We start from the raw sequence: 50,811 nt of genomic DNA, 5'->3' as shown, positions 1-50,811 counted from the left end.
CTCTCAGCGCCGATGGTACTGCAAGGGGGACCTTGTGGGAGAGTAGGACACCGCCGGACATCCATTGACACCACCCCGCGGGGTGGTGAACCAGAAGAGCCACCCCACAGGGGTGGCTCTTCTGCGTTGAGGGCACCTCTCCTCCGGTGCCGAGAGCTCCCTGCGCGCGCTCGGCAGGCAGGTGAGGACTCGGGGGAGCGCGACCGTTCGCCGCTAGACTCGCCAGCGATGTCTGCTCCCTTCTCCACCGCCACCGGCACCGACGTGCGCGTGCGGTTCTGCCCCTCGCCCACCGGTACGCCCCACGTCGGCCTCATCCGGACCGCTCTCTTCAACTGGGCCTACGCCCGTCACACCGGCGGCAAGCTCGTGTTCCGCATCGAGGACACCGACGCCGCCCGTGACTCGGAGGAGAGCTACGAGCAGATCCTCGACGGACTGCGGTGGCTGCACATCGACTGGGACGAAGGCGTCGGCGTGGGCGGTCCGCACGCGCCCTACCGGCAGTCGCTGCGGCACGACCTCTACCGAGACGTCATCGACCAGCTGCTCGAGCGGGGCCTCCTGTACGAGAGCTTCGCCACGGGCGAGGAGATCGAGGCCCGCAACATCGAGCGCGGCCGCGACCCCAAGCAGGGCTACGACAACTTCGAGCGCGACCTCACCGACGAGCAGCGCGCCGCCCACCGCGCCGAGGGCCGGCAGCCGGCCCTGCGCCTCCGGGTGCCCGACCGCGACCTGGGCTTCGACGACCTCGTGCGTGGCGAGATCACGTTCCCGCAGGGGTCCTTCACCGACTTCGTCGTCGTGCGGCCCAACGGCGTGCCGCTGTACACGTTCGTCAACCCGGTGGACGACGCCCTCATGGGGATCACGCACGTCCTCCGCGGGGAGGACCTCCTGCCCTCGACGCCGCGGCAGATCGCCCTCTACGAGGCGCTCGTCGAGATCGGCCTCACCACGTTCGTGCCGCGGTTCGGGCATCTGCCGTCCGTCCTCGGCGACGGCACGAAGAAGCTGTCGAAGCGCGACCCCGAGTCGAACCTCTTCCTGCACCGCGAACGGGGCTTCGTGCCCGAGGGGCTCGTGAACTACCTGGCGCTGCTGGGCTGGTCCCTGTCGCACGACCGCGACGTGTTCGACCTCGACGAGATGGTCGCGGCCTTCGACGTCGTCGACGTCAACCCGAACCCGGCCCGCTTCGACGTCAAGAAGGCCGAGGCCATCAACGGCGACCACATCCGTCGCCTGGCGGCGGACGACTTCGCCGAGCGCCTCGTGCCGTACCTCTCCGGGGTCCTGGCCGACCCGCCGACGGCGGAGCAGCACGACCTCCTCGTGCGGGCGGCACCCCTCGTGCAGGAGCGGATGGCGCTGCTGGGCGAGGCTCCGGGCCTCCTGTCGTTCCTCTTCACGAGCGACGACGAGCTCGCCTGGGAGGACGACGCCCTGAAGACGCTCAAGGAGGGCTCCGACGACGCCCTGCGCGCCTCGATCACGGCCCTGGAGGGCGTGGCCGAGTGGCGGACCGAGCCGATCCAGGCCGCGCTCACCACGGCGCTGGTCGACGAGCTCGGGCTGAAGCCGCGCCTGGCGTACGGGCCCCTCCGCGTGGCCGTCTCCGGTCGCCGGATCAGCCCGCCCCTGTTCGAGTCGATGGAGCTCCTCGGGCGCGAGTCGACGCTGCGGCGCCTGCAGCGCCTCCTGGATCGATGAGCGAGACGTTCGACGTCGCGGTCGTCGGGGGAGGGCCGGCCGGCCTCAGCGCCGCCCTGAACCTCGTGCGCGCCCGGCGGAGCGTCCTGCTCGTCGACGCCAACCGGCCCCGCAACTCGGCCACGCTGCTCTCGCACGGGTACCTCACGCGCGACGGCATCTCACCGCTCGAGCTGCGCCGCCTCGGCCGTGAGGAGTTCCTCGGCTACGAGGGCGCGACGCACTGGCAGACCGTCGCGACCGCGATCGAGCCGGCCGCCGGGGGCTTCGAGCTGCGCTGCGAGTTCCGCGGCGAGGTGCGCTCCGCGTCGGCCGGCATCGTCGTCGCCGCGACCGGCTTGCACGAGACGCTCCCCGCCCTGCCCTCGATGCGGGCCTTCTACGGCACCGCCCTGCACAGCTGCATGGAGTGCGACGGGTGGGACAAGCGCGACCAGCCGCTCGCCCTGTTGGGCGAGCACCCCGACCTGGCCGAGCGGGCCCTCCTGCTCTCGCAGTGGTCGGACGACGTCGTCGTCTTCACCAACGGCGCAGGAGTCGTCACCCCCGCCGAGGAGGCCGGGCTCGCCTCCCGAGGCGTCCGGGTCGAGCGCCGCCAGGTCAAGGACGTCGTGGGCGATCGCAGCGGCATGACGGGCGTCGAGCTCGTCGACGGCGAGGTCGTGCCGCGCACGGGTGGCTTCGTGCGCCCCGAGTGGTCGCCCGCGCTCGAGTACCTGGCACCGCTGCACCCCGAGCTCGACCAGGACGGCCTGCTGGTCGTCGACGACCACGGACGCACGTCGGTGGCCGGCCTGTACGCGGCGGGGGAGTCGACGGCGCCCGGCGCGCAGCAGCTCATCGTCGCCGCGGGCTCCGGGGCGCGCGTCGCCGCCGTCGTCAACCGCGACCTCGTCGGTGGTCTGCAGGACCTCCCGGATGCTGTACAGTAGGTAACCGGTTCAGCACATGGGCCGACGATGAGATGGCCTCGACGGCCGCTCTCATTGGGGTATGGTGTAATTGGCAACACGACGGTTTCTGGTACCGTTGTTCTTGGTTCGAGTCCAGGTACCCCAGCAATCTAGTTCCCCGTGACCGCGTCGCAGACGCGGGACGGGGAATTGCTCTTTCGTGCCCCTGATGCGCCGTCCCTGCCGGGCGCACCGGCGCCGGGGTGGGAGTTCCTCGGCGGGTGCGAGCGGCGGGGGGAGTCGGCCGTGGCGGCGCCCAGGTTCGCGCTCCTCACGCGTTGCGACGTCCGCTACCGCGGCAGGGCCAGGATCGGCCCTGGCCCTGGCCCTGGCCCTGGCCCTGGCCCGGCGCGGGCGTCAGAGGTCGATGGTCTCGTGGGGCTGCAGGACGCGCGGGTCGCCGCCGTAGGACTCGACGACGGCCTTCAGGCGGTCGACGTGCATCGACAGGCCCGCCTGCGAGAGGGTGCCCTCGTGCACGGGGAACGTGCGCGTGGCCTTCACGGCGTCGGCGTAGTCCATGACCTCCGCGACCTTCGACCACGGCGCCCCGATCGGCACCGCGAGGGTCTCGACGGGCACCGGCGGCACCGTGAACTGGTCGCCGGGGACGAAGAGCCGGCCGTCGACGAGGACTCCGACGTTGTCGACCACGGGGATGCTCTCGTGGATCACCGCGTGGCGCGAACCGTGGAAGGCCAGGTCGAACGGCCCCACGGTGAGGGCGTCGCCGTCGTGGACCTCGTGCACGTCGTAGCCCGTCGCGGCCGCCACGACGCCGGCGGGGCCGTAGATCGTGAGGTCGGGGTTCGACTCGCGCAGGTGGTCGAGCTGGTCGGGCGTCCAGTGGTCCGGGTGCTCGTGGGTCACCACGACGGCGACGACCCCGCGCAGGCCGACGAGCGGCGTCGTGAAGCCGCCGGGGTCGACGACGAGCTTGGCGTCGCCCTCCGTCAGGACCAGGCAGGCGTGTTCGTACTTCGTGAGGCGCATGACGCGACCGTACTCCCGCCCCCGGCGACGGCCCCGGACGTGCTCTCGAGGCCCGTCCCTAGAGGGCCGGAAGACACGAACATCGCTCGATTTGCACGCGTTTCGATCTGTGTGCCATACTCGACGAGTTGCAAACGCGGCCCCATCGTATAGCGGCCTAGTACGCCGCCCTCTCACGGCGGTAACGCGGGTTCGAATCCCGCTGGGGTCACCAGTCCGATCCTCCCAGATCGGCACGTGACAGAGAAGGCCCACCCGGACTCCGGGTGGGCCTTCGTCGTTCCCGGGGACGAGTCCGGGGCGACGGCCCAGGGCCTCGAGCGCCAGACGTCAGGAGTCGGGCGTCGGGCAGCCGGAGCCCTCAGGGCCAGTCGGGCCTGAACTGCACGCTGATCCGCGGCCCCACGGCCTTCGCGGTCTTGGCGATCGCGTGCTCGTGCGTGCGCTGGCAGCTGCCGCCCATGACGAGCAGGTCGCCGTGCCCGAGCGGGAACCGCCGCACCGGACCGCCGTCGCGGGACCGGATCGCCAGGGTCCGCGCCGCCCCGAGCGAGACGATGCCCACCATCGTGTCGAGGTGGAGGGTGCTGCCCACGCGGTCGCCGTGCCACGCGATGCTGTCGTCGCCCGTGCGGTAGAAGCAGAGGCCCGCCCGCCGGAACAGCTGGCGTGGCTCCGTCCCGCGTGCGGCGTACCAGCCGTTCAGCGCGTCGCGCGCGGTCGCGAGGGCATCGTCGGGCAGGGCCTCGTCGGTGCCGTAGTGGCGCACGAGGCGAGGGACCTCGACGACGCGGTCGTACATCGTGCGCCGGTCGGCCTGCCACGGCACGCCCGTGACGAGGCGCTCGAAGAGGGCGTCGGAGCCGCGCAGCCACCCGGGCCGCACGTCGAGCCACGCGCCCTGGCCGAGGTCGATGCGCTCGACGCGGCCGTCGAGGTCGCCCGGGGCGACCGCGTCGCCACCGGCAGGCGGGGCGTCGAGGTCGTCGAGGCTGTCGAAGAGCGACGGGGTGCGCTCAGGGGCGAAGGAGGTCATGGCGTCAGCGTACGCCGGTTCGAACACGCGTTCGAACCCGGTGCGTCAGGGGGACGCCACCGCCGCGGTGGGCCCGACCAGCACCCGCACGGTGCCGTCGACGTCCACCGCCACCAGGCGCCCCGCCCACGCGGAGGCCTGCAGCTGCGCCGCGTGCTCCCAGAGGACGCGGCCGTCGTCGAGGTCGAACGCCACGAGGGTCGAGCGCGCCCCCGAGACGCCGAAGGCCAGGGCGTACCCGACGGTGCGCCCCGCGGCGACGAGCAGCGCGTCGTCCGGTAGGGCCACCCCGTAGCGCGGGGCGCCCGTGCCTCCGTCGAGAGCCCGCACGTCGAGCGGGCCGTCGCCCACCGGCGCGGTCGTCACGAAGACGTCGCCGTGGCGCTGCCCGGGCAAGGTCCTCGCCACGCTCGTCGCCGCCACCTCCACCGACCAGGAGGCGGCGCCCCGGGCGTCGAGGAGGGTGAGGGTCCGCTCCCGCGGGTCGAGCACGACCACGCCGTCGCGCACGGGCGACAGCGCCACGCGACGACCGACGGGTGCGGACCAGCGCGTCGTGCCGTCCGGCGCGAGGGACACCACGCGGGCCGGGTCCCCGGGGCCCGCCGGGGCCTCCAGGGCGAGGAGGCCCCCGTCGTGCGGGCGGACGTCCTGCAAGCGGTCGAGCCGCTGGCCCCAGGCGCGCTCGGCGCGGGACGCGAGGTCGACCTGCACCGGGCCTCCTGGGCGGTCGACGACGAGGCGGTCGGGGAGCGCGACGGCGGCGCCCTCGGCGGTGCCCGTGCCCGTCCAGGCGACGCGGCCCAGCGCCCGGAGGTCGCGCAGCACGAACGTCCAGGCGTCGTCGCCCGCCGCGCGCGAGGCGAGCGCGACGGTGCGGCCCTCGACGAGCGTGCGCGCGCCCGGCAGCAGCGGTCCGGCGTCGACGCGCTCGACGACGCGGCCGGAGGCGCGGTCGAGGCCGACGAGGACGATCCGTTCGCCGTCGTCCACCCGCAGCAGCACGAGCCCCGTCGCGTCGTCGGCCCAGACGTCGACGTCGTCGGCGCCGTCGACCCGCACCGCCCCCGTCGCGGCGAGGTCGTCGGCGGCGTCGTGCACCCAGCGGAACCGGCCCGCGTCGAGGTCGAGCAGGCCGACCCGGTCGCCGACCGTCGCCTCGGCCGTGGCGCAGTCGCCGTCGTTGGCGGCGCCGTACGACCAGGCGCCGGCCCCGCGCACGACCGCGAGGCCCGGGCCGACCGTCGTGCTCGTCCAGCGCAGGCACTCGGCGGGGACGCCCGGGGCGAGCGTGCCCGCGAGGTCCACGCCCGGGCCGGAGGCGGCAGGAGGCTCGCGCAGGTCGTCGACCGCGGTCCCGCCCAGCGGTGGAGCCGCTCCGTAGCGGGGCTGGGCGATGCCGAGGCCGGCGACGAGGGCGGAGGCCGCGATCAGCGCGCCAGCCACGAGCGCGAGCCGGCGCCCCGGGCGCGGCGGGCGGTGCCCGCGCGGCCGCCGCCGGGGACGCCGGGGGCGGGGCGCGCCCGGCGCGTGCTGCCCGCCCGGGCCGGCCGTGGCCTCCTGCGCGGCCTCGTGCGCGGCCTCGTGCGGTGCCGCGTGGGCCGTGGCGGGGCCGCGGGCGGGCGCCGGGACGGGGGAGCGGGGCGCGGCGACCGGCCGCGACGGGCGCCACCCGACCGGGTCGCTCACGGCGCCACCACCCGGCTCGTCGCCGCCAGTCGTCGGGCGGTCCCGCGGTCGTCGACCTCGACGAGCTCGGAGCCCCAGAACGACAGCCGTCCGGTGGGCGTCCGAGACCAGAGCGTCGCGCCCGTCGCGAGGTCGCGGGCCTGGAGGGCGCGACGGCCGTCCCGGGGGTCGATCGCCAGGAGGAGCGTCGTGCGGGACGCCCCGACGACGTCGTCGAGCCCCTCGACGCGCGTGCTCGAGCGCGGCCGGCCGTCCTCGCCGCGGAGCACCAGCAGCAGGGGAGCGCCGTCGCGCGTCGTCACGACGACCAGGTCGTCGCCCACGAGGCCCGGCGGGTCGAGCAGCGACCACGGCGCCCCGAGGTCGGTGCTCCAGCGGGTCCGGCCGGAGGCGCGGTCGAGGCAGGTGAGCCCCGTCGCGCCGTCCGTCGGCGTGACGACGCACGACGCCGTGACGTCGAGGCGGCGGGAGGCGGTCGGGACGCTCCAGAGCGCGCGACCCTGGTCGTCGAGGGCGCTCACCGCCGACGAGCCCGCAGGGCCGCCGCCGACGGCGTAGGTGACGCGTCCGGGGTCGCGACCCGCGCCTCCTGCCCCCGCGGTCGGCGGTGCCGCCGCGACGTCGACGGGCGACGCCGAGAACGGCCGCACCTCGCCCGTCCCGCCGTCGACGCGCACCGTCCGCCCGTCGGCGACGACGAGCAGGGCGTCGGGCAGCAGGAGGGGCGTGGTGCCCTCGTCGGCGGGCCCCTCCCAGAGCGGATCGCCGATCGAGCTCGCGTCGACGAGCGCCCAGCGCGGCCCGGCGTCGCGAGGGGTGCCGGCCGTGCGCAGCTGCAGCCGCCCGCGCACGTCGACGCTCACGGTCGGCAGGTCGCGGCGGCCGCGGACCGTCTCGAGCGGGCGCCCGTCGGCGAGGTCGAGGGCGGTGAGGGACGCCGTGCCGCCGACCTGCACCTGCACGAGCACGCGCCCGGCGTCGGGCACCACCTGGGAGGAGGGGATCGCGAAGGCGTCCGTGCCGTCGAGGTCGTCGGCCAGGTCGTGCACCCAGCGCACCCGGCCCGTGGCGGCCTCGACCAGGGCGACGCGGCTGGCCACGCCCGTGCCGGCGGCCCGGCGGCAGGCGCCCGTGGCCTCGCCGTCGCCGCCGTCGAGGTCGACCGAGGCGCCCACCGCGACCAGCCCCTCCGCGGCCGGCGAGGGCCACAGGTTCACGCAGCGTCGCGGCGCCTCGGGGGCGAGCAGGCCGGCGAGGTCGAGGGTCCAGCCGTCCGGGGTCGGCGGCGTGCGCAGCTCGGGCAGCGTGGGCTCCGCGCCCCGGGTCGGCCGCGGGTAGTCGGGGCCCGCCAGCGAGCCACCGGCGACGACGACCACGCCGCCGAGGCACAGGGCGAGCAGGGCGGCGGCGACGGAGCGGCCGGGGCGCACCAGGGGCGCGGGGCGCGGGGCGCGGGGCGCGGGGCGCGGGGCGGGCGCGGCGGGCGCGGGGCGCGCCTCCTGCGTGCTCGCCCCTCGGGGCGGCGTCGCGCGCGGGGCGGACGCGGGGCGGCCGGCGGCGGGCCTGTCCGGGCGCCAGGGCGCGTCGTCGGTCGGCACCGTCCGTCGCCTCCTCGCGAGCCCGGCCCGGTCGGGGCACCGGGTGGCGTCACTGTAGTCCGCCCCGCCGCAGGGTTGGGGAGAGGGGGTCGTGGCGGGCACCGGGAACACCCGTGCGCGCTCGCGGGTTGTCCCCCGGGAGCCTCGGGGAGTCCCCGTCGGCGCTGTCGTAGACTTCGACGATCCATCGACCCGATGCACCGAGAGAGAGGCGGCCCCGTGGGCAGGACCCTGGCGGAGAAAGTGTGGGACGACCACGTCGTCACGCGCGGTGAGGACGGCGCGCCCGACCTCCTCTACATCGACCTCCACCTCGTGCACGAGGTGACCAGCCCGCAGGCCTTCGACGGCCTCCGGCAGGCCGGGCGGCCGGTGCGCCGGCCCGACCTCACGATCGCCACCGAGGACCACAACACGCCCACGCTGGCCATCGACAAGCCGATCGCCGACCTCACGAGCCGCACCCAGATCGAGACCCTGCGCCGCAACTGCGCCGAGTTCGGCGTGCGCCTGCACCCCCTCGGCGACGCCGAGCAGGGCATCGTGCACGTCGTCGGCCCCCAGCTCGGGCTCACCATGCCCGGCATCACGGTCGTCTGCGGCGACTCGCACACCTCGACCCACGGCGCGTTCGGCGCCATGGCGTTCGGCATCGGCACGAGCGAGGTCGAGCACGTGCTCGCCACGCAGACCCTGCCGCTCAAGCCGTTCAAGACCATGGCGATCACCGTCGAGGGCACGCTGCGCCCGGGCGTCACCGCCAAGGACGTCATCCTCGCCGTCATCGCGAAGATCGGCACCGGTGGTGGTCAGGGCTACGTGCTCGAGTACCGCGGCAGCGCGATCCGCGCCCTCTCCATGGAGGGGCGCATGACCATCTGCAACATGTCGATCGAGGCGGGCGCCCGTGCCGGCATGGTCGCGCCCGATCGGACGACCTACGACTACCTGCAGGGCCGCCCGCACGCGCCGACCGGCCAGGACTGGGACGACGCCGTCGCCTACTGGGACACCCTCGCGACCGACGACGACGCCGTGTTCGACGCCGAGGTGTTCCTCGACGCCGACGAGCTCGAGCCGTTCGTCACGTGGGGCACCAACCCGGGCCAGGGCGTGTCGCTCAGCGACGTCGTGCCCGCCCCCGAGTCGTTCGACGACCCCCACGAGCAGGCGGCCGCCCGGCGCGCGCTCGAGTACATGGACCTCGAGGCGGGCACGCCGCTGAAGCAGGTCCCCGTCGACGCCGTCTTCATGGGCTCCTGCACCAACAGCCGCATCGAAGATTTGCGTGCCTTCGCGTCGATCGTGCGCGGGCGCACGAAGGCCGAGGGCGTCCGCGTCATGGTCGTCCCGGGCTCGGCCCGCGTGCGGCTCGAGGCCGAGGCCGAGGGCCTCGACCGGGTCTTCACCGACTTCGGCGCCGAGTGGCGCTTCGCCGGCTGCTCGATGTGCCTCGGCATGAACCCCGACCAGCTGTCGCCGGGCGAGCGCTGCGCCTCCACGTCGAACCGCAACTTCGAGGGCCGTCAGGGCAAGGGCGGGCGGACGCACCTCGTCTCGCCGCTCGTCGCGGCGGCCACGGCCGTGCGCGGCACGCTGAGCAGCCCGTCCGACCTCGAGGCCGACGAGCCGGCCGGGGCCGACGCGGCCCTGCTGGCAGGAGGCGCGCGCTGATGCGCCCCGTCACCACCGTCACGGGCGTCGCGGCACCGCTGCGTCGGTCCAACGTCGACACGGACCAGATCATCCCGGCGCAGTTCCTCAAGCGGGTCACGAAGACCGGCTTCGAGGACGCCCTCTTCCACGGCTGGCGCCAGGACCCGGCGTTCGTGCTCAACCAGCCTGCCTACCAGGGCGCGCGCGTCCTCATCGCCGGGCCCGACTTCGGCACCGGCTCGAGCCGGGAGCACGCCGTCTGGGCGCTCCGGGACTTCGGCTTCGACGTCGTCGTCTCCGCCCGCTTCGGCGACATCTTCCGGGGCAACTCGGGCAAGCAGGGGCTGCTCGCGGCCGCCGTCGCCGAGGAGGACGTCGAGCGCCTGTGGGCGGTCGTCGAGGCCGCCCCCGGCACGGAGGCCACGGTCGACCTGGAGTCCCAGACCGCCACGGTGGGCGACGTCACCGTCCCGTTCGAGGTGGATGCCTACACTAAGTGGCGACTCCTCGAAGGCCTCGACGACATCGGCCTGACCCTCCGTGACGAGCCCGCCATCACCTCGTTCGAAACCCGCCGCGCCGCCTGGCGCCCTGAGACATTGCCGGTGAAGTAAGTGAACTCCCTCGTCCAAGACGCCGCAGCAGCAGGAGCCCGCGTCGGGCTCACCTCCGATGAGATCGTCATCCGTGGCGGCAAGCCGCTGATCGGTCGCATCGAGGTCCGTGGCGCGAAGAACCTCGCCACCAAGGCCATGGTCGCCTCCCTGCTCGGCGACACCCCCAGCATCCTCAAGGACGTCCCCGACATCAGCGACGTCAACGTCGTCCGGGGCCTGCTGAGCGTGCACGGCGTGCGCATCACCGACCCGGCGCGCGGCGAGATGATCCTCGACCCGTCGAACGTCGAGAGCGCGCACTTCGCCGAGATCGACGCCCACGCCGGCTCGAGCCGCATCCCGATCCTCTTCTGCGGGCCGCTCCTGCACCGCCTCGGCGAGGCCTTCATCCCCGACCTGGGCGGCTGCCGCATCGGCGACCGGCCCATCGACTTCCACCTCGACGCCCTCCGTGCGTTCGGCGCGGTCGTCGACAAGTCGTACAACGGGATCCACCTCACGGCCCCCGACGGCCTCAAGGGCGCGAACATCGAGCTGCCCTACCCGAGCGTCGGCGCCACCGAGCAGGTGCTCCTCACCGCGGTCCTCGCCCCCGGCGTGACCGAGCTCCGCAACGCGGCCATCGAGCCCGAGATCATGGACCTCATCGCGATCCTGCAGAAGATGGGCGCGATCGTCTCGGTCGAGCCGAACCGCATCATCTTCATCGAGGGCGTCGAGAAGCTCCGCGGCTACACGCACCGGGCGATCAACGACCGCAACGAGGCCGCCTCCTGGGCCTCCGCCGCGCTGGCGACCAAGGGCGACATCTTCGTCGAGGGTGCCGACCAGAAGGACCTCATGACGTTCCTCAACGTCTTCCGCAAGGTCGGCGGCGACTTCGACGTGCACGAGGACGGCATCCGGTTCTTCCACCCCGGCGGCGAGCTCAAGCCCGTCGTCGTCGAGACCGACGTGCACCCCGGCTTCATGACCGACTGGCAGCAGCCCCTGATCGTCGCGCTGACCCAGGCGCAGGGCACCTCGATCGTGCACGAGACGGTCTACGAGAACCGCTTCCAGTTCACCGGGGCGCTCAACGACATGGGCGCCGACATCACCGTGCACAAGGAGGGGCTGCCCGGTCACGACCGTCGCGTCGCGCGTCGCGAGTTCGAGCAGGCCGCCGTCATCAACGGGCCGACCGCGCTGCACGGCGCCGACGTCCGCGTCCCCGACCTGCGCGGCGGCTTCAGCCACCTCATCGCGGCCCTGACCGCCGAGGGGGAGTCGAAGATCAGCAACGTCGGCATCATCAGCCGGGGCTACGAGCACTTCATCGCGAAGCTGCGCAAGCTCGGCGCCGACTTCGACTTCCAGGGCTGACCCCGGTGGCAGGCGACGCCGCCCGGCCCGACCGGCCGGCGCGGGACCCCGACGCGCCCGTCGTCCAGGGTCCCCGCCGGGGCCGGGAGGCGAACGCCGTGTGGCGGGTCGCCGCGGCGATCGCGATCCCGCTGTTCGATCCCATGGCCCGGATCGAGATCCGTGGCGGTGAGAAGCTGCCGCACGACGGCTCCTTCGTGGTGGCGCCGAACCACCTGACGAACATCGACCCCGTCGTCGTGGCCCGTGCGCTCTGGACCCTCGGCCGCGTGCCGAGGTTCCTGGCCAAGGCCTCCCTGTTCCGGGTGCCGCTCTTCGGACGGCTCATGCACGCCATGGGCCACGTCCCCGTCGAGCGGGGCGGCCGTACGCGCGGCAGCAACCCGCTCGAGGTCGCACGGGCGCTCGTCGCCACGGGCGGCGGCGTCATCGTCTACCCCGAGGGCACGCTCACCCGCGACGACGACCTCTGGCCGATGCGCGGCAAGAGCGGGGCGGTGCGACTGGCCCTCGAGGCCGGCGTCCCGCTCGTGCCGATGGCCCACTGGGGCGGCCAGCAGCTGCTCGGCCGCTACTCGAAGAGGTTCCGCCCGTTCCCGCGCAAGCGCGTGCTCGTGGCGCTCGGCGACCCCGTCGACCTCTCCGCCTACCGGGGGCGCCCGCTCGACCAGGCCGCGCTCGCCGAGGCCACGGCCCTGCTGATGGGCCGGATCACCGAGCTGCTCGAGGAGCTCCGCGGCGAGCGGGCCCCCGACCGACCCTGGGAACGACCCGTGACCGACGACGAGCTGCCGGAGGCACCGTGAACACCCGACGCCGACTCGACGACCTGGGCGAGGGCCCCGTCACCACCGAGGCGATCAGCATCGTCCTGTCCGAGGCCGTGCCGCGCCGCGTCGCGGTGCTGGGCGCGGGCAGCTGGGGGACCACCTTCGCGAAGGTGCTCGCCGAGGGCGGCGCCGACGTCACCCTCTGGGCCCGACGCCCGGAGCTCGCCCGCGAGATCACCGAGAGCAAGCGCAACAGCGACTACCTGCCGGGCATCAACCTGCCCCGCACCCTGCGCGCCGACACGCGGGTCGCCGCGGTGCTCGACGGCGCGGAGCAGGTGTACGTCTCGGTGCCGAGCCAGACGCTGCGCGGCAACCTCGCGGCGATCCGCGAGCTCGTGCCGCACGGGGTGCCCGTCGTGAGCCTCATGAAGGGCGTCGAGAAGGCCACCGGCCTGCGCATGAGCGAGGTCGTCGAGCAGGAGCTCGACATCGACCCCGACCTCGTCGCGGTGGCCTCGGGCCCCAACCTCGCGCTCGAGATCGCCAAGCGCCAGCCCACGGCGGCCGTCGTGTCGTCGCGCAGCCTCGAGACGGCCACGGCCGTCGCGGCGACGGCGACCAACCCGTACTTCCGGTCCTTCGTCAACACCGACGTGATCGGCACCGAGTTCGGCGGCGTGCTCAAGAACCTCATCGCGGTCGCGATCGGCATCGTCGACGGCGTCGGCTACGGCGAGAACACGAAGGCGTCCATCATCACGCGCGGCCTCGCCGAGATGACGGCCTTCGCGGTCTCGTTCGGCGCCAGGGCCGAGACCCTCGCCGGGCTCGCCGGGCTGGGCGACCTCATCGCGACCTGCGAGTCGCCCCTGTCGCGCAACAACACGGCCGGCCGCCTGCTCGGGCAGGGCTACGCGTTCGGCGACGTCGTGCGGCAGATGGACCAGACGGCCGAGGGGCTCGCCTCGGTCGCGCCGATCCTCCAGCTGGCCGCCGAGCGGGGCGTGGACATGCCCATCGTGTCGCAGGTGGCCGAGGTCCTCGCCGGTACCCTGGACCCGCGCAACATCGCGCCGCACCTCACCGAGACGAGCGAGCCCCAGGGCGAGTGACCGACCGGTGGGGCGCCACGTCCCCGCAGGAAGGCCACCGATGACCCACGCTCCCCAGACCGAGAAGCGCACCGTCGTCGTCCTCTTCGGCGGTCGCTCCAGCGAGCACGCGATCAGCTGCGCGACCGCCGGCGGCGTGCTCGCGGCCCTCGACCGCGACCAGTGGGACGTCGTGCCCGTCGGCATCACGCGCGAGGGCGCCTTCACGCTGCAGCCCGACGACCCGGCCCGCTTCGCGCTCGACGCCGAGCGCCTGCCCGAGGTCGTCGACGACGGCTCGCGCGTGCGCTGGCCCGAGTCGTCCGCCTCCCGCGAGCTGACGGTCACCGACCCCGACGGGGGCCTCCGCTCGCTCGGCGACGTCGACGTGGTCTTCCCGATCCTGCACGGCCCGTTCGGCGAGGACGGCACCGTGCAGGGGCTGCTCGAGCTCGTGGGGCTGCCCTACGTCGGCGCGGGCGTGCTCGCGTCGGCGGTCGGCATGGACAAGCACTTCACCAAGACCGTGCTGCAGCAGGCGGGCATCGCCGTCGCCCCGTGGCGCACGGTCCGCAGCCGCGACTGGACGGCCGACCCCGCGTCCGTCACGGCCGACGTGGCGCCGCTCGGCCTGCCCCTGTTCGTCAAGCCCGCACGCGCCGGCTCGAGCGTCGGGGTGTCGCGCGTCGACGACCTGGCCGACCTGCCGGCCGCCATGGCGACCGCCTTCGCCGAGGACCACCGCGTGCTCGTCGAGGCCGCCGTCGTCGGGCGCGAGCTGGAGTGCGCCGTGCTCGGCGGCCGCGACGGGGTCGCTCCGCGCACCTCCGTCGCGGGCGAGATCGTGCTCGGCGACGACGCCTTCTACGACTTCGAGTCGAAGTACCTGGGCGGCGACGGCGCCCGCCTGGTGTGCCCCGCGCCCCTCGACGACGCCGAGCTGGCCGAGATGCAGCGCCTCGCCGCCCTCGCCTTCGAGTCGATCGGCGGCACCGGCCTGTCGCGCGTCGACTTCTTCCTCACCGCTGACGGCTGGGTCGTCAACGAGGTGAACACCATGCCCGGCTTCACGCCGATCTCGATGTTCCCGGCCTGCTGGCTGGCGAGCGGCCTGACCTACCCCGAGCTCGTCGACGAGCTCATCGCGCTGGGCCTCGAGACCGACCGCTGAGGGTCCGGCGGCCCCTCAGCTGGTCGGCTCGGGCGCGCCGTCGCTGCCCTCGAGCGGCACGTCGCCGGCGTCGAGGCAGCGCTTGCCGTCCTGCGGCAGGTAGCCCGCGGCCGTCGAGAGGTCTTGGGCGACGGTGCCGCCGCTGACCTGCGTGAGGTCGACGACGACCTCGAGGCCGGGCACACGGCCGAAGGTGCGGAGGATCCCGGTGTCGGGGTCGTCGGGGTCGACCGAGCTGATCCAGTCGACGCCGGCGACCGGGTAGCAGGGGTCGTCGCTCGCGGCGGGCGGCTCGACGCCGCAGCGCAGCAGCACGCTCGTGGGGGAGCCCCAGGCGCCCGTCGCCTGGGCGTCGGTCTCGCGCCGCTCGTCGTCGCCGACGACCTCGGGCAGGTGCACCGTGACCTGGGCGCACGCGGGATCGTTCGCGCCCTCGGCGGGGGTCAGCGGCACCGCGGCCGAGCAGGCGGCGAGCACCGGGGCGACGACCGCGACGAGCGCGAGGGCGGCGAGGCCGCGGCGGCGGCGGACGGGGCTGGACATCGCGACCAGGCTACCGTCGTGAGCATGAGTCCCCGCCGCGAGCCCGACGCCGTCCCGACCGAGGCCGAGCTGCCCGTGGAGCCGGGCGGCGGCGACGACACCGTCGAGGCGGTGGGGGAGCTCGCGGCCCTCGCGCGCCTCCTGCCTCGCCTGCCCCGCGGTGACGACACGCTGCTCGGACCGGGTGACGACGCGGCGGTCGTGGCGGCGCCCGACGGCCGCTTCGTCGTGACGACCGACCTCATGGTGCACGGGCCCGACTTCCGGTCGGCGTGGAGCAGCCCCTCCGACCTCGGCTGGAAGGCCGCCGCCTCGAACCTCGCCGACGTGGCCGCCATGGGCGCCCGGCCGACGGCGCTCGTCGTGGCGCTCGCGGTCCCCGGAGCGACGCCCGTCGCCTGGCTCGAGGCCTTCGCCGACGGCCTGCGCGAGGGCGTCGCGGCGATGGTCCCCGGCGTCGGCGTCGTCGGCGGCGACCTCTCGGCCACCGCCACGACGACCGTCGCCGTCACGGCGTTCGGCGACCTCGAGGGCAGGAGGCCCGTCACCCGCGACGGCGCCCGTCCCGGCGACGTCGTGGCCGTCTCCGGCGCCCTCGGCCGCTCGGCGCGCGGGCTCGACCTGCTCTTCCGCCTGGCGGTCGACGCGGAGGGCCGCCCGGACGCCGCCACCGCGACCGAGCTGCGCCGTCGGGACGGGGACGTCGGCTGGCACCTGGCCCCGACGCCGCCCGTGGCCGACGGTCCCCTCGCCGCCGTCGCCGGGGCCACGAGCATGCTCGACCTGTCGGACGGGCTGGCGCTCGACGCCGGGCGCGTGGCTCGGGCCTCCGGCGTCGTGCTCGACCTCGACCCCGGCGCGCTGGGCGACGACGTGCGCGTGGCGTTGGCCGGGGGCGAGGACCACTCGCTGCTCGCGACGTTCCCGGTGGGGACGGCCCTGCCGGGCGGCTTCCGACCGATCGGGGTCGTGGTCGCGGCGGGCGAGGACGGCCCCGGGGTCACCGTGGCGGGGGCACGGTCGGGCGAGCCCGGCGGCTGGGACCCGTACCGGGCCTGGGGCGGCGCCGCGGGCTAGCGCCGCGCGTGCCCGGCGGGCGGCACCCCGTCAGGCCGTGGGCGCCTCGTCGGCGAGCGCCCACCACAGCGTCGTGTCGCCGTACGAGCGACGCACGTCGAGCGTGAGCCCGGCCGGCCAACGGGGTTCGCCGGCCCGGGAGGCCCGCTCGACGACGACGAGCGCGCCGGGCGCGAGCGACGGCACGAGGGCCTCGAGGTCGGCGGCGAGCTCGTCGGCGTCGAGCTCGTAGGGCGGGTCCGAGAAGACGAGGTCGACGGGGGAGCGGGTCCCGAGCAGGTACGAGCGCACCGCCTGCGTCACGACGTCGACGCGCGGAGCCGCGCCCTTCGGGGCCCGGCCCAGGAGGCCGGCCACGTTCGTGCGGAGCGCCTTCGCGGCGGGGGCGGCGCGCTCGACGAGCACGACGCTCGCCGCACCGCGCGACGCCGCCTCGAGGCCGAGCCCGCCGCTGCCGGCGTAGAGGTCGAGCACGCGGCGGCCCCGCAGCTCGTCGCGCGCGTCGAGCGACGAGAAGAGCGCCTCGCGCACGCGGTCGCTCGTGGGGCGGGTGCCCGTCCGGGGCACGGCGAGCGTGAGGGAGTCGGCGAAGCCGGAGATGATGCGGGACACCCCGCCATCGTGCCAGTTCGAGCATCCCGACAACGGCCCGCGTCCCGGACGGCCCCGCCGTGGTGGACGGTGCACAACCTGCTGGACCCGTCCCGGCCGCCCCGGCAGCATCCTGGGCATGGCCGTCGACCGCACCCCTCGCCCCTCGTTCACGAAGTCCCTCTTCACGGGTCGCGTCGCCTCCGAGCTGGCGTTCCCCTGGACCGGGTTCGCCCCCGAGGAGCGTGCCCGCCTCGACGGGGCCGTCGCCGACGTGCGCGCCGTGCTCGACGACTACGACCCGTGGCGGGCCGAGCGCGAGGGCTGGGTGGGCGACGACACGATCCGCCAGCTGGGCGAGCGCGGTCTCACGGGCCTCTTCGTCGCCGAGGAGTACGGCGGTCGCGGCCTCGGCCAGAGCGCCTACTGCCGCGTGATGGAGGAGTTCGGCCGCGTCGACGGCGCGCTCGCCGTGGTGATGGGCGTGCACCAGTCGATCGGCACGAAGCCGATCCACCTCTTCGGCACCGACGACCAGAGGGCGCGCTGGCTGCCCGACCTGGCGGCAGGTCGCAAGCTGGCCGCGTTCGTGCTCACCGAGCCGAACGTCGGCTCGGACGCCTACCAGCTCGAGACGTGGGCGGAGCGGCAGGCCGACGGCAGCTGGCTGCTCAACGGCGAGAAGCGCTGGATCGGCAACGGCGACAAGGACGTCCTCACGGTCTTCGCGCGCAGCGAGCTCGGGCACGTCGCGCTCGTGGTCGAGAAGGGCGCCGAGGGCCTGTCGACCGGTCCTCGCTTCGACACGTTGGGCCTCCGGGCGAACCACCTGCAGCGGGTGCGGTTCCGCGACGTGCGGGTGCCGGCCGAGAACCTGCTCGGCGAGCCCGGCGACGGGTTCCGCATCGCGATGCACACGCTCAACAACGGGCGCATGTCGATGGGCACGTCCATCTCGGGCGGCATGAAGCGGTTCCTCGAGCTGTCGCTGGAGCACACCGAGGAGCGCCGCCAGTTCGGCCGCCCCCTCGCCGACTTCGAGATGGTGGCCGAGAAGCTCGCGCTCATGACGCGCCAGATCTACGGCCTCGAGTCGATGTCGTACTTCACGACGGGCCTCGTCGACCGGGGCGACGCGGACTACTCGCTCGAGTCGGCGATGACGAAGGTGGTGGCGAGCGACGTCGGCTGGCGGGCGCTCAACGACGCGGTGCAGCTGCACGGCGGCACCGCGTACATGGCCGACCACCCGCTCGCGAAGGCACTGCGGGACTTCCGGATCTTCCCGATCTTCGAGGGCGCGAACGACGTCATGCGCGCGTTCGTCGCGCTCGGCGGCCTCAAGGCGCTGAGCGAGGAGCTGCCCGACGTGCGCAGCCTGAGCATCGGGGCGCCCGGCCGCGCGATCGGCGTGCTCGCGCCCTACGTGGCGGGGCGCGTCCAGCGCCGGTTCGCCCCGGAGCGCCCGGTGGGCGTGCACCCGGCGCTCGCGCGGCAGGCCTCGGCGGTGGGGGACCAGGTGGGGCGGCTGCGCGAGCGGGCCGAGGGATCGCTCAGGAGGCACGGCTCGGCCGTGCAGGAGGCCCAGCTCGTGCAGCGGCGGCTCGCCGACGCCGCGTCGGGCATCACGGCCCAGACGGCGGTCCTGGCCCGCGCCACGGCGGCGCTCGAGGCGGACGGGCCCGGGGCCGACGACGAGCGCCGGGTCGCGATCGGCTTCTGCGCGCAGAGCGCCCGGGAGGTGGGCCGCCAGCTGCGCGGCCTCGAGGTCGACGACGACGCGCACGTGGGGCGCCTGGCGGCCGCGACCCGCGCCTCCGGCGGCTACGCGTTCGCGCTCTGACCGTCGGGGGCGGCCGGTAGCGTGGTGGCGTGACCGGTTCCCCCCTCGACGCGACGCTGACGGGCGCCCTCGGCGGGCGCACGGCCCAGGCGCTGCAGCGCGGCTTCGGGTTCCGCACGGTGGGCGACCTGCTCACCCACTACCCGCGCCGCTACGCGCGGCGGGGAGAGCTGACCGCCCTCGACCAGCTGCCCCTCGGCGAGCCGGTCACGATCGTGGCCCAGGTGCTCGACGTCCGCGAGCGCACCATGCGCGCTCGCCGCGGCTCGATCCTCGAGGTGCGCATCGGCGACGGCCAGGGGATCCTCACGCTGACGTTCTTCAACCAGGGCTGGCGCGCGAAGGAGCTCCTGCCGGGCGTGCGCGGCATCTTCGCCGGCAAGGTGGGCGACTACCGGGGGCTCCGCCAGCTCGCGCACCCCGACTACGAGCTCTTCGACGCCGACCACGAGGCGGTCGCCGACGTGGGCGACGCGTCGGCGCAGGCCTACGCGAAGCAGCCGATCCCGATCTACCCGGCGACCGCCTCGATCGCGTCGTGGCAGGTGCAGAAGGCCGTCGGGGTCGTGCTCGACACGCTGCCGTCGCTCGACGACCCGGTCCCGCCGGCGGTCCGCACGGAGCTCGACCTCGTGCCGCTGCACCGTGCGTTCGAGCTCGTCCACCGTCCCGAGCGCGACGCCGACTGGAAGCGCGGCCGCGAGGCGCTGCGCTTCGAGGAGGCCTTCGTGCTGCAGTCCGCGCTGCTGCAGCAGCGCGCCCGCCTGCGCGCGACCCCGGCGACGCCGCGCGTGCCCGCCCCCGGGGGCCTCCTGGCGTCCTTCGACGCCGCGCTGCCCTTCGAGCGCACGGCCGACCAGCGGCTCGTCGGCGACGAGATCGACCGCGACCTCGCCGAGGCGGTGCCCATGAACCGCCTGGTGCAGGGCGAGGTCGGCTCGGGCAAGACGCTCGTCGCGCTGCGGGCGATGCTCGCGGTGGCCGAGAGCGGCGGGCAGTCGGCACTGCTCGCGCCCACCGAGGTGCTCGCGGCGCAGCACCTCCGCTCGATCGTGCGGACGCTGGGCCCCGAGCTCGCGGCCCAGCTGCGCCCCGTGCTGCTCACGGGGCAGCTCAGCGCCGCCGAGCGCAGGAGGGCCACGCTGGCCGTCGTGAGCGGCCAGGCCCGCCTCGTGGTCGGCACCCACGCGCTGCTCGGCGACGCGGTGCAGTTCTTCGACCTCGGGCTCGTCGTCGTCGACGAGCAGCACCGGTTCGGCGTGGAGCAGCGCGAGACCCTGCGCGGCAAGGGCGCCGTCCCGCCGCACGTGCTCGTGCTCACGGCGACGCCGATCCCGCGCACGGTCGCGATGACCGTCTTCGGCGACCTCGACGTCTCGACGATCGCCGAGCTGCCCGCCGGGCGGCAGCCCATCGAGTCGTTCGTCGTCGCGCTCGCCGACCACCCCACATGGGTGGGGCGCGTGTGGGAGCGCTCCGCCGAAGAGGTGGCGAAGGGGCGACAGGTGTTCGTCGTCTGCCCGGCCATCGACGACGCCACGGTCGACGACACCGGCGACGAGCCCGTCGACGAGGGGAACGCGGGCGACGGCGGCGCCGGGGACGGCAGCGACGAGGCCCCCGTGCGCCGGGCCCCCGCGAGCGTCACGGCCGTGGCCGCGGCGCTGCGCGCGCACCCGGCGCTCGCGGGACGCACCGTCGAGGTGCTGCACGGCCGCATGCCGGGCGACGAGAAGGACGACGTCATGCGCCGCGTCGCCGCCGGCGAGGTCGACCTCCTCGTCGCGACGACCGTCATCGAGGTCGGCGTCGACGTGCCCAACGCGTCGACCATGGTCGTGCTCGACGCCGACCGCTTCGGCGTCTCGCAGCTGCACCAGCTGCGCGGACGCGTCGGTCGGGGCGGGCACCCGGGGCTGTGCCTGCTCGTCACGCACGCCGAGGCCGGGACGACGGCACGGGAACGCGTCGACGCGGTGGCGGCCACCTCCGACGGGTTCGAGCTGGCGCAGGTCGACCTCGAGCTGCGCCGCGAGGGCGACGTGCTGGGCGACCGGCAGTCGGGCGGGCGCTCCCAGCTGCGCCTGCTCCGCGTCGCCACCGACGGCGACGTCATCGAGACCGCCCGCCAGCACGCGGCCGAGCTGCTCGACGACGACCCCGACCTGGGGCGGGCCCCGGCGCTCGCCGAGGCGATCGCGCGACGGCTCGACGACGACGCGCGCGACCACCTCGCGGCGAACTGACCCGCCGGGGCCGCGCCGCGCCTCCTGCGATCTCGCAGCCTGGGGGCCGCCCCCGGCGGCTAGGGTGACGGCATGAGCCGGATCGCCGTCGTCCCCGGGTCCTTCGACCCCGTGACCCTGGGCCACGTCGACGTCGTCGAGCGCGCCTCGCACGTCTTCGACGAGGTGCACGTCCTCGTCGTCCACAACCCCGACAAGACCGCCCTGCTGCCGCTCGTGCAGCGGGTCGCCCTGCTCGAGGAGTCCCTGCGCGACGCGGGCCTGCCGGCCACCGTCTCCGTGCACAGCTGGAGCGTCGGCCTGCTGGTCGACTACTGCACCGAGGTCGGCGCCACGGCGCTCGTGAAGGGCATCCGCTCGCAGGTCGACGTCGCCTACGAGACGCCCATGGCGATCATGAACCGCAGCCTCGCGGGCGTCGAGACGGTGTTCCTGCTGCCGGACCCGGCGCACGCGCACGTCTCGAGCTCGCTCGTGCGCCAGGTGGCCGGCCTCGGCGGCGACGTGTCGCCCTACGTCCCCGCGGCCGTCGCCCGCGCGCTGGCCCGCGCGTGACCACGACCGCACCCCGGCGGGCCGCCCCCGCCGACGACCCCATGTCGCTCGACGAGGTCCGCGAGGCCGCCCGTCGCATCAGCGAGGCCGTCGCCACCGTCATCGACGGCAAGGACGGCGCCATCAGCACGGCCCTCACCGTCCTGCTCGCCGAGGGGCACCTCCTGATCGAGGACGTCCCCGGCGTCGGCAAGACGCAGCTCGCGCGGGCGCTCGCGAAGTCGGTCGACGCGACCGTCACGCGCATCCAGTTCACCCCCGACCTGCTGCCCAGCGACATCACGGGCGTGTCGATCTACGACCGCGAGCACGGCGGGTTCCGGTTCACCCCCGGGCCGGTCTTCGCGAACGTCGTCATCGGGGACGAGATCAACCGGGCGTCGCCGAAGACGCAGTCGGCCCTGCTCGAGAGCCTCGAGGAGCGCCAGGTCACGGTCGACGGCACCACCCACCCGCTGCCGTCGCCCTTCATCGTCGTCGCGACGCAGAACCCCGTCGAGATGGAGGGCACCTACGCCCTGCCCGAGGCGCAGCGCGACCGCTTCATGGCGCGCCTGTCGCTGGGCTACCCCGACGCGGCCAGCGAGCTGCGCATGCTGCAGCAGCGCGAGACGCGCAGCCCCCTCGACGCGCTCGAGCCGCTCGTGTCGCTGCGCGACCTGGAGCGCATGATCGCGGCCGTGCGCTCCGTCTACACGGCCGACGTCGTGGAGCGCTACGCGGTCGACCTCGTGCACGCGACGCGCGTGCACCCCGAGGTCCGGCTCGGCGCCAGCCCGCGCGCGACCCTCCAGCTCATGCGCGCGTCGAAGGCCTGGGCCGCGCTCAACGGTCGCCGCTACGTGGTGCCCGACGACCTCGACGCGCTCGCGGGGCCCGTCCTCGGTCATCGGCTGCTGCTGTCCGGGCGCGTGGGAGCGGGGGCCGTCGCGGCCGCCTACGACGTCGTCGCCGAGATCGTGGAGGCGACCCCGGTGCCCCTCGGCGACGACGCCGACCGGGTCTGACCGTGCAGGTCGGGGGCGTCCCGAGGCCGACCGTGCGCGGCTGGTGCGTGCTCCTCGCGGGCGTCGCGGTGGGCGCCGCGGGCTGGCTCGCGGCGGCGCCCGTGCTCGTGCTCGCGGGGTGCACCCTCGTGCTCCTGCCCGCGGTCGTGCTCGTCGGGCTGCTCGTCCGGCGCGCCGACGTCGTGGTGCAGCGCCGCTTCACGCCCGGGACGGGCACCGCGGGGCGTCCCGTCACCGAGACGGTGCGGCTCGCGGCACCGCGTCGCGGGGTCGGCGCCGTCGCGTTCGCCGACGAGGTGCCCTGGCTGCGGGGCGGCACGGCCGTCGCCGGCGCCCGCCTGGGGCGCGGTGACGCCGTGTCGGCGGCCTTCCGCGTCGACGACGCACCGCGCGGTCGGCACCGCGTCGGGCCCCTGCGCCTCGACCTCGTCGAGGCGTACGGGCTGGCCCGGCGCCGTGTCGCCGTCGGTCCCGTGGCCGAGCTCGTCGTCGTGCCCGAGGTCCACGCCGTGCGCGGCTCCCGACCCTCCCGGGCCCTGGGCGAGGGCGCCCGGCGCCGCCGCGAGCACAGTCTCAGCGGCGGCGAGGACGACCCCGTGACGCGCGAGTACCGCCTCGGTGACCCCCTGCGCCGCGTGCACTGGAAGGCCACCGCCCGCCTGGGCGAGCTCATGGTGCGGCAGGAGGAGCAGCACGGCCTGCCGCTCGTCCGCGTCGTCCTGCCCACGTCGTCCGCCGGCTGGGCCGACGCCGCGCCCGTCGCGTGGCAGGCCGCCCCGGTGAGCGAGTCGTTCGAGTGGGCGGTGTCCACGGTGGCGACGCTCGCCGTCGACCTGGCCCGGGCCGGCTCCGCGACGCTCGTCGCCGGGCTGGACGGCCGCCTCCTGGCCCGGCACGACGGCGAGGACGCCGACGGGTTCCTCGAGCAGGCCGCCGACGTCGCGCTCGACGCCACGGTCGGCGGCGACGCCCCGTCGAGCGGCGGGCGCGAGCCGCTCGTGGTGCTCGTGTCGGGCGCGACCGTGGCCGAGCTCGAGGCCCTCGCGCGCCTCCGGCCGGTCGGCTCGCCCGCCACCGTCCTCGTCGTCGAGCCCGCCATGGCCTTCGCGCTGCACGGCCGTGCCGCGGCCCGAGCGCCCCTGCCGCCGGCGACGGTCGCCGCGCGCCTGCGCGAGCAGGGCTGGCGCGTGCACGTCGCCGGCCCCGCCGACGACCCCGCCGAGGCGCTGCAGCTGGCGGGAGCGCTCGATGGCTGAGCGCCACGCGCACGACGTCCGCCGGGCCCGGGGCGGAGCCGGGGGCTGGGCCGCGACCCTGCTCACCTGGGTCGCGCTCGCGCTCGCCCTCGCCTCGCTGCACGTGCTGTTCGTCGGCACCACCTGGTGGCTCGCCGGGGCCGGCACGGCCGCCGCGGTGCTCGTCGCCGCGCTCGTCGCGCGCGCCGTCGGCCTGGGCGCCTGGCTGGGCTGGGCGGCCGGGGTGCTCGTCGGCGTGCTCGTCACCACCGTCGTCGTGAGCGGCGGCACGGCCGTCGCCGGCGTCGTGCCGACCGGCGCGACCCTCGAGCGCGTGCGCGCCCTCGCCGCGTCGGCCGAGACGACCGTCGTCGAGGGCACCGCGCCCGTCGAGGTCACGCCCGCCGTGCTCGCCGTCGTCGTCGCGGCGGTGGCCCTCGTGGCCGCGCTCGTCGACCTGGTCGGGTCCGTGGCCCGGCTGCCGCTGCCCGCCGTCCTCGTGCCCGTGGGCGTCCTCGCGGTGCCCGCCTTCGTGCCGGGGGTGAGCACCAGCTGGCCGTGGGCCGTGGCGACGCTCCTGGCCGTCCTGCTGCTGCTCGCGGTCGCCGGTGGGGGGCGCCTGGGCGGCGGCGGCCTGCTGGGCGCCGTGGCGGCGGTGGGGCTCGCGGGGCTCGCCACGAGCCTCCTGCCGATCGGTGCCATCGCGCCCGTTCCGGGGGTCGGCTCCGGCACCGGCCTCGCGACGGGCGTCAACCCGATCGTCGACCTCGGCGACGACCTGCGGCGCGGGGCACCCGTGACCGTGCTCGGCTACCGGACCGACGACGGCGACGGCACCTACCTCAAGCTCGTCGACCTGGTCGACTTCTCGGGCGACCGGTGGAGCCCCGCCGACGTCGAGCTCGACCCGGCGAACCAGCTCGACGACCTGCCCGCGGCACCCGGCATCGCCGCCGGCACCACGCGCCGCGACCGCGTCACCGAGGTCGACGTCTCGGCGCTGCGCAGCCCCTACCTGCCCCTGCCGGTGCCGCCGACGGAGGTCGAGGGGCTCGACGACGACTGGACCTGGGTCGACGAGTCGGGCGTCACGGTGCGCAGCGACGTCGCGGGCACGGCCGGCCTGTCGTACCGTGTGCGGAGCGCACCCGTCGACCCGAGCCCCGACCAGGTGGTCGCCAGCCTCGGCGTCGACCGCGACGACATGCGCGAGTACCTGGCCGCCGACGGCGTGCCCGCGAGCGTCACGGCGCTCGCCGCCGAGGTGACGGCCGACGCGGCCAACCCCTTCGACGCGGCCGTGGCCCTGCAGGACTTCTTCCGCGACGGCGACTTCCGCTACTCGGAGGAGACGCCCGTCGAGCAGGGCTACGACGGCAGCGGCCTCGACGTGCTCGAGACGTTCCTCCAGGTGCGCAGCGGCTACTGCGTCCACTTCGCCTCGGCCATGGCCGTCATGGCGCGCACGCTCGACATCCCCTCGCGGGTCGCGGTGGGGTTCCTGCCCGGGGCCTCGACCGGCGTCGGCGACTCGCGGGGCTGGACCGTCTCGAGCGACGACCTGCACACCTGGCCCGAGCTCTGGTTCGACGGCCTCGGCTGGGTGCCCTTCGAGCCCACCGTCGGCCTGGGCGCCCCGCAGGAGTACCTCCAGGAGACCGGCGTCGAGCCCTCCGACGCGCCGAGCGCGGCCCCCGACGAGGCGGCGGACGAGCCGAGCGCAGAGGCGTCCTCGGCCGCCCCCGACGACGCCGGGCCCACCGACGACGCCTCCGACCCCGCCACGGCCGCCGGGGGCGGCGGCACGGCGGACGCGGTCCCGGCGGTCGTGCTGTCGCTCCTGGTCCTGCTCGCGGCCCTGCTCGTCGGGCCCGGCCTGGTGCGCGGGGCGCGGCGTCGGCGCCGGGCCGCGACGGGGCCGCCGCACGCCGCCCTCGCCGCCTGGCACGAGGTGGTCGACACGGCCCGCGACCTCGGCATCGCGGTCGACCCGGGCGCGACGCCCGCGGTGGTCGCGGCCGACCTGGGCGCCCAGCTGCGCGGGGACGGCCAGGAGGCCCGGTTCGCCCTGGCCGCGCTGCTCGCGGCCCTCGAGGGCGAGCGCTTCGGCGCGGCCGCCGCGGGCGAGGGCGTGCACGCCGACGCGCGGGTCGTCGCCGCGGGGCTGCGCGCCGCCGCCGGACCGGGGCAGCGGGCCTCGGCGCTGGTGCTGCCCCGTTCGCTCCTGGCGAGCCGGGGTGCCCCACGGCGGGCTGGCGCGTAGACTCTCCCCTCGTGCCTCACATCAGCAAGACCCCGTACACCGTCACGGTCCACGACCTCGTGCACCGTGCCGGCGAGATGCGCGAGCACCAGCTCCGGGTCACGGTGCCGTCGAAGCTGGGCGAGGGCCTCCTCTCCGTGCCCGAGGGCGCCGAGCTCGACATCGACCTCCGGCTCGAGGGGCTGCACGACGGCATCCTCGCCTCGGCGCACGTCGAGGCGACGGCCGTCGGCGAGTGCTCGCGGTGCCTGCGGCCGATCGAGCAGGCCGTCGAGGTCGACCTCGCCGAACTTTTCGCGTACTCTGCTGACGAAGCCTTCGACTACCAGGTTCAAGACGATCACGTGGATCTTGAACCGGTGGTCAGAGATGCAGTGGTCCTGTCACTGCCCTTCCAGCCGGTGTGTCGACCAGACTGCCCCGGACTCGACCCCGAGACGGGGGAGCGTCTGGAGGACGTCCCCGACCGCCAGCCCCGTGTGCAGATCGACCCCCGCTGGTCGGCCCTCGCAGGGTTCCAGGCCGGGACGGACTCAGCGGCCTCCACCGCATCACCTGACACCGACGTGCCCGCCGGTGACGACGACCCAGGTGCCCCTGAGGGCGCCGAGACAGAGAAGAGATAGCCATGGCCGTTCCCAAGAGGAAGCAGTCACGCGCGAACACGCACGCCCGCCGCTCGCAGTGGAAGGCCACTCCCGTGCAGCTGGTGAAGACCGTCGAGAACGGCAAGGTCACCTACAGCCTCCCGCACCGCGCGAAGGTCGTCGAGGACAGCGCCGGCACCCCCCTGTACATGGAGTACAAGGGCCGCAAGGTCGCCGACGTCTGACACCATGAGCACTCCTGATCAGCCCGTGCCCGAGCGACGCTCCGGCCGGGCTGATCTCGTCTCCCGGCTCGGCGTCTCGCTCGACGACGACATCCTCGACCTCGCGCTCACCCACCGCTCGTACGCCTACGAGCACGGGGGCACCCCCGACAACGAGCGCCTCGAGTTCCTCGGGGACTCCGTGCTCGGGCAGGCCGTCACGGTCGAGCTGTTCCGCAGCCACCCCGACCTCGACGAGGGCGAGCTGGCCAAGCGGCGCGCGAGCCTCGTGAGCACGGTCGCCCTCGCCGAGGTCGCGCGCCTCATCGGCCTCGGCGGGCACCTGCGGCTCGGTCGGGGCGAGGAGCTCACGGGCGGCCGCGACAAGCCGTCGATCCTCGCCGACACGGTCGAGGCGATCATCGGGGCGACCTACCTCTCCGTCGGTCCCGACCAGGCGACGGCGCTCGTGCTGCGCCTCGTCGCCCCGCTGCTCGGCGACCCCGAGCGCTTCGGGGCGGCGATGGACCCGAAGACGAGCCTGCAAGAACTGGCGGCGCGCCTGGGGCTCGGTGCGCCCGCGTACCGGGTCACCGACACGGGGCCCGACCACGACAAGCGGTTCCACGCCGTCGTGGTCCTCTCCGACGACGAGGTCGCCGGAGGCACGGGCACCAGCAAGAAGCACGCCGAGATGGCCGCCGCGCTCGAGGCGTGGACCGTGCTCTCGGCGCGCCGCTGACGTGCCGGAGCTGCCCGAGGTCGAGGTCGTCCGCGCCGGCCTCCGCCCCGCCGTCGCGGGCGCGACGGTCACGGCCGTCGACGTGCTCGACGAGCGCTCGCTCAAGCGGCACGACGGCCCCGCCGCCGACTTCGTCGACCGGCTCGTGGGCGGCACCTTCGACGCGGCCGTCCGTCGGGGCAAGTTCCTCTGGCTGCCGTTCGAGCCGGCCGCGCCGCACGATCACCCGGTCGCGCTGGTCGCGCACCTCGGCATGAGCGGCCAGGTGCTGCTGCGCGGTCGCGACGCCCCCGACGACCGCCTCCTGCGCATCCGCCTCGACGTCGAGAGCCCCGCCCTCGGCCCCGTCCGGCTGGCCTTCGTCGACCAGCGCATCTTCGGCTCGATGGCCCTCGACGCGACGCAGCCGACGCCCGACGGCCGGCCTGCGGGCCACGCGGGCCGGGGCCTGCTCGGCGCGCCGGGCACCGACGGCGACCCCACGGGCACCGACGCCGACGCCGCGGACTGGGTGCGTCGCCTCCCCACCCAGGTCGCGCACATCGCCCGCGACCCGCTCGACCCCGCCTTCGACGACGGTCGGTTCGTGCAGCGCCTGCTCGCGCGGCGCACCGGCGTCAAGCGCGCGCTGCTCGACCAGGGCCTCCTGAGCGGGGTCGGCAACATCTACGCCGACGAGTCGCTGTGGGCGGCGCGCGTGCACCCCGAGCAGCCCACCGAGGCGCTCTCGGCGCGGCGGGCGCGCCTGCTGCTGGCAGAGGTGCGCGCCGTGCTGCTGCGGGCGCTCGGCGAGGGCGGGACGAGCTTCGACGCGCAGTACGTCAACGTGAACGGCCAGGCCGGGTACTTCGCGCACAGCCTCGCCGCCTACGGGCAGCAGGGGCGGCCCTGCCCGCGCTGCGGCACCCCGATCGAACGCGGTGCCTTCATGAACCGCTCGAGCCACTGGTGCCCGCGGTGCCAGCGCGTGGGCGGCACCGCGCGGTGACCTGGTCGGCGGGCGGCGCGCCGATACCCTGACCAGGGGCGGCCCGGCGCGCCCCCGCACCCGTCCGCACCCATCCGACCCGGCAGGAGGCTCGGCGCATGTACCTGAAGAGCCTCACGCTCAAGGGCTTCAAGTCGTTCGCCTCGCCCACCACCTTCGCCTTCGAGCCGGGCGTGACCTGCGTCGTCGGCCCCAACGGATCGGGCAAGAGCAACGTCGTCGACGCGCTCGCCTGGGTGATGGGGGAGCAGGGGGCGAAGAACCTCCGCGGCGGTTCCATGGCCGACGTCATCTTCGCCGGCACCTCCACGCGGGGGCCGCTCGGGCGTGCGCAGGTCGTGCTCACGATCGACAACGCCGACGGGGCGCTGCCCATCGAGTACGCCGAGGTGACGATCAGCCGCACGCTGTTCCGCAACGGGGGCAGCGAGTACGCGATCAACGGCGAGGGCTGTCGCCTGCTCGACGTGCAGGAGCTGCTGAGCGACTCCGGCCTCGGCCGCGAGATGCACGTCATCGTCGGGCAGGGTCAGCTGGACGCCGTGCTGCGCGCGACGCCCGAGGACCGCCGCGGGTTCGTGGAGGAGGCGGCGGGGATCCTCAAGCACCGCCGGCGCAAGGAGCGCACGCTCCGCAAGCTCGACGCCATGCAGGCGAACCTCACCCGCCTTAGCGACCTCGCCGGCGAGGTGCGCCGGCAGCTCAAGCCGCTCGGGCGCCAGGCCGCGATCGCCCGCGAGGCGCAGACCATCGCCGCCGTCGTGCGCGACGCCAAGGCGCGCCTGCTCGCCGACGACGTCGTGCAGCTGCGCGCGTCGATCGCCGAGCGGTCGCAGGACGAGGCCGGCCGCCAGGCCGAGCGCGCCGCCCTCCAGGAGCAGCTCGACCGGGCGAAGCTGCGCGAGCGACGGCTCGAGCAGGAGATGGTCGGCGACGCCGTCGACGACGCCCGTCGCGTCGCGTTCGGCCTCGAGCAGGCGCAGGACCGTCTGCGCGGCCTCTCGAGCCTGGCCCAGCAGCGGTTGCAGCTGCTCGCCCAGCAGGCCGAGGCACCCGTCGCGGCTCCCAGCGTGACGAGCGGCATGGTCGCCGACGCCCGCGACGAGGCGGCGAGGCTGCAGGAGGGCGTGCGGGCCGCCGAGGAGGCCGTCGGTCGTGCGGGTGGCGACCTGGCCACGGCCCGCGCCACGCTCGACGCGCTCGACGAGGAGATCGCGGCGCAGAGCGCCCTCGTCGCCCGGCACGACCTCGAGGTGCAGCGGCAGCAGGGCGCGCTCGACGTGGCCCGTTCGCGCCTCGCGGCCGCGCGGTCCGACCTCCTGCGTCAGGAGGGTGCCCTCGAGGCGGCCGTGGCCCGCCGCGACACGGCTCGGACCGAGCACGCCGCCGTGGCGGCCGAGGCCCCGGAGGGCGGGGGCGACGGCACCGACCACACCGCGCTCCAGGCCCGGGCCGAGGAGGCGGTGCTGGCGGCGCAGGGACGCGTCGACGACCTCCGGGACCGCACCCACGCCGCCGAGCGCGAGCGCGACGCCCTCGCCGCGCGCCGGAGCGCGCTCTCGCTCGCCCTCGACCAGCGCGACGGGGGAGCGGCCCTCGTCGCGGCGGGCCGTCCCGGCGTGCGCGGTCCCCTCGCCGAGCACGTCCAGGTGGCCCCCGGAGCCGAGGCCGCCGTCGCGGCCGCGCTGGGCTCCGTCGTCGAGGGCGTCCTGGCCGACGACCCCGACGCGGCGGTGGCGGCCGTCGAGCACGCGGCGCAGGCCGACCTGGGCCGCGTCGAGGTCGTCGTCGCGGAGCCCGCGCGCGCCTCCGTGCCGCTCGACGTCGAGCTGCCCGACGGCGTCGTCGCCGCGACCTCGATCGTGCAGGGCCCGCCCGGTGTCCTCGCGCTGCTCGCCGGCACCGTCGTGGTCGACGACCTCGCGGCCGCCCGCGCCGCCCGCGCGGCCCTGGCCGACCAGCCCCGGCCGGTCACGGTCGTCACCCGCACGGGCGAGGTGCTCGCCGACGCCGTGGTGCGCGGTGGCTCCGGGGCCGAGCGCAACCGCCTGGAGCTCGTGGCCCAGCGCGACGCCGCGGCCGAACGCCTCACGACCGTGGGGGCGGACCTCGAACGCCTGACGGACGAGCTGCGTGCTGCGCGGGAGGCGCTGGCCGCGTGCCGCGCCGAGGCGGGGCAGGTGCGGGCGACGGCGCGCGACCACGAGGCCAGGGCGACCCGGCACGACCAGCAGCTGGCGCGCCTCCGGACCCGCGTCGAGGCCGCCGAGGCCGAGGCCGAGCGCCTCGCCGCGTCCCTGGGCCCGGCGGAGGACGCCGTCGCGACGGCGGAGCGCGCCGTGGAGGCCGCACGGGCCGAGCACGACGAGGCGGCCTCCCGCCCGCGGCCCGTCCTCGACGCGTCGGCCCGCGACGAGCTGCTCGCCGAGGTCGAGGGGGCCCGGACGGCCGAGGTCGAGTCCCGCATCCAGCTCGAGACCGTGCGCGAGCGCGTCCGCGCCGAGGCCGCGCGCGCGGCGTCGCTGCAGCGGCAGCTCGAGGCGGAGCGGGCCGCCGCCGACGAGCAGGCCCGCCAGGCCGTCCTGCGCCGGCGGCAGATGGCGGGGACCACCTCGGTGCTCGACGCCCTGCCGCCCGTGCTCGACTCGGTGGAGCGCTCGCTCGTCGAGGCCCGGGGCCGGCTCGCGCGGGCCGAGGCCGCGCGCAAGGAGCAGAACGACGAGCTCGCGGCCCTGCGCCGCGACGAGCGCGGCCTGCGCGAACGGCTGCAGGGCGTCACCGAGCGCGTGCACGGGCTCGAGATGGAGCTCTACGAGCAGCGGCTGCACCTGTCCGGCCTGCTCGAGCGGGCGGCGTCCGAGCTGGGCCTCGTCGAGGAGGTCCTCGTCGCCGAGCACGGCCCCGGGGTGCCGGTGCCCGACGACGCGGCCCTCGGCACGGTCGCGGGCGGTGGCGCCGCGGACGGCTCCGACGAGCCCGACGACTCGGACGACCGGGCCGTGCCCACCAGGCCCTACGACCGCGCCGAGCAGCAGGCCCGCCTGGCCCGCGCCGAGAAGGCGCTCGCCCAGCTCGGCCGCGTCAACCCGCTCGCGCTCGAGGAGTTCTCGGCGCTCGAGCAGCGCCACGCGTTCCTCACCGAGCAGCTCACCGACCTCACGCAGACCAGGAAGGACCTCCTCGCGATCATCGAGGAGATCGACGAGAAGATGCAGACGATCTTCGCGAGCGCCTTCGACGACACGAAGGCCGCCTTCGACCGCGTGTTCCCGGTCCTCTTCCCGGGCGGCAGCGGCAGCATCCACCTCACCGACCCCGACGACCTCCTCGGCACGGGCATCGAGGTCACCGTCAAGCCCGCCGGCAAGAAGATCGAGCGCCTGTCTCTGCTGTCGGGCGGGGAGCGATCGCTCGCCGCGGTGGCGCTGCTCATCGCCATCTTCAAGGCCCGGCCGAGCCCGTTCTACATCATGGACGAGGTCGAGGCGGCCCTCGACGACGCGAACCTGGGGCGCCTCCTGACGGTCTTCGAGGACCTGCGGGAGACCAGTCAGCTCATCGTCGTGACCCACCAGAAGCGCACGATGGAGATCGCGGACGCGCTCTACGGCGTCTCGATGCGCCAGGACGGCGTGAGCGCCGTCGTCGGTCAGCGCGTCGTCTCCGACGAGGAGCGCGCGGAGCGCCGACGTCGGCAGGTCGCCGGGACGGCGACGGGCGCGCCCGACGACCAGGAGGCCGTGGTCGCGCCCGACGAGGAGCGTTCCGCCTAGACCGCGGTCTGCTCCACCTGCTGGCCGTTCACGGTGAGCACGGACCACTGCTCGCCGTCCCACTCGACGGTGTTGGCCGCGGCGTTCTCGATGTGGCCGACCTCGTAGCCCAGCAGCTCGGAGAGCGTGAAGCGGATGATCGTGCCGTGGCAGACGACGACCACGCGTCCGTCGGGGCCGTCCTGGGGCAGGCGCGTGTCGCGGATCATCTCGAGGGCGCCCGTGCCGCGGGCCGCCACGACGGCGCGGTCCTCGATGTCGGGGAACTCGTCCGTCGGGTGGTCGGGGATCTTCGACCGCGGCACCGTGCCCTCGCGCGACGCGTAGTCGCGCTCGATGAGCTCGTCGTACGCCTCGCCCAGCTCGATGCCCAGGTCGGCCGCGATGATCTGCGCCGTCTCGCGGGCCCGGCCGAGGGGGCTCGACACGATCGCGTCCCAGGCGACGCCCTCGCCGGCGAGCAGGGCCGCCGCCGTGTGCGCCTGCTCGCGCCCGTGGTCGTTGAGGGGGATGTCGCTCGACCCCTGCAGCTTGTCCTGGCTGTTCCAGTCGGTCTGGCCGTGGCGGATCAGTTCGAGTCGCATCGTGGCGCGGCTCCCTTCGGTGGGGGTGGGGTCAGTGGCCGTCGCGGCCGGGCTCGTCGCCGGCCGTGAGGGGTTCGCTCCGGGCCTCGCGCCTCGTCGTGCGCAGGCTCAGCACGGTCGCGACGGTGATGGTGAGGAGGATGAAGCCGAGCGAGAACCAGATGGGGATCTCGGGGATCCACTCGACCGGCTCCCCGCCGTTGATGAACGGCACCTCGTTGACGTGCAGGGCATGGAAGAGCAGCTTGACGCCGATGAAGGCGAGGATCACCGCGAGGCCCTGGGCCAGGTAGACGAGGCGCTCGAGCAGGCCCGAGATGAGGAAGTACAGCTGGCGCAGGCCGAGCAGCGAGAACGCGTTGGCGGTGAAGACGATGTAGGCCTCCTGCGTGAGCCCGAAGATCGCGGGGATCGAGTCGAGCGCGAAGAGCACGTCGGTGAGGCCGATGGCGAGCATGACCAGGAACAGCGGCGTGAAGAGGCGCCTGCCGTCGACCTTCGTCGTGAGGCGGTCCTCGTCGTAGTCCTGCGAGGTCGGGACGACGCGGCGCAGGATCCGGATGAGCCGGCTGTCGCCCTCGTCGGCGTCGTCGTGTCCGCCGCGCACCTGGCTGAAGGCGAGCCAGAACAGCAGCAGGCCGAAGAGGTAGAAGACCCACGAGAAGTTGTCGATGATCGCGACGCCGAGCGCGATGAACAGGCCGCGCGACAGGAGGGCGATCGCGATGCCGACGAGCAGCACCTTCTGCTGGTAGATCCGCGGCACGGCGAAGCTGGTCATGATGATGAGGAACACGAAGAGGTTGTCGACCGACAGGGCCTTCTCGGTGATCCAGCCGGCGAAGTACTCGCCGCCGTAGGTCCAGTTCGAGAAGACGCCGACGCCGACGCCGAACAGGATCGCGATGCCGATGTAGACGACGGACCAGAAGGCCGACTCGCGGATCGTGGGCTCGTGCGGGGTGCGCACGTGGCTGTAGAAGTCGAACACGAGGAGGGCGAGGATGCCCGCGATCGTGATCGCCCAGGTGAGGAAGTGGACGTCCATGGGTGGTGTACCTCTCAGTACGCATGCGTGAGTACCGAAGGTCTCTTCCGCCGGGCCCGGGCAGGAGGCCGGGCGGGGCCGGGGCACCGGGTCGAGATCGGTCTCTTCCGTACTGACGACGCCACCGCGAGAGGAATACTCCCCTTCAACCGGGTCAGTCTACGACCGCCGGTGCAGACCGTGCACGTCGCGTCCCGAATAAGCTGGCCCCATGGCTTCTCCCTGGTCCCTCTCCGGCGCCCTGCGCGGCATGTTCGTCAAGCGCACCATCGACGAGACCACGTGGGACGACCTCGAGACGGCGCTCATCGGCGCCGACTTCGGTCCCGACATCACCGAAGAGGTGATCGGCGACCTGCAGTCCAGGGTCGAGCGCTACCAGACCACCGATCCCGCCGACCTGCAGCGCATGCTGCGCGAGGTCCTCGAGGAGCGCCTGTCGCGCCTCGACCCGACGCTCACGCTGAGCGCGCGCCCCGCGGTCGTGCTGGTCGTCGGCGTCAACGGCGTCGGCAAGACCACGACCATCGGCAAGTTCGCCAAGTTCCTGCGCAACTACGACCGCAGCGTGCTCGTCGGGGCCGCCGACACGTTCCGTGCCGCCGCCGTCGAGCAGGTCGCCACCTGGGCGCAGCGCGCCGGCGCCGACGTCGTGCGCCCTCAGCAGCACGGGCAGGACCCTGCCTCGGTGGCGTTCCAGACGGTCGAGCGGGCCACGCGCGAGGGCTACGAGATCGTCCTCATCGACACCGCCGGGCGGCTGCAGACCAAGGCCGGGCTCATGGACGAGCTGGGCAAGATCAAGCGCGTCGTCGAGAAGCAGACCGAGATCGCCGAGGTGCTGCTCGTGCTCGACGCGACGACCGGCCAGAACGGCCTCGCGCAGGCGCAGGCGTTCATCGAGCACGCGGGCGTCACGGGCCTCGTGCTCACCAAGCTCGACGGCTCCGCCCGCGGCGGCTTCGTCCTCGCCGTGCAGGAGCAGACCGGGATCCCCATCAAGCTCGTCGGCCAGGGCGAGGGCATCGGAGACCTCACGGGCTTCACGCCGCACGTCTTCGTGCAGAACCTCATCGGCTGACGGCTACACCGCCTGCCGGCCGGGAGCCGCGTCGGCCAGGTGGCGCAGCGCCTCCGGCAGCTCGCGGCCCTGGGCCGTCATCGTCCGTGCCCAGAGGCGCCCGGCCCGGTACGACGAGCGCACGAGCGGCCCGGCGAGCACGCCGCTGAAGCCGATGTCCTCCGCGATCTCGCGCAGGTCGACGAACTCGTCGGGGTGCACCCACCGCGCGACCGGCAGGTGGCGCGGGCTCGGGCGGAGGTACTGCGTCAGCGTGACGATGTCGGTGCCCGCCTCGTGCAGCCGCTCGAGGGCGTCGATCACCTCGTCGCGCTCCTCGCCCATGCCGAGGATCAGGTTCGACTTCGTCACGAGGCCCGCGGCGCGGCCCTGCGCGAGCACGTCGAGCGAGCGCTCGAACGTGAAGGCCGGGCGGACGCGCCGGAAGATCCGCGGCACCGTCTCGACGTTGTGCGCGAAGACCTCGGGTCGCGCGTCGAACACCTGCCCGAGCCGCTCGGGTCGGCCGTCGAAGTCGGGCACGAGGATCTCCACGCCCGTGCCCGGCGAGAGCTCGTGCACCTGGCGGATCGTCTCGGCGTAGAGCCAGGCGCCCCCGTCGTCGAGGTCGTCCCGCGCGACGCCCGTGATCGTGGCGTAGCGCAGGCCCATGGTGCGCACCGACTCGGCGACCGACCGGGGCTCGCGGCGGTCGAGGGGGCTCGGGCGACCCGTGTCGATCTGGCAGAAGTCGCAGCGCCGGGTGCACTGCGCGCCGCCGATGAGGAACGTCGCCTCGCGGTCCTCCCAGCACTCGTAGACGTTCGGGCAACCGGCCTCCTGGCAGACCGTGTGCAGCCCCTTGTCGGCGACGAGGTCGGTGAGGGCGCGGTACTCGGCGCCCTGCTTCGCCGTCGTGCGGATCCAGGCGGGCTTCTGCTCGATGGGGGTCGCCGCGTTGCGCGCCTCGACGCGCAGCAGGCGGCGGCCCTCGGGGGCGGCGCTCACGCGGGCACCGCGACCGGCTCGGCGAGGGTGGGGTCGAGCAGGTCGACGAGCGCGGCCTCGAGCGCGTCGGCGACGTCGCCGACGCCGACGGGACGGCCGGAGGCGCGGGTCAGGTCGGTCACGCCGGCGTCCGTGATCCCGCACGGCACGATGGTGCGCCAAGGGGCGTCCCCGGTGTCGCAGTTGAGGGCGACGCCGTGCGTCGTGACCCCCTGCGCGACGCGCACGCCGACCGCCGCGACCTTGGCCGGGCCTCCTGCGCCGTCGACCCAGGCGCCGCTGCGGCCGGCGACCGTGCGGGCCGTGACGCCGACGGCCGCGGCGGCGACGAGCAGCGCCCGCTCGAGCCGTCGCACGTGGGCGACCACGTCGACGGGCTCGGGCAGGCGCACGATCGGGTAGGCGACGAGCTGGCCGGGACCGTGCCAGGTGAGGCGGCCGCCGCGGTCGACGGGCACGACGGGGGAGCCGTCCGAGGGTCGGTCGTCGGCGCGGCTGAGCGCGCCGGCCGTGTACGTGGACGGGTGCTGGCAGAGCACGAGCGCCGAGGGAAGGCGTCCCTGCACGACGTCGTCGTGCAGGCGACGCTGGAGCGCGAGGCCCTCGAGGTAGTCGAGGGGCGGCCCCTCGAGGCCCAGGCGGAGAGTCATGGGCAGGACGGTAGCGCACTTCTTGTACGCCGTACAGCAATTGCGGCGAGGTCAGGAGGCGCGGGAGCCGCCAGCGCGCGGCCGACCGGTTAAGATGGCAGCACCATGGCCACTTTTGGAACGCTCTCCGACCGCCTCACCGACACGTTCCGCAACCTGCGGAACAAGGGCAAGCTCAGCCCCGCCGACGTCGACGGCACCGTGCGCGAGATCCGTCGCGCCCTGCTCGACGCCGACGTCGCCTTCGAGGTCGTCAAGGCCTTCACGACGACCGTGCGCGAGCGCGCCCTCGGCGACGAGGTCAACCAGGCGCTCAACCCGGCCCAGCAGGTCGTGCAGATCGTCAACGAGGAGCTCGTGGCGATCCTCGGCGGCGAGCAGCGACGGCTGCGGTTCGCGAAGCAGGCGCCGACGGTCATCATGCTCGCGGGCCTGCAGGGCGCCGGCAAGACGACGCTCGCCGGCAAGCTCGCCAAGTGGCTGAAGAAGGACGGCCACACGCCGATCCTGGTCGCGGCCGACCTGCAGCGCCCCAACGCCGTGCAGCAGCTCCAGGTCGTCGGCGAGCAGGCCGGGGTCCCCGTCTTCGCGCCCGAGCCGGGCAACGGCGTCGGCGACCCGGTCAAGGTCGCCAAGCAGGCCCTCAAGCACGCCCGCGACAAGGTGCACGACGTCGTCATCGTCGACACGGCCGGTCGGCTCGGCGTCGACGCCGACCTCATGAAGCAGGCCGCCAACATCCGCAAGGCCGTCGACCCCGACGAGGTCCTCTTCGTCATCGACGCCATGATCGGCCAGGACGCCGTCGCGACCGCCAAGGCCTTCCAGGCCGGCGTCGACTTCACGGGCGTCGTGCTCTCCAAGCTCGACGGCGACGCCCGGGGCGGTGCGGCGCTCAGCGTCGCGTCGGTCACCGGCCGCCCGATCATCTTCGCCTCGACGGGCGAGTCGCTGGACGACTTCGAGCCGTTCCACCCCGACCGCATGGCGAGCCGGATCCTCGACCTCGGTGACGTCCTCACCCTCATCGAGCAGGCCCAGGCGGCCTTCGACGAGGACGAGGCGCGGGCCGTCGCCGAGAAGTTCGCCACCGACAGCTTCACCCTCGACGACTTCCTCAAGCAGATGCAGCAGCTGCGCAAGATGGGGTCGATCAAGGGCATGCTCAGCATGCTGCCCGGGGCCAAGGGCATGCGCGAGCAGCTCGACCAGTTCGACGAGCGCGAGATCGTGCGGACCGAGGCCATCATCCAGTCGATGACCCCGGCCGAGCGCGCCACCCCGAAGCTGCTCAACGGCTCGCGCCGACTGCGCATCGCCAAGGGCTCCGGCATGACGGTGACCGAGGTGAACCAGCTCGTGCAGCGCTTCGAGCAGGCCTCGAAGATGATGAAGACCGTGGCCAAGGGTGGCGTGCCGCAGGTGCCCGGCATGGGGCCGATCCCCGGTGCCTCGTACGGCGGCAAGAAGGCCCCGGCCAAGAAGAAGGGCTCCAAGGCGGGCAACCCGGCCAAGCGGGCGGCGCAGAACGCCGCCCTCGCCTCCGGTGCCAAGCCCGCCGTCCCCGCCGGTGGCGGTCAGGGCTTCGGCCTGGGCGGTGGCGGGGCCAAGGGGGCTCCGAGCCCCGAAGAGCTCGAGCAGCTGCAGAAGATGCTCGGGCGGGGCTGACCGTTCCTCCCCAGCACGTCCCCGACGCCCGGTCACGGATCACCGTGACCGGGCATCGTCGCGTGGGCTAGCGTCCTCGTACCGACATGTCGGATGAGGCATGACGGAGGGCGCAGGGGGCGACGGCTGACGGTGGACGACGCGGCGCTGGGCGAACGACGAGTCCAGGGCTGAGCCGGTCGGGATCGACCTCGCTCGCTCCCGGGCCGGCCTCGACGCGCACCTGCCGGCGTCGACGTGCTCCGCGCTCGGCCTACTACTGATCGCCACCCGCCCGGGGGTGGCCCGCGACTACAGGCTGCCGTCGAGCCCCTCGCGGAGCTCGCGCACGAGCGAGGCCACCACGGGTCGCAGGTCGCCGCCGTGCTGCGCGGCCACGGTGAGCTGGCGCTGGTAGCTCGCCCCGTGGTCCGCGATGCGGGCGATGCCGTGCAGGGCGTCGAGGCAGCCGAGGCGTTCGGCGGTCGGCTCGAGTCGTCGCACGAGGTCGCGGAGGTCGTCCGTGACGAGGCGCTCCTCGCCCTGCGCGTCGAGGATCACGATGGCGTCCATGCCGTAGCGGGCCGCGCGCCACTTGTTCTCCCGCACGTACCAGGGCTGCATGACCGGCGGCACCTCGCCGGCGTCGAGGCGCCCCGACATCTCGTCGACGAGGCACTGCACGAGCGCGGCGACGGCGGCGACCTCCTCGAACGTCGAGATGCCGTCGAAGACGCGCGTCTCGAGCGTGCCCCAGCGGGCGGAGGGGCGCAGGTCCCAGCGCAGCTCGCTGGGCTCGTCCACCACGCCCGTGCGGACCATGTCGCCGACCATGGACTCGTAGTCCGACCACGTCGCGAACTGCGGGGGCAGGCCGGCCGTGGGCAGCTGCTGGAACAGCAGGGCACGGTTCGACGCGTACCCGGTCTCCTGCCCGCTCCAGAACGGGCTCGACGCCGTGAGGGCCTGGAAGTGCGGCACGTAGCGGAGCAGGCCGTTGAGGATCGGCAGCGCCTTGTCGGGGGAGTCGAGGCCCACGTGCACGTGCACGCCCCAGATGGCCATCTGCCGGCCCCACCAGCGCGTCCGGTCGATGAGGGTGGCGTAGCGCTCCTTGCCCGGCGTGACCTCCTGGTCCGCCCACGTGCTGAAGGGGTGCGTCCCCGAGCAGAGGAGGTCGGCGCCGAGCGCCTCGACCCGGGGGCGCACCGCGTCGACGGTCGCCCGGAGGTCGTCCACGGCGTCGGGGACCCGGTGGTGCACGCCCGTGACGACCTCCACGGTGTTCGTGAGGAGCTCGGCCGTGAGGCGCTCGTGGCCGTCGTTGAGGGCGGCCAGCTCGGCGAGCACGGCGGGCGCGTGAGGGGCGAGCTCGCCCGTGCCCTGGTCGACGATGGCGAGCTCCCACTCGATGCCGAGGGTGGAGCGCTCGGACGGGGCGAAGTCGATCTTCATGCGGGCCTCCAGGGCAGGGGTCCGGGCCATCCTGGCAGGCCGCCCCCGGCCCCGTCCGGTCCGCGTCGACATCGGTGCACGGGGGATTGGCGGGAGTGCGTCCGAGTCTGCAACAATGGGAGGTCGAGTCGTGGCTTTCCGACCCTCTAATCAGATCGACCTCGACCCCATCAGAGCTCTCGAGCCGAGTGTGCCCCCACGCTCACGGCTGGCAACTCGATCACCACACACCACATCAGGAGAACCGTGTCAGTCAAGATCCGTCTCAAGCGCATGGGCAAGATCCGCGCCCCGTACTACCGCATCGTCGTCGCGGACTCGCGCACCAAGCGTGACGGTCGCGTCATCGAGGAGATCGGCAAGTACCACCCCACCGAGGAGCCCTCGTTCATCCAGGTCGACTCCGAGCGTGCGCAGTACTGGCTCGGCGTCGGCGCGCAGCCGACCGAGCAGGTCGAGGCGCTCCTGAAGCTCACGGGCGACTGGGGCACCTTCAAGGGCGAGGGCAGCACCGAGAACCTCGTCAAGACGAAGGCCCCCAAGGAGGGCTACGTCGCCGACGAGAAGAAGAAGCCCGTCCTGGTCCCGAAGGCGGACAAGCCCGCCGCCAAGACCGAGGAGCCCGCCGACGACGCCGAGACCGTCGAGGCGTAGTCAGTGCTCGCACCTGCACTCGCACACCTCGTCCGGGGGATCGTCGATCACCCGGACGAGGTGCAGGTCGCGGAGAAGACCTCGCCCCGCGGCGACGTCCTCGAGCTCCGCGTCCACTCCGACGACCTGGGTCGCGTGATCGGCCGCAACGGTCGCACCGCGAAGGCCCTCCGCACCCTCGTCACGGCCCTGGCCGACGGACAGCGCGTGCGCGTCGACGTCGTCGACTCCTGATCCGTGGCTGCTGACCCCGTGTCCTCCACCGATCGCACGACCCTCCGCGTGGGCCGCCTGACCAAGGCCCACGGGCTCAAGGGCGCGCTCAAGCTCGAGCTCTTCACGGACACGCCCGAGCAGCGGTTCACGCCGGGTGCCCGGTTCGCCCTGCAGGTGCCCGAGACCAGCGAGTGGCACGGCCGCACGCTGACGCTCGCCGAGCTCCGCTGGTACAACGGCAACCCGGTCGGTTTCTTCGAGGGGGTCGGCGACCGCAGTGCGGCCGAGTCCCTCGTCAAGGCGATCCTCTGGGTCGACCAGGCCACCGACGAGCTGCCGCAGGAGGACGACGCCTGGTACGACCACCAGCTGGTCGGGCTCCGCGTCGAGCGCGACGGCGTGGTCGTGGGCACCGTCGCCCGTGTCGACCACCTCCCCGCACAAGACCTGCTGGCCGTCGACACCGAGGCCGGCGAGGTGCTCGTGCCCTTCGTCGCCGCCCTCGTCCCGACGGTCGACGTCGAGGCCGGTCGGGTCGTCGTGACGCCGCCCGCCGGGCTCTTCGAGGAGCTCGCCGACGACAGCGTCGACGCGGACGCGACCGACGAGGCCGAGGCGACCGTCGAGGCCGACGACTCCGGCGCCCGCTGACCGTGCGCATCGACATCGTGTCGATCTTCCCCGAGTTCTTCGGGGTGCTCGACATCTCCCTGCTCGGCAAGGCCCGGCAGCAGGGGCTGCTCGACGTGCACGTGCACGACCTGCGCACGTTCACGCACGACCGGCACCGCACCGTCGACGACACGCCCTACGGGGGCGGGGCGGGCATGGTCATGCGGCCCGAGCCCTGGGGCGAGGCGCTCGACCTCGTCCTGGGCGACGACGCCGACCCGTCGACGACCACGCTCGTGGTCCCGTCGCCGGCAGGCACGCCGTTCACGCAGGCCACGGCCCGCGACCTCGCGGCGGTCCCGCACCTCGTGTTCGCCTGCGGGCGGTACGAGGGCATCGACCAGCGCGTCGTCGACCACGCCGCGACCCGGGCCACCGTGCGCGAGATCAGCCTCGGCGACTACGTGCTCAACGGCGGCGAGGTCGCGGTGACGGCCATCGTCGAGGCCGTGGGGCGCCTCCTGCCCGGCGTCATCGGCAACCCCGAGAGCCTGACGGAGGAGAGCCACGAGGGCGGCCTCCTCGAGTACCCGAGCTACACCAAGCCGGCGACCTGGCGCGGTCTCGAGGTCCCCCCGGTGCTGCTCAGCGGCAACCACGGGGCGATCGCGGCCTGGCGGCACGAGCAGCAGCTCGAGCGCACGCGCCGCGTCCGTCCCGACCTCCTGGCCGACGTGCCCGACGCCTGACCTGCTCCGCACCCGGTCCCCGCACCGTGTCAGGCGTTCCCCACGCGGGGGCCGTACGCTTCCGCCCATGGCGATCCGACGCTTCGTCCACCGTGCGCTCTGGCCCGCGCTGCTCCTGCTCCCCGCCTGGGTGCTGCTCGGGCGGGCCTTCTTCGGCGTGCCGCTGGGCCTGCAGTTCCTGGGGCAGCTGCTGCTCGTCCCGATCCTGGTCGTGGCGACCGCGGTCGCCACGCTCCTGGTCGTCACGCGGCGCTCGGTGCGGCAGCGCCGCGTCGTGTCGTGGCTCGACGTCGGGCTCTTCGCCGCGCTCTGGGTGGGGCAGCTCGGCCTCGGCACGTTCCTCGTCGACGGGTCGGCGGGCGGCCCGACGGCGTCCGTGCTCACCCGCCTCGCCGGCGACGACCTGCGCGACCTGTCCACGGCGCTCTTCGCCGTGTCGGCCGTCGTCACCGTCAGCGCCCTGGTCGCCCTCGTCGTCACGGCCGGGCGACGCTGGCTCACCGAGACGCGCGAGCGCGTGACGTCCTCCCTGGCGGACCTCGACGCGGTGGCGCGGCGTGCCCAGCAGGACGCGGCGCAGGGCGGCGCAGGAGGCCCGGGTCGCCCCGGCGCGTCCGGACCGGTCATCACCATCACGCCCCGCCGCGACGGGCAGCAGTAGCCGGCCCGTGGTGGCGTCGCGTGCCCGCCGTGTGGCAGAATGAGCGTTCGTGCCTGCGCACGGCTCTGCCACAGGGGAGCCGGCCACACCGGAGCACGTCCCCTTTCCTCGTCATCACACACCGCGGTCGACCTGTGGCGGTCGCAGAGAGCGAACTCACCATGCACATCCTCGACTCCGTCGACGCGGCCTCGCTGCGCACCGACATCCCCGACTTCCGCGCCGGCGACACCGTCAAGGTGCACGTCAACATCATCGAGGGCACGCGTTCGCGCGTCCAGGTCTTCCAGGGCGTCGTCATCGGCCGCCAGAACGAGGGCGTCCGCGAGACCTTCACGGTCCGCAAGGTCAGCTTCCAGGTCGGCGTCGAGCGCACCTTCCCCGTGCACTCCCCGGTCATCGACCACATCGAGCTCGTGAGCCGTGGCGACGTGCGCCGCGCCAAGCTCTACTACCTGCGCGAGCTGCGCGGCAAGAAGGCCAAGATCAAGGAGAAGCGCGACCACTGATCGCGTCCCTGGTCCTCTCCCGAGCTCCCCTCCGTCTACGATGGAGGGGAGCTCGGGTGGTTAAATGACGAACACATTCCTGCGACCCCGGTCGCGCAGCGAGTCGCCGTCCGGCGGGCGCAGCATCCTGAGGTTCCTCCGCGACGTCATCGTCATCTTCGTCGCGGCGCTCCTCATCTCGTTCCTGATCAAGACGTTCCTGATCAGGTCGTTCTACATCCCCTCCGGGTCGATGGAGCAGACGCTCCAGATCGACGACCGGATCATCGTCAACGAGCTCGTGCCCGACCTCGTCGACGTGGAGCGCGGCGACGTCGTGGTCTTCAAGGACCCGGGCGGCTGGCTCGACGGCACGCCCACGGCCTCCGCCTCGACGGGCGGCCCACTGGCCGACGGCCTCGCGTGGTTCCTCACCCAGGTCGGGCTGGGCGCCCAGGACAGCGACGAGCACCTCGTGAAGCGCGTCATCGGCCTGCCCGGCGACACCGTCGCCTGCTGCGACGACTTCGGCCAGCTGTCGGTGAACGGCGTCCCCCTCGACGAGTCCGCCTACGTCAGCCTCCCCGTGGGCGAGGAGCGGGCCTCCGGCGTCGACTTCTCGGTGACCGTGCCCGAGGGATCGCTCTGGGTCATGGGCGACAACCGGTACAACAGCCAGGACAGCCGGTACAACACCGGTACGCCGAGCAAGGGCTTCGTCCCCCTCGACGACGTGGTGGGGCGTGCCTTCGTCATCAGCTGGCCGCTCGACCGCTGGACCTGGCTCAGCGACCATCCCGAGGTGTTCCGCGGGACGGAGCAGGAGGGCCGGTGAGCCCCGTCGTCGAGCCGACGCTCGACGTCGAGCGGGAGCTGCACGCCGGCGGTGCCGAGTGGGTCATCGGGTGCGACGAGGTCGGACGCGGGGCCATCGCGGGTCCCGTGGCGGTCGGCGTGAGCGCCGTGCTCGGGGACTGCACGGAGGCCCCGGCGGGGCTCCGCGACTCGAAGCTGCTCAGCGAGGCCCGTCGCGAGGCGCTCTTCCCGGCCGCGGGGGAGTGGTGCCACCGCTGGGCCGTGGGGCTCGCGGGGGCCGACGAGGTCGACCGGCTGGGCATCGTCGCGGCCCTCGGCCTCGCCGGGCGGCGCGCCCTGGTCGAGCTGCACGACCTCGGCGTCGGCGTGCTCCGCTCGGTCGTGCTGCTCGATGGGGCGCACGACTGGCTCACGCCCGCGCTCGGCACGCCGCCGCCCGTCCGGACGAGGGTGAAGGCCGACCGCGACTGCGCGTCGGTCGCGGCGGCGAGCGTGCTCGCCAAGGTGCACCGTGACCGGCTCATGGTCGCCGCCGACGCCGAGCACCCCGGGTACTCCTGGGCCTCCAACAAGGGCTACGGGTCGAAGGCGCACTACGCTGGGCTCGCCGAGCTGGGGCCGTCGCCGTTGCACCGCGTCAGCTGGCTCCGCGACTGACGACCGCCGTGCTCGGCGCGGGCACGTAGGATGGTCCACCGATGGACGAGGACGAGTTCGAAGACTACGACCGCGAGGTCGAGCTCGCGCTGTACCGCGAGTACCGCGACGTGGTGGCGCAGTTCCGCTACGTGGTCGAGACGGAGCGACGCTTCTACCTCGCCAACGAGGTGGAGCTCGTGCGGCGCGACACGGAGCACGACTTCTACTTCGAGCTCAGCATGAGCGACGTGTGGGTGTGGGACGTCTACCGGTCCGACCGCTTCGTCAAGAGCGTGCGCGTGCTGACCTTCAAGGACGTCAACGTCGAGGAGCTGGCCAGCCGCGACTTCGAGCTGCCCAAGGAGCTCGCGCTCGACGAGTAGGGCACCTCTCCTCCCCGTCTCCACGGTCACGGTCGCCGTCCCCGGCTGAGCCCCCGGTCCGCTCCCTCGTCGGTCGCTCCCCGTCATCCTCCCGTCAGGAGGACGACCGGATGAACGACACACGAGAACTGGGCCGCCGCGGCGAGAGCTGGGCCGCGGACTGGCTGACGGAGCGCGGCATGCGCATCCTCGACGCGAACTGGCGCTGCCCACGGGGCGAGATCGACCTCGTCGTGCGCGACGGCGACGAGCTCGTCGTCGTCGAGGTGAAGACGCGCCGGGGCACGAGCCACGGGCACGCGCTCGAGGCGGTGACCCCGGTGAAGGCGGCCCGCCTGCGCGGCCTCGCCCACGCCTGGCGCGAGGCGCACCCCGCCGAGCGGGGACCGATGCGGATCGACGTCGTCGGCATCACCGTCACCGGTGGGCGCCGCGACGTGCGGCACGTACGGGGGATCGAGCCGTGAGCGTCGCCACCACGAGGGCGGTGTCGCTGCTCGGCCTCGACGGCGTGCTCGTCGACATCGAGGCCGACCTCGGGGCGGGCCTGCCCGCCTTCGTGCTCATCGGCCTGCCCGACGCCTCGCTGGGGGAGTCGCGCGACCGCGTGCGCTCGGCCGCCACCAACTCGGGGCTGGCGCTGCCCGCGCGCAAGCTGACGGTCAACCTGTCGCCCGCGTCGCTGCCGAAGCACGGCGCCGCGTTCGACCTCGGCATCGCCGTCGCCGCGCTCGCGGCCGCCGGTCTCGTGCCCCGCGAGTCCGTGGCGCGGGTCGTGCACGTCGGGGAGCTCGGCCTCGACGGTCGGCTCCGGCCCGTCGACGGCGTGCTGCCGGCCGTCAGGGGCGCACAGCGCGCCGGGGCCGAGATCGTCATGGTGCCCACCGCCGACGTCGCCGAGGCCGAGCTCGTGCCCGGCGTCCGCGTCGTCGGCGTGCCGAGCCTGCGCGAGGCCGCGCTCTGGCACGGCGCCGAGCTCGATCCGGTGCCGACCGAGCCGGTGCGGCGGGGGCGACCGGCGCCTCCTGCCCCCGCCGTGGTCGACCTGGGCGACGTGATCGGCAACGAGCAGGCGGTCGAGGCGCTCGTCGTCGCCGCCGCGGGCGGGCACCACCTGTCCATGGTGGGTCCGCCCGGTGCCGGCAAGAGCATGCTCGCCGCCCGGCTGCCCGGGCTGCTGCCCGACCTCGACGTCGAGGCGGCCCTCGAGGTCGCGTCCGTGCGCAGCCTCTGCGGCGTCCCGGTCGGTGGCGAGCTCGACCTGCGGCCGCCCTTCGAGGCGCCCCACCACACCTGTAGCGCCGCGGCGCTCGTGGGCGGCGGGTCGGGCGTGCTGCGACCGGGCGCGGCGGCACGGGCGACCAGGGGCGTGCTCTTCCTCGACGAGGCGCCCGAGTTCGCGACGACCGTGCTCGACTGCCTGCGGCAGCCGCTCGAGTCGGGCGAGACCGTCGTGCACCGCTCGCGGGCGGTCGCGCGCTTCCCGGCGCGGTTCCAGCTCGTCGCCGCGGCGAACCCGTGCCCGTGCGGGCAGTACGGGGCCGGCGACGTCGAGTGCACGTGCACCCCCGTGCAACGTCGCCGGTACCTGGGCCGGCTGTCGGGGCCGCTCGTCGACCGCATCGACCTGCAGATCCGGGTGTCGCGCATCGCGACGGCGCAGTTCCGGCGGGCGAGGGACGTCACCGGCACGACCACCGCTCAGGCCCGGGCCCGCGTCGAGGAGGCCCGCGACCGGGCGGCGCGGCGGTTGGCGGGCACGGGGTGGACCCGCACGAGCCAGGTCGCGGGCAGCTGGCTGCGATCGGGTCCGGGGCGACTGCCGCTCGCCGCGACGGAGAGCGTGGACCGCGCGCTCGAGACCGGGGTCCTCACGATGCGCGGCTACGACCGGGTGCTGCGCATCGCGTGGACGCTCGCCGACCTCGCCGGCGTCGACCGGCCCGACGCGGGCCACGTGCGACGCGCGCTGTCGCTCCGGAGGTCGCTGTGAGCCCGGCGCCGCTCCTGGGCGTGCCGAGGGCCCGGATCGTGGACCTCGCGTGCACGGTGGGGGCCGCGCACCGCTCGGGCCGCGACGACGACGAGGCCCTCGAGGACTTCGCGGCGGGCGCCTGGTCGGCGATCGTCGAACCGGGCGACGCCGTCGGCGGGGCCCTCCGCCGTCACCTGGGCGCCCGCACCGCCCTCCGGGTCGTGCTCGAGCAGCTGCCCGATCCGGCAGCCGAGGGCGCGCCCGCGGTCGACGGCGTCCTCACGGCGCTCGCCGGGACGGGCCACGAGCTCACGCCGGCCGGGGTGCGGGCGGCGCTGGCGCGGTGGCGCCCGCGGACGACGCCGGAGCGGGTGCTGGGGGCGTTCCGCTCGGCCGCCCACGTGGGTGCCGCGCTCGTGCGCCCCGAGGCGCCCGGCTGGCCCGCGTCCCTCGACGACCTCGGCGACCACGCGCCCGCCGCCCTGTGGACGCGCGGGCGCCTGCCCGTACCGACGGCCCCGCGTGCCGTGTCGCTCGTCGGCGCGCGCGCCTCGTCGTCCTACGGCGAGCAGGTGACGGCCGACCTCGCGACGGCCCTCGGCGACCGCGGTCGCGTCGTCGTCTCAGGAGGCGCGTACGGCATCGACGGGACGGCCCACCGGGCGGCGCTCCTCACGCCCGCCTCCACGGTGGCGGTGCTCGCCGGCGGCGTGGACCACCTCTACCCCCGTGGCCACGACGAGCTCCTGCGCCGCGTCGTCGCCGACGGCCTGGTGCTCGCCGAGGTGCCCTGCGGGTCCTCCCCGTCACGGTGGAGGTTCCTGCAGCGCAACCGGCTCATCGCCTGCCTGTCGGCGACGACGGTCGTCGTCGAGGCGGGGCGCCGCTCGGGCACGCTCAACACGGCCGGGCACGCGAGCGTCCTCGGTCGGCCCGTGGGGGCCGTGCCCGGGCCGGTGACCTCGCCCTCGTCCGTCGGCTGCCACGCCCTGCTGCGGTCGGGCCTGGCCACGTGCGTCACGGGCGTGGACGACGTCCTCGAGCTCGCCGACGGCGGCCAGCCCTCCGGCGACGGTCCCACGACCGACGATCGCGACCGGGCCGCGCCCGAGGTGCGGCGCGTGCTCGACGCGCTCAGCGCGCGCACGCCGCGGACGGTGCCCGACCTCGCGGTCGCGACCGGGCTCGCCGTGGGTGACGTCGCGGGCGTGCTGGCCGAGCTCGAGCTCGCGGACGGCGCGGTGGAGCGGGAGCGGGGCTGGGTGCGGCGGGCGTCCTAGGTGCGGCACGCGCGCGCCACGTCGGTGCCCCTGCTCGCCTCTTGGAGGAGGTCGGGTCGAACCTCGTGGCGGCGGTGGGCCCGTTGCCTAGGCGTGGTTCGGGCCACGGTGGGTGGTTCGCGTGCGGCGGGTCGAGCGGATGAACCTCGTGGCGGCGGTGGGCCCGTTGCCTAGGCGTGGTTCGTGCGCCGAGGGGTGGTTCACGCGCGGCGGGCGCCCTGGGTGGAGCGGAAGCGGGGCTGGGTGCGGCGGGCGTCCTAAGTGCGGCGGGTGCCGCCGGGACGCCCGGGGTGCCTAGGCTCGGGGCGTGGAGATCATGGCCCGGACGCTCGCCGCCTTCGTCGAGCACCTGCGGCACGCCCGGGGGCTCAGCGAGCACACGATCCGCGCCTACCGCACCGACCTCGACGAGCTCGCCGAGCACCTCGCGGCGGCGGTGGGCGACGAGGCGACGGCTGCCGACCTCGACCTCGAGCGCCTGCGCGACTGGTTGTGGCGCGGCAGCGAGTCCGGCCTCTCCCGCGCGAGCCTCGCCCGGCGCAGCGCCAGCGCCCGCGCCCTCACCCGCTGGCTCGAGGAGTCCGGGCGGGTCGGTGCCGACCCCGGGGCACGCCTCCGGGCCCCCAAGGGCCAGGGACGGCTGCCGCGCGTGCTCACGCGCGAGCAGATGGACGGCGTGCTCTCGTCGCTCGCCGCGCGCGCCGGCACCGACGACGCCGGTGCGCTCCGCGACCTCGCCGTCGTCGAGCTGCTCTACGGCTCCGCGCTCCGCGTCTCCGAGCTGGTCGGCCTCGACGTGGGCGACCTCGACACCGCGCGGCTCACGGCCCGCGTGACCGGCAAGGGCGGCAAGCAGCGGGTCGTGCCCTTCGGCGTGCCCGCGGCCGGGGCGCTCGCCGCCTGGACCGCACGGGGTCGGCCGTCCCTCGCGACGGGCGTCGTGCCCACCCCCTCGGCCCTGTTCCTGGGTCCGCGCGGGGGCCGCCTCGGGGTGCGGAGCGTGCACCGGCTCGTCGCCGACCTCCTCGGGGAGCTGCCCGGTTCCGGCCCCTCCGGGCCGCACACGCTCCGCCACACGGCCGCGACCCACCTGCTCGACGGCGGGGCCGACCTCCGCGCGGTGCAGGAGATGCTCGGGCACGCCAGCCTCGGCACGACCCAGATCTACACGCACGTCTCCGCCGAGCGCCTCCGCGAGAGCTACCGGTCGGCCCACCCGCGCGCCTGAGCGCCGTGCCGCGGCGCGCGCCTGAGCGCCGCGGCCCGAGCTCAGCGTCGCGTCGGCAGGAGGACGCTCGGCTCGCCCCCGCCCAGGAACAGCAGGGGCGACACGTACGTGCCGTCGACGCGCGCGCCGAGGTGCAGGCACGACGGCCCGTCGGGGCAGTGCCCGGGGCGCAGGACCCCGATCGGCTGCCCCCGCTCGACCGCGTCGCCCCGCACCAGGTCGCTGGCGACCGGCTCCACGCTGCTGAGGACGCCGTCGCGGTGCCGCAGCGACAGCACCGGCCGGTCGACGACGACGCCGCTGAAGTGCACGACGCCGTCGTCGGGCGCGAGCACGACGGCGTCGACGGCGGCGCCGACGTCGAGGCCGCGGTGCCCCGGCGACCAGGCGTGCTCGGGGGCCACGAACGGCCGGAGGACCGGGTGCGGTGCCGGGACCGGCCACGACCACGACGCACCGCGCGGGGCGAACGTGCCCCGGGCCTCCTGCGCGACCGCGGCGGGGGCCGCGACGACGACCGGGGGACCCTGCCGGGCGTGCCCGGCGGCGCCGTCGGGGAGGACCGGGGCCACCGCGGCCAGGCCCGTCGCGACGAGGAGCGCGAGCCGTCGCCGCGGGCCGGGACGGCGCACGGACCGTGCGCCCCGACGAGGGACGGGGCGCGGGCCAGGGGGCGGGGGGAGGGGCCGGGTGCGGTCGGGCACGAGGAGGGGCTTCACGCCCCCGATCGTTGCGGTCCGTGCACGGAGCGCGAGCCGGGCGTACAGTCCCCTGTGCACGAGCAACCCGTGCGCGCAGTCGTGGGGGACCGGAGAGGGTTCCGACCCGCCGTGACCCCTGTCCTAGGAGATGATCACGTGTCGAGTCCGACGCAGCAGAACAGTGCCAACCCCAAGAAGCTCCGGAGGAGGGTGACGGGCCTGGCCATCGCGGCGGCCGTCGGCGGCTTCCTCTTCGGCTTCGACTCGTCGGTCATCAACGGCGCCGTCGGCTCGATCGAGGAGGAGTTCAGCCTCTCGCCGTTCGCCTCCGGCTTCGCCGTCGCGTCCGCCCTGATCGGCTGCGCCGTCGGCGCGTACTTCGCGGGCCGCATCAGCGACCGCATCGGCCGCATCAAGGTCATGCTCATCGGAGCCCTGCTCTTCCTCGTGAGCTCGATCGGCTCCACGATCGCGTTCAGCGTCTACGACCTCGTGCTCTGGCGCGTCATCGGCGGCCTGGGCATCGGCATCGCGTCGGTCGTGGCCCCTGCCTACATCTCCGAGGTGTCGCCCAAGGCGATCCGCGGGCGGCTGGCCTCGTTCCAGCAGCTCGCCATCACGCTCG

48 protein-coding genes and 2 tRNA genes (1 of these 50 cut by a window edge) are annotated in these 50,811 nt (G+C 74.6%); 38 read left to right on the top strand and 12 right to left on the bottom strand.

The genetic code is table 11. The features are described from left to right. Nucleotides 1-228: 228 nt before the first annotated feature. From gltX to ACYVHQ_RS05815, 3 genes are all read left to right on the top strand, one after another. A complete protein-coding gene (gene gltX, locus ACYVHQ_RS05825; protein ID WP_460511194.1) occupies nt 229-1,716 on the top strand; it encodes a glutamate--tRNA ligase in 1,488 nt (495 codons plus the stop codon). Beyond that, nucleotides 1,713-2,648 (top strand): NAD(P)/FAD-dependent oxidoreductase, encoded by a 936-nt coding sequence (locus ACYVHQ_RS05820; protein WP_460511193.1) that lies wholly within the window; start codon nt 1,713-1,715, stop codon nt 2,646-2,648. Before gltX ends, ACYVHQ_RS05820 begins: the two co-directional genes overlap by 4 nt. Nucleotides 2,649-2,703: 55 nt before the next feature. Continuing rightward, nucleotides 2,704-2,775 (top strand) — tRNA-Gln (locus tag ACYVHQ_RS05815). 251 nt (nt 2,776-3,026) lie between these two features. On the opposite strand, the gene ACYVHQ_RS05810 is transcribed toward ACYVHQ_RS05815, so the two are convergent. Continuing rightward, a complete protein-coding gene (locus ACYVHQ_RS05810; protein WP_460511192.1) occupies nt 3,027-3,662 on the bottom strand; it encodes an MBL fold metallo-hydrolase in 636 nt (211 codons plus the stop codon). A gap of 138 nt (nt 3,663-3,800) precedes the next feature. On the opposite strand from ACYVHQ_RS05810, the gene ACYVHQ_RS05805 reads away from it, so the two are divergent. After that, nucleotides 3,801-3,876, top strand: a tRNA-Glu gene (locus tag ACYVHQ_RS05805). 147 nt (nt 3,877-4,023) lie between these two features. On the opposite strand, the gene ACYVHQ_RS05800 is transcribed toward ACYVHQ_RS05805, so the two are convergent. From ACYVHQ_RS05800 to ACYVHQ_RS05790, 3 genes are all read right to left on the bottom strand, one after another. After that, a complete protein-coding gene (locus ACYVHQ_RS05800) occupies nt 4,024-4,698 on the bottom strand; it encodes an alpha-ketoglutarate-dependent dioxygenase AlkB (RefSeq protein ID WP_460511191.1) in 675 nt (224 codons plus the stop codon). 45 nt (nt 4,699-4,743) lie between these two features. After that, complete coding sequence (locus ACYVHQ_RS05795) at nt 4,744-6,144, bottom strand: PQQ-binding-like beta-propeller repeat protein (protein WP_460511190.1); 1,401 nt, start codon at nt 6,142-6,144, stop codon at nt 4,744-4,746. 239 nt (nt 6,145-6,383) lie between these two features. After that, nucleotides 6,384-7,985 (bottom strand): outer membrane protein assembly factor BamB family protein, encoded by a 1,602-nt coding sequence (locus ACYVHQ_RS05790; protein WP_460511189.1) that lies wholly within the window; start codon nt 7,983-7,985, stop codon nt 6,384-6,386. Between the two features lie 195 nt (nt 7,986-8,180). Between ACYVHQ_RS05790 and leuC the strand changes: the two genes are divergently transcribed. The 6 genes from leuC to ACYVHQ_RS05760 are packed head-to-tail and all read left to right on the top strand — an operon-like array spanning nt 8,181 to nt 14,658. Beyond that, the gene (gene leuC, locus ACYVHQ_RS05785) at nt 8,181-9,659 is read left to right on the top strand and encodes a 3-isopropylmalate dehydratase large subunit (protein ID WP_460511188.1); all 1,479 of its coding nucleotides are present in this window, start codon (nt 8,181-8,183) and stop codon (nt 9,657-9,659) included. Further along, nucleotides 9,659-10,255, top strand: coding sequence for a 3-isopropylmalate dehydratase small subunit (leuD, locus tag ACYVHQ_RS05780; protein ID WP_460511187.1), 597 nt, complete (start codon nt 9,659-9,661; stop codon nt 10,253-10,255). The genes leuC and leuD overlap by 1 nt, the downstream gene beginning before the upstream one ends. Next, nucleotides 10,256-11,623 carry a UDP-N-acetylglucosamine 1-carboxyvinyltransferase gene (murA, locus tag ACYVHQ_RS05775; RefSeq protein ID WP_460511186.1) on the top strand — a complete coding sequence of 456 codons (1,368 nt, stop codon included), beginning with the start codon at nt 10,256-10,258 and terminating at the stop codon, nt 11,621-11,623. Nucleotides 11,624-11,628: 5 nt separating this feature from the next. After that, on the top strand, nt 11,629-12,429 hold the full coding sequence (locus tag ACYVHQ_RS05770) for a lysophospholipid acyltransferase family protein (protein WP_460511185.1): 801 nt from the start codon (nt 11,629-11,631) through the stop codon (nt 12,427-12,429). A 59-nt stretch (nt 12,430-12,488) separates the two neighbouring features. Further along, nucleotides 12,489-13,508, top strand: a complete 1,020-nt coding sequence (locus ACYVHQ_RS05765; protein WP_460511258.1) for an NAD(P)H-dependent glycerol-3-phosphate dehydrogenase — start codon at nt 12,489-12,491, stop codon at nt 13,506-13,508. A 40-nt stretch (nt 13,509-13,548) separates the two neighbouring features. After that, a complete protein-coding gene (locus ACYVHQ_RS05760; RefSeq protein ID WP_460511184.1) occupies nt 13,549-14,658 on the top strand; it encodes a D-alanine--D-alanine ligase family protein in 1,110 nt (369 codons plus the stop codon). A gap of 15 nt (nt 14,659-14,673) precedes the next feature. Here the strand turns inward: ACYVHQ_RS05760 and ACYVHQ_RS05755 are convergent, their stop codons facing one another. Then, nucleotides 14,674-15,201: a DUF3515 family protein gene (locus ACYVHQ_RS05755; protein WP_460511183.1), complete on the bottom strand. Its 528-nt coding sequence runs from the start codon at nt 15,199-15,201 to the stop codon at nt 14,674-14,676. A gap of 24 nt (nt 15,202-15,225) precedes the next feature. Between ACYVHQ_RS05755 and thiL the strand changes: the two genes are divergently transcribed. Further along, nucleotides 15,226-16,278, top strand: a complete 1,053-nt coding sequence (gene thiL, locus ACYVHQ_RS05750; RefSeq protein ID WP_460511182.1) for a thiamine-phosphate kinase — start codon at nt 15,226-15,228, stop codon at nt 16,276-16,278. Between the two features lie 30 nt (nt 16,279-16,308). On the opposite strand, the gene rsmD is transcribed toward thiL, so the two are convergent. Beyond that, nucleotides 16,309-16,890 (bottom strand): 16S rRNA (guanine(966)-N(2))-methyltransferase RsmD, encoded by a 582-nt coding sequence (rsmD, locus tag ACYVHQ_RS05745; protein WP_460511181.1) that lies wholly within the window; start codon nt 16,888-16,890, stop codon nt 16,309-16,311. Between the two features lie 118 nt (nt 16,891-17,008). On the opposite strand from rsmD, the gene ACYVHQ_RS05740 reads away from it, so the two are divergent. From ACYVHQ_RS05740 to smc, 11 genes are all read left to right on the top strand, one after another. Beyond that, nucleotides 17,009-18,712, top strand: a complete 1,704-nt coding sequence (locus ACYVHQ_RS05740; protein WP_460511180.1) for an acyl-CoA dehydrogenase family protein — start codon at nt 17,009-17,011, stop codon at nt 18,710-18,712. A gap of 29 nt (nt 18,713-18,741) precedes the next feature. After that, nucleotides 18,742-20,958: an ATP-dependent DNA helicase RecG gene (locus ACYVHQ_RS05735; RefSeq protein WP_460511179.1), complete on the top strand. Its 2,217-nt coding sequence runs from the start codon at nt 18,742-18,744 to the stop codon at nt 20,956-20,958. A gap of 72 nt (nt 20,959-21,030) precedes the next feature. Further along, nucleotides 21,031-21,513: a pantetheine-phosphate adenylyltransferase gene (gene coaD / locus ACYVHQ_RS05730; protein WP_460511178.1), complete on the top strand. Its 483-nt coding sequence runs from the start codon at nt 21,031-21,033 to the stop codon at nt 21,511-21,513. A gap of 41 nt (nt 21,514-21,554) precedes the next feature. Continuing rightward, nucleotides 21,555-22,520, top strand: a complete 966-nt coding sequence (locus ACYVHQ_RS05725) for an AAA family ATPase (RefSeq protein ID WP_460511257.1) — start codon at nt 21,555-21,557, stop codon at nt 22,518-22,520. Nucleotides 22,521-22,552: 32 nt separating this feature from the next. Further along, the gene (locus ACYVHQ_RS05720; RefSeq protein ID WP_460511177.1) at nt 22,553-23,776 is read left to right on the top strand and encodes a DUF58 domain-containing protein; all 1,224 of its coding nucleotides are present in this window, start codon (nt 22,553-22,555) and stop codon (nt 23,774-23,776) included. Further along, nucleotides 23,769-26,018 (top strand): transglutaminase family protein, encoded by a 2,250-nt coding sequence (locus ACYVHQ_RS05715; RefSeq protein ID WP_460511176.1) that lies wholly within the window; start codon nt 23,769-23,771, stop codon nt 26,016-26,018. The genes ACYVHQ_RS05720 and ACYVHQ_RS05715 overlap by 8 nt, the downstream gene beginning before the upstream one ends. 11 nt (nt 26,019-26,029) lie before the next feature. Continuing rightward, nucleotides 26,030-26,644 carry a YceD family protein gene (locus ACYVHQ_RS05710; RefSeq protein ID WP_460511175.1) on the top strand — a complete coding sequence of 205 codons (615 nt, stop codon included), beginning with the start codon at nt 26,030-26,032 and terminating at the stop codon, nt 26,642-26,644. Nucleotides 26,645-26,646: 2 nt separating this feature from the next. Beyond that, the gene (gene rpmF, locus ACYVHQ_RS05705; RefSeq protein ID WP_349938672.1) at nt 26,647-26,850 is read left to right on the top strand and encodes a 50S ribosomal protein L32; all 204 of its coding nucleotides are present in this window, start codon (nt 26,647-26,649) and stop codon (nt 26,848-26,850) included. A gap of 4 nt (nt 26,851-26,854) precedes the next feature. After that, nucleotides 26,855-27,571, top strand: a complete 717-nt coding sequence (gene rnc / locus ACYVHQ_RS05700; protein ID WP_460511173.1) for a ribonuclease III — start codon at nt 26,855-26,857, stop codon at nt 27,569-27,571. A 1-nt stretch (nt 27,572) separates the two neighbouring features. Next, on the top strand, nt 27,573-28,559 hold the full coding sequence (locus ACYVHQ_RS05695; RefSeq protein ID WP_460511171.1) for an Fpg/Nei family DNA glycosylase: 987 nt from the start codon (nt 27,573-27,575) through the stop codon (nt 28,557-28,559). Nucleotides 28,560-28,657: 98 nt separating this feature from the next. Beyond that, nucleotides 28,658-32,332 (top strand): chromosome segregation protein SMC, encoded by a 3,675-nt coding sequence (smc, locus tag ACYVHQ_RS05690; RefSeq protein WP_460511169.1) that lies wholly within the window; start codon nt 28,658-28,660, stop codon nt 32,330-32,332. Here smc and ACYVHQ_RS05685 read toward each other — a convergent pair. Both ACYVHQ_RS05685 and ACYVHQ_RS05680 read right to left on the bottom strand, forming a co-directional pair. Next, on the bottom strand, nt 32,329-32,916 hold the full coding sequence (locus ACYVHQ_RS05685; protein WP_460511168.1) for a histidine phosphatase family protein: 588 nt from the start codon (nt 32,914-32,916) through the stop codon (nt 32,329-32,331). The two genes, smc and ACYVHQ_RS05685, sit on opposite strands and share 4 nt — an antisense overlap. 31 nt (nt 32,917-32,947) lie before the next feature. Next, on the bottom strand, nt 32,948-33,964 hold the full coding sequence (locus ACYVHQ_RS05680; RefSeq protein ID WP_460511167.1) for a TerC family protein: 1,017 nt from the start codon (nt 33,962-33,964) through the stop codon (nt 32,948-32,950). Between the two features lie 211 nt (nt 33,965-34,175). Here ACYVHQ_RS05680 and ftsY point away from each other — a divergent pair, with 211 nt between their 5' ends. Then, complete coding sequence (gene ftsY, locus ACYVHQ_RS05675) at nt 34,176-35,045, top strand: signal recognition particle-docking protein FtsY (protein ID WP_460511166.1); 870 nt, start codon at nt 34,176-34,178, stop codon at nt 35,043-35,045. 3 nt (nt 35,046-35,048) lie between these two features. On the opposite strand, the gene lipA is transcribed toward ftsY, so the two are convergent. Together lipA and lipB are read right to left on the bottom strand one after the other, a co-directional pair. Beyond that, the gene (gene lipA, locus ACYVHQ_RS05670; RefSeq protein WP_460511165.1) at nt 35,049-36,032 is read right to left on the bottom strand and encodes a lipoyl synthase; all 984 of its coding nucleotides are present in this window, start codon (nt 36,030-36,032) and stop codon (nt 35,049-35,051) included. Then, nucleotides 36,029-36,682 carry a lipoyl(octanoyl) transferase LipB gene (gene lipB, locus ACYVHQ_RS05665; RefSeq protein ID WP_460511164.1) on the bottom strand — a complete coding sequence of 218 codons (654 nt, stop codon included), beginning with the start codon at nt 36,680-36,682 and terminating at the stop codon, nt 36,029-36,031. Before lipB ends, lipA begins: the two co-directional genes overlap by 4 nt. Nucleotides 36,683-36,787: 105 nt before the next feature. Between lipB and ffh the strand changes: the two genes are divergently transcribed. Further along, entirely contained in the window at nt 36,788-38,350 is a 1,563-nt protein-coding gene (gene ffh / locus ACYVHQ_RS05660) for a signal recognition particle protein (RefSeq protein WP_460511163.1), read from the top strand. Nucleotides 38,351-38,641: 291 nt separating this feature from the next. Here the strand turns inward: ffh and ACYVHQ_RS05655 are convergent, their stop codons facing one another. Beyond that, nucleotides 38,642-39,784 (bottom strand): glutamate--cysteine ligase, encoded by a 1,143-nt coding sequence (locus ACYVHQ_RS05655; protein WP_460511162.1) that lies wholly within the window; start codon nt 39,782-39,784, stop codon nt 38,642-38,644. Nucleotides 39,785-40,030: 246 nt separating this feature from the next. Here ACYVHQ_RS05655 and rpsP point away from each other — a divergent pair, with 246 nt between their 5' ends. From rpsP to ACYVHQ_RS05590, 13 genes are all read left to right on the top strand, one after another. Beyond that, nucleotides 40,031-40,438, top strand: coding sequence for a 30S ribosomal protein S16 (gene rpsP, locus ACYVHQ_RS05650; protein ID WP_460511161.1), 408 nt, complete (start codon nt 40,031-40,033; stop codon nt 40,436-40,438). 3 nt (nt 40,439-40,441) lie between these two features. Then, entirely contained in the window at nt 40,442-40,672 is a 231-nt protein-coding gene (locus ACYVHQ_RS05645) for an RNA-binding protein (protein WP_460511160.1), read from the top strand. Between the two features lie 18 nt (nt 40,673-40,690). Then, a complete protein-coding gene (gene rimM / locus ACYVHQ_RS05640; protein WP_460511159.1) occupies nt 40,691-41,305 on the top strand; it encodes a ribosome maturation factor RimM in 615 nt (204 codons plus the stop codon). A gap of 2 nt (nt 41,306-41,307) precedes the next feature. Beyond that, a complete protein-coding gene (trmD, locus tag ACYVHQ_RS05635) occupies nt 41,308-42,015 on the top strand; it encodes a tRNA (guanosine(37)-N1)-methyltransferase TrmD (protein WP_460511158.1) in 708 nt (235 codons plus the stop codon). A gap of 67 nt (nt 42,016-42,082) precedes the next feature. After that, entirely contained in the window at nt 42,083-42,676 is a 594-nt protein-coding gene (locus tag ACYVHQ_RS05630) for a hypothetical protein (protein ID WP_460511157.1), read from the top strand. A 161-nt stretch (nt 42,677-42,837) separates the two neighbouring features. After that, nucleotides 42,838-43,185: a 50S ribosomal protein L19 gene (gene rplS, locus ACYVHQ_RS05625; RefSeq protein WP_460511156.1), complete on the top strand. Its 348-nt coding sequence runs from the start codon at nt 42,838-42,840 to the stop codon at nt 43,183-43,185. 64 nt (nt 43,186-43,249) lie between these two features. Continuing rightward, on the top strand, nt 43,250-43,999 hold the full coding sequence (gene lepB / locus ACYVHQ_RS05620) for a signal peptidase I (protein ID WP_460511155.1): 750 nt from the start codon (nt 43,250-43,252) through the stop codon (nt 43,997-43,999). Then, nucleotides 43,996-44,637: a ribonuclease HII gene (locus ACYVHQ_RS05615; RefSeq protein WP_460511154.1), complete on the top strand. Its 642-nt coding sequence runs from the start codon at nt 43,996-43,998 to the stop codon at nt 44,635-44,637. Before lepB ends, ACYVHQ_RS05615 begins: the two co-directional genes overlap by 4 nt. A gap of 41 nt (nt 44,638-44,678) precedes the next feature. Then, complete coding sequence (locus tag ACYVHQ_RS05610) at nt 44,679-45,002, top strand: DUF2469 family protein (protein WP_460511153.1); 324 nt, start codon at nt 44,679-44,681, stop codon at nt 45,000-45,002. 110 nt (nt 45,003-45,112) lie between these two features. Then, nucleotides 45,113-45,469, top strand: a complete 357-nt coding sequence (locus tag ACYVHQ_RS05605) for a YraN family protein (protein ID WP_460511152.1) — start codon at nt 45,113-45,115, stop codon at nt 45,467-45,469. Further along, nucleotides 45,466-46,995: a YifB family Mg chelatase-like AAA ATPase gene (locus tag ACYVHQ_RS05600; protein WP_460511151.1), complete on the top strand. Its 1,530-nt coding sequence runs from the start codon at nt 45,466-45,468 to the stop codon at nt 46,993-46,995. The genes ACYVHQ_RS05605 and ACYVHQ_RS05600 overlap by 4 nt, the downstream gene beginning before the upstream one ends. A 38-nt stretch (nt 46,996-47,033) precedes the next feature. Next, nucleotides 47,034-48,257 carry a DNA-processing protein DprA gene (gene dprA, locus ACYVHQ_RS05595; RefSeq protein WP_460511150.1) on the top strand — a complete coding sequence of 408 codons (1,224 nt, stop codon included), beginning with the start codon at nt 47,034-47,036 and terminating at the stop codon, nt 48,255-48,257. 316 nt (nt 48,258-48,573) lie between these two features. Next, on the top strand, nt 48,574-49,485 hold the full coding sequence (locus ACYVHQ_RS05590) for a tyrosine recombinase XerC (protein WP_460511255.1): 912 nt from the start codon (nt 48,574-48,576) through the stop codon (nt 49,483-49,485). Between the two features lie 41 nt (nt 49,486-49,526). Here the strand turns inward: ACYVHQ_RS05590 and ACYVHQ_RS05585 are convergent, their stop codons facing one another. After that, nucleotides 49,527-50,204, bottom strand: coding sequence for a M23 family metallopeptidase (locus tag ACYVHQ_RS05585; RefSeq protein WP_460511149.1), 678 nt, complete (start codon nt 50,202-50,204; stop codon nt 49,527-49,529). A 138-nt stretch (nt 50,205-50,342) separates the two neighbouring features. Here ACYVHQ_RS05585 and ACYVHQ_RS05580 point away from each other — a divergent pair, with 138 nt between their 5' ends. Next, on the top strand, nt 50,343-50,811 hold the beginning of the coding sequence (locus ACYVHQ_RS05580; RefSeq protein WP_460511148.1) for a sugar porter family MFS transporter. 977 nt of this gene lie beyond the right edge of the window; 469 of the gene's 1,446 nt are visible here — the first part of the coding sequence; the start codon lies at nt 50,343-50,345; its stop codon lies beyond the right edge, outside the window.

Source organism: Frigoribacterium salinisoli (assembly GCF_054781095.1).
The sequence above is the reverse complement of the archived record's forward strand: the minus strand, read 5'-3'. Positions and strand labels throughout refer to the sequence as shown.

What these genes read in the sequence shown, in the direction of transcription:
- coaD (WP_460511178.1), top strand. Translation starts at nt 21,031, where the DNA reads ATGAGCCGGATCGCCGTCGTCCCCGGGTCCTTCGACCCCGTGACCCTG.
- thiL (WP_460511182.1), top strand. Translation starts at nt 15,226, where the DNA reads ATGAGTCCCCGCCGCGAGCCCGACGCCGTCCCGACCGAGGCCGAGCTG.
- ffh (WP_460511163.1), top strand. Translation starts at nt 36,788, where the DNA reads ATGGCCACTTTTGGAACGCTCTCCGACCGCCTCACCGACACGTTCCGC.
- ACYVHQ_RS05810 (WP_460511192.1), bottom strand. Translation starts at nt 3,662, where the DNA reads ATGCGCCTCACGAAGTACGAACACGCCTGCCTGGTCCTGACGGAGGGC.
- ACYVHQ_RS05740 (WP_460511180.1), top strand. Translation starts at nt 17,009, where the DNA reads ATGGCCGTCGACCGCACCCCTCGCCCCTCGTTCACGAAGTCCCTCTTC.
- rplS (WP_460511156.1), top strand. Translation starts at nt 42,838, where the DNA reads ATGCACATCCTCGACTCCGTCGACGCGGCCTCGCTGCGCACCGACATC.
- ACYVHQ_RS05605 (WP_460511152.1), top strand. Translation starts at nt 45,113, where the DNA reads ATGAACGACACACGAGAACTGGGCCGCCGCGGCGAGAGCTGGGCCGCG.
- ACYVHQ_RS05755 (WP_460511183.1), bottom strand. Translation starts at nt 15,201, where the DNA reads ATGTCCAGCCCCGTCCGCCGCCGCCGCGGCCTCGCCGCCCTCGCGCTC.
- gltX (WP_460511194.1), top strand. Translation starts at nt 229, where the DNA reads ATGTCTGCTCCCTTCTCCACCGCCACCGGCACCGACGTGCGCGTGCGG.
- ACYVHQ_RS05590 (WP_460511255.1), top strand. Translation starts at nt 48,574, where the DNA reads ATGGCCCGGACGCTCGCCGCCTTCGTCGAGCACCTGCGGCACGCCCGG.
- smc (WP_460511169.1), top strand. Translation starts at nt 28,658, where the DNA reads ATGTACCTGAAGAGCCTCACGCTCAAGGGCTTCAAGTCGTTCGCCTCG.
- ACYVHQ_RS05760 (WP_460511184.1), top strand. Translation starts at nt 13,549, where the DNA reads ATGACCCACGCTCCCCAGACCGAGAAGCGCACCGTCGTCGTCCTCTTC.
- ACYVHQ_RS05685 (WP_460511168.1), bottom strand. Translation starts at nt 32,916, where the DNA reads ATGCGACTCGAACTGATCCGCCACGGCCAGACCGACTGGAACAGCCAG.
- ACYVHQ_RS05800 (WP_460511191.1), bottom strand. Translation starts at nt 4,698, where the DNA reads ATGACCTCCTTCGCCCCTGAGCGCACCCCGTCGCTCTTCGACAGCCTC.
- lepB (WP_460511155.1), top strand. Translation starts at nt 43,250, where the DNA reads ATGACGAACACATTCCTGCGACCCCGGTCGCGCAGCGAGTCGCCGTCC.
- rpmF (WP_349938672.1), top strand. Translation starts at nt 26,647, where the DNA reads ATGGCCGTTCCCAAGAGGAAGCAGTCACGCGCGAACACGCACGCCCGC.
- ftsY (WP_460511166.1), top strand. Translation starts at nt 34,176, where the DNA reads ATGGCTTCTCCCTGGTCCCTCTCCGGCGCCCTGCGCGGCATGTTCGTC.
- ACYVHQ_RS05820 (WP_460511193.1), top strand. Translation starts at nt 1,713, where the DNA reads ATGAGCGAGACGTTCGACGTCGCGGTCGTCGGGGGAGGGCCGGCCGGC.
- rnc (WP_460511173.1), top strand. Translation starts at nt 26,855, where the DNA reads ATGAGCACTCCTGATCAGCCCGTGCCCGAGCGACGCTCCGGCCGGGCT.
- ACYVHQ_RS05655 (WP_460511162.1), bottom strand. Translation starts at nt 39,784, where the DNA reads ATGAAGATCGACTTCGCCCCGTCCGAGCGCTCCACCCTCGGCATCGAG.
- ACYVHQ_RS05630 (WP_460511157.1), top strand. Translation starts at nt 42,083, where the DNA reads ATGGCGATCCGACGCTTCGTCCACCGTGCGCTCTGGCCCGCGCTGCTC.
- ACYVHQ_RS05715 (WP_460511176.1), top strand. Translation starts at nt 23,769, where the DNA reads ATGGCTGAGCGCCACGCGCACGACGTCCGCCGGGCCCGGGGCGGAGCC.
- leuD (WP_460511187.1), top strand. Translation starts at nt 9,659, where the DNA reads ATGCGCCCCGTCACCACCGTCACGGGCGTCGCGGCACCGCTGCGTCGG.
- ACYVHQ_RS05725 (WP_460511257.1), top strand. Translation starts at nt 21,555, where the DNA reads ATGTCGCTCGACGAGGTCCGCGAGGCCGCCCGTCGCATCAGCGAGGCC.
- leuC (WP_460511188.1), top strand. Translation starts at nt 8,181, where the DNA reads ATGCACCGAGAGAGAGGCGGCCCCGTGGGCAGGACCCTGGCGGAGAAA.
- ACYVHQ_RS05680 (WP_460511167.1), bottom strand. Translation starts at nt 33,964, where the DNA reads ATGGACGTCCACTTCCTCACCTGGGCGATCACGATCGCGGGCATCCTC.
- ACYVHQ_RS05610 (WP_460511153.1), top strand. Translation starts at nt 44,679, where the DNA reads ATGGACGAGGACGAGTTCGAAGACTACGACCGCGAGGTCGAGCTCGCG.
- lipB (WP_460511164.1), bottom strand. Translation starts at nt 36,682, where the DNA reads ATGACTCTCCGCCTGGGCCTCGAGGGGCCGCCCCTCGACTACCTCGAG.